The organism is Streptomyces rimosus (assembly GCF_008704655.1).
Lineage (GTDB): Bacteria > Actinomycetota > Actinomycetes > Streptomycetales > Streptomycetaceae > Streptomyces > Streptomyces rimosus.
This window is the reverse complement of sequence record NZ_CP023688.1, coordinates 7232762-7287853: the sequence shown is the minus strand read 5'-3', so window position 1 is coordinate 7287853 and position 55092 is coordinate 7232762. Positions and strand designations below refer to the sequence as shown.

Annotated in this window: 57 protein-coding genes and 1 riboswitch (2 of these 58 only partly in view); of the genes, 30 read left to right on the top strand and 27 right to left on the bottom strand. The window is 73.4% G+C overall.

The window, feature by feature from the left end; genetic code table 11:
* On the bottom strand, positions 1–214 hold the 5' portion of the coding sequence (locus CP984_RS31820) for a GlsB/YeaQ/YmgE family stress response membrane protein (RefSeq protein ID WP_003985794.1). The gene continues 65 nt to the left of window position 1, outside the view; 214 of the gene's 279 nt are visible here — the first part of the coding sequence; it begins with the start codon at positions 212–214; its stop codon lies off the left edge, out of view.
* 218 nt (positions 215–432) lie between these two features.
* Between CP984_RS31820 and CP984_RS31815 the strand changes: the two genes are divergently transcribed.
* The gene (locus tag CP984_RS31815; RefSeq protein WP_003985795.1) at positions 433–807 is read left to right on the top strand and encodes a DUF3099 domain-containing protein; all 375 of its coding nucleotides are present in this window, start codon (positions 433–435) and stop codon (positions 805–807) included.
* Positions 808–1087: 280 nt separating this feature from the next.
* The gene (locus CP984_RS31810; protein WP_030180498.1) at positions 1088–1357 is read left to right on the top strand and encodes a hypothetical protein; all 270 of its coding nucleotides are present in this window, start codon (positions 1088–1090) and stop codon (positions 1355–1357) included.
* A 121-nt stretch (positions 1358–1478) separates the two neighbouring features.
* Here the strand turns inward: CP984_RS31810 and moaA are convergent, their stop codons facing one another.
* The 3 genes from moaA to CP984_RS31795 all read right to left on the bottom strand — a co-directional run bounded on the left by moaA (position 1479) and on the right by CP984_RS31795 (position 4660).
* A complete protein-coding gene (gene moaA / locus CP984_RS31805) occupies positions 1479–2468 on the bottom strand; it encodes a GTP 3',8-cyclase MoaA (protein ID WP_003985797.1) in 990 nt (329 codons plus the stop codon).
* 183 nt (positions 2469–2651) lie between these two features.
* Positions 2652–4316, bottom strand: a complete 1665-nt coding sequence (locus CP984_RS31800) for a solute symporter family protein (protein WP_003985798.1) — start codon at positions 4314–4316, stop codon at positions 2652–2654.
* Positions 4313–4660 (bottom strand): DUF485 domain-containing protein, encoded by a 348-nt coding sequence (locus CP984_RS31795; protein WP_003985799.1) that lies wholly within the window; start codon positions 4658–4660, stop codon positions 4313–4315. Before CP984_RS31795 ends, CP984_RS31800 begins: the two co-directional genes overlap by 4 nt.
* Positions 4661–4842: 182 nt before the next feature.
* Between CP984_RS31795 and CP984_RS31790 the strand changes: the two genes are divergently transcribed.
* Positions 4843–5028 (top strand): hypothetical protein, encoded by a 186-nt coding sequence (locus CP984_RS31790; RefSeq protein WP_030180501.1) that lies wholly within the window; start codon positions 4843–4845, stop codon positions 5026–5028.
* Between the two features lie 231 nt (positions 5029–5259).
* Positions 5260–6783 (top strand): S8 family peptidase, encoded by a 1524-nt coding sequence (locus tag CP984_RS31785; RefSeq protein ID WP_030180504.1) that lies wholly within the window; start codon positions 5260–5262, stop codon positions 6781–6783.
* A gap of 124 nt (positions 6784–6907) precedes the next feature.
* Here the strand turns inward: CP984_RS31785 and CP984_RS31780 are convergent, their stop codons facing one another.
* The 4 genes from CP984_RS31780 to CP984_RS31765 are packed head-to-tail and all read right to left on the bottom strand — an operon-like array spanning position 6908 to position 11198.
* Positions 6908–8455: a TIGR03086 family metal-binding protein gene (locus tag CP984_RS31780; protein WP_030180507.1), complete on the bottom strand. Its 1548-nt coding sequence runs from the start codon at positions 8453–8455 to the stop codon at positions 6908–6910.
* Positions 8456–8514: 59 nt separating this feature from the next.
* The gene (locus CP984_RS31775) at positions 8515–9561 is read right to left on the bottom strand and encodes a zinc-dependent alcohol dehydrogenase family protein (protein ID WP_003984905.1); all 1047 of its coding nucleotides are present in this window, start codon (positions 9559–9561) and stop codon (positions 8515–8517) included.
* A gap of 18 nt (positions 9562–9579) precedes the next feature.
* Positions 9580–10287 carry a lysoplasmalogenase gene (locus CP984_RS31770; RefSeq protein WP_003984906.1) on the bottom strand — a complete coding sequence of 236 codons (708 nt, stop codon included), beginning with the start codon at positions 10285–10287 and terminating at the stop codon, positions 9580–9582.
* Positions 10284–11198, bottom strand: coding sequence for a sterol desaturase family protein (locus CP984_RS31765; protein ID WP_003984907.1), 915 nt, complete (start codon positions 11196–11198; stop codon positions 10284–10286). Before CP984_RS31765 ends, CP984_RS31770 begins: the two co-directional genes overlap by 4 nt.
* 344 nt (positions 11199–11542) lie before the next feature.
* Between CP984_RS31765 and CP984_RS31760 the strand changes: the two genes are divergently transcribed.
* From CP984_RS31760 to CP984_RS31740, 5 genes are all read left to right on the top strand, one after another.
* The gene (locus CP984_RS31760) at positions 11543–12571 is read left to right on the top strand and encodes a DEDDh family exonuclease (protein ID WP_030180511.1); all 1029 of its coding nucleotides are present in this window, start codon (positions 11543–11545) and stop codon (positions 12569–12571) included.
* Between the two features lie 63 nt (positions 12572–12634).
* Complete coding sequence (locus CP984_RS31755; protein ID WP_003984909.1) at positions 12635–12868, top strand: hypothetical protein; 234 nt, start codon at positions 12635–12637, stop codon at positions 12866–12868.
* Between the two features lie 50 nt (positions 12869–12918).
* Positions 12919–13842, top strand: coding sequence for an SURF1 family cytochrome oxidase biogenesis protein (locus CP984_RS31750; RefSeq protein WP_003984910.1), 924 nt, complete (start codon positions 12919–12921; stop codon positions 13840–13842).
* Positions 13843–13864: 22 nt separating this feature from the next.
* Positions 13865–15649: a glycoside hydrolase family 15 protein gene (locus CP984_RS31745; RefSeq protein WP_003984911.1), complete on the top strand. Its 1785-nt coding sequence runs from the start codon at positions 13865–13867 to the stop codon at positions 15647–15649.
* Positions 15650–15654: 5 nt separating this feature from the next.
* The gene (locus CP984_RS31740) at positions 15655–16410 is read left to right on the top strand and encodes an SDR family oxidoreductase (RefSeq protein WP_003984912.1); all 756 of its coding nucleotides are present in this window, start codon (positions 15655–15657) and stop codon (positions 16408–16410) included.
* 90 nt (positions 16411–16500) lie between these two features.
* Here the strand turns inward: CP984_RS31740 and amaP are convergent, their stop codons facing one another.
* The 5 genes from amaP to CP984_RS31715 all read right to left on the bottom strand — a co-directional run bounded on the left by amaP (position 16501) and on the right by CP984_RS31715 (position 18951).
* Positions 16501–17106, bottom strand: a complete 606-nt coding sequence (gene amaP / locus CP984_RS31735) for an alkaline shock response membrane anchor protein AmaP (protein WP_003984914.1) — start codon at positions 17104–17106, stop codon at positions 16501–16503.
* A gap of 8 nt (positions 17107–17114) precedes the next feature.
* Positions 17115–17777, bottom strand: coding sequence for a DUF6286 domain-containing protein (locus CP984_RS31730; protein ID WP_003984915.1), 663 nt, complete (start codon positions 17775–17777; stop codon positions 17115–17117).
* The gene (locus CP984_RS31725; protein ID WP_003984916.1) at positions 17774–18181 is read right to left on the bottom strand and encodes an Asp23/Gls24 family envelope stress response protein; all 408 of its coding nucleotides are present in this window, start codon (positions 18179–18181) and stop codon (positions 17774–17776) included. The genes CP984_RS31730 and CP984_RS31725 overlap by 4 nt, the downstream gene beginning before the upstream one ends.
* A 6-nt stretch (positions 18182–18187) precedes the next feature.
* Positions 18188–18385, bottom strand: coding sequence for a hypothetical protein (locus CP984_RS31720; RefSeq protein WP_003984917.1), 198 nt, complete (start codon positions 18383–18385; stop codon positions 18188–18190).
* A gap of 83 nt (positions 18386–18468) precedes the next feature.
* On the bottom strand, positions 18469–18951 hold the full coding sequence (locus CP984_RS31715) for an Asp23/Gls24 family envelope stress response protein (protein WP_003984918.1): 483 nt from the start codon (positions 18949–18951) through the stop codon (positions 18469–18471).
* Between the two features lie 192 nt (positions 18952–19143).
* On the opposite strand from CP984_RS31715, the gene CP984_RS31710 reads away from it, so the two are divergent.
* The gene (locus CP984_RS31710; protein WP_003984919.1) at positions 19144–19878 is read left to right on the top strand and encodes a hypothetical protein; all 735 of its coding nucleotides are present in this window, start codon (positions 19144–19146) and stop codon (positions 19876–19878) included.
* Positions 19879–19910: 32 nt separating this feature from the next.
* Here the strand turns inward: CP984_RS31710 and CP984_RS31705 are convergent, their stop codons facing one another.
* The 3 genes from CP984_RS31705 to CP984_RS31695 form a co-directional block, all read right to left on the bottom strand.
* A complete protein-coding gene (locus CP984_RS31705; RefSeq protein WP_003984921.1) occupies positions 19911–20690 on the bottom strand; it encodes an enoyl-CoA hydratase/isomerase family protein in 780 nt (259 codons plus the stop codon).
* A gap of 116 nt (positions 20691–20806) precedes the next feature.
* Positions 20807–21028, bottom strand: coding sequence for a helix-turn-helix domain-containing protein (locus tag CP984_RS31700; RefSeq protein ID WP_003984922.1), 222 nt, complete (start codon positions 21026–21028; stop codon positions 20807–20809).
* Between the two features lie 367 nt (positions 21029–21395).
* Positions 21396–22994: an ABC-F family ATP-binding cassette domain-containing protein gene (locus CP984_RS31695; RefSeq protein ID WP_003984923.1), complete on the bottom strand. Its 1599-nt coding sequence runs from the start codon at positions 22992–22994 to the stop codon at positions 21396–21398.
* A 383-nt stretch (positions 22995–23377) separates the two neighbouring features.
* Between CP984_RS31695 and ypfJ the strand changes: the two genes are divergently transcribed.
* Together ypfJ and CP984_RS31685 are read left to right on the top strand one after the other, a co-directional pair.
* Complete coding sequence (gene ypfJ / locus CP984_RS31690) at positions 23378–24268, top strand: KPN_02809 family neutral zinc metallopeptidase (protein ID WP_003984925.1); 891 nt, start codon at positions 23378–23380, stop codon at positions 24266–24268.
* Between the two features lie 165 nt (positions 24269–24433).
* Complete coding sequence (locus tag CP984_RS31685) at positions 24434–24850, top strand: VOC family protein (RefSeq protein ID WP_003984926.1); 417 nt, start codon at positions 24434–24436, stop codon at positions 24848–24850.
* A 51-nt stretch (positions 24851–24901) separates the two neighbouring features.
* Here CP984_RS31685 and CP984_RS31680 read toward each other — a convergent pair whose 3' ends face one another.
* The 3 genes from CP984_RS31680 to CP984_RS31670 all read right to left on the bottom strand — a co-directional run bounded on the left by CP984_RS31680 (position 24902) and on the right by CP984_RS31670 (position 28558).
* Entirely contained in the window at positions 24902–26404 is a 1503-nt protein-coding gene (locus tag CP984_RS31680) for a hypothetical protein (RefSeq protein WP_078575667.1), read from the bottom strand.
* Positions 26405–26649: 245 nt separating this feature from the next.
* On the bottom strand, positions 26650–27777 hold the full coding sequence (locus CP984_RS31675; RefSeq protein ID WP_003984929.1) for an alpha/beta hydrolase: 1128 nt from the start codon (positions 27775–27777) through the stop codon (positions 26650–26652).
* A gap of 127 nt (positions 27778–27904) precedes the next feature.
* Entirely contained in the window at positions 27905–28558 is a 654-nt protein-coding gene (locus CP984_RS31670; RefSeq protein WP_030180520.1) for a class II aldolase/adducin family protein, read from the bottom strand.
* Positions 28559–28910: 352 nt separating this feature from the next.
* On the opposite strand from CP984_RS31670, the gene CP984_RS31665 reads away from it, so the two are divergent.
* The 9 genes from CP984_RS31665 to CP984_RS31625 all read left to right on the top strand — a co-directional run bounded on the left by CP984_RS31665 (position 28911) and on the right by CP984_RS31625 (position 39495).
* Entirely contained in the window at positions 28911–29711 is an 801-nt protein-coding gene (locus CP984_RS31665; protein ID WP_003987367.1) for a lysozyme, read from the top strand.
* 238 nt (positions 29712–29949) lie between these two features.
* A complete protein-coding gene (locus tag CP984_RS31660; RefSeq protein WP_078575648.1) occupies positions 29950–31317 on the top strand; it encodes an inorganic phosphate transporter in 1368 nt (455 codons plus the stop codon).
* 45 nt (positions 31318–31362) lie between these two features.
* The gene (locus tag CP984_RS31655; RefSeq protein WP_003986627.1) at positions 31363–31590 is read left to right on the top strand and encodes a hypothetical protein; all 228 of its coding nucleotides are present in this window, start codon (positions 31363–31365) and stop codon (positions 31588–31590) included.
* Positions 31591–31795: 205 nt separating this feature from the next.
* Positions 31796–31942: riboswitch (cobalamin riboswitch) on the top strand.
* 127 nt (positions 31943–32069) lie between these two features.
* Complete coding sequence (locus CP984_RS31650) at positions 32070–33041, top strand: cobalamin biosynthesis protein (protein ID WP_003986628.1); 972 nt, start codon at positions 32070–32072, stop codon at positions 33039–33041.
* Between the two features lie 58 nt (positions 33042–33099).
* The gene (locus tag CP984_RS31645; protein ID WP_202480268.1) at positions 33100–34683 is read left to right on the top strand and encodes a cobyric acid synthase; all 1584 of its coding nucleotides are present in this window, start codon (positions 33100–33102) and stop codon (positions 34681–34683) included.
* A complete protein-coding gene (locus tag CP984_RS31640) occupies positions 34683–36812 on the top strand; it encodes a putative cobaltochelatase (RefSeq protein ID WP_003986630.1) in 2130 nt (709 codons plus the stop codon). The genes CP984_RS31645 and CP984_RS31640 overlap by 1 nt, the downstream gene beginning before the upstream one ends.
* Positions 36812–37411, top strand: coding sequence for a cob(I)yrinic acid a,c-diamide adenosyltransferase (gene cobO / locus CP984_RS31635; RefSeq protein WP_003986631.1), 600 nt, complete (start codon positions 36812–36814; stop codon positions 37409–37411). The genes CP984_RS31640 and cobO overlap by 1 nt, the downstream gene beginning before the upstream one ends.
* A 58-nt stretch (positions 37412–37469) precedes the next feature.
* Entirely contained in the window at positions 37470–38861 is a 1392-nt protein-coding gene (locus tag CP984_RS31630) for a cobyrinate a,c-diamide synthase (RefSeq protein ID WP_003986632.1), read from the top strand.
* Positions 38854–39495, top strand: coding sequence for a VOC family protein (locus CP984_RS31625; RefSeq protein WP_003986633.1), 642 nt, complete (start codon positions 38854–38856; stop codon positions 39493–39495). Before CP984_RS31630 ends, CP984_RS31625 begins: the two co-directional genes overlap by 8 nt.
* Before the next feature lie 43 nt (positions 39496–39538).
* On the opposite strand, the gene CP984_RS31620 is transcribed toward CP984_RS31625, so the two are convergent.
* On the bottom strand, positions 39539–40264 hold the full coding sequence (locus CP984_RS31620) for a ZIP family metal transporter (RefSeq protein ID WP_003986634.1): 726 nt from the start codon (positions 40262–40264) through the stop codon (positions 39539–39541).
* A gap of 92 nt (positions 40265–40356) precedes the next feature.
* On the opposite strand from CP984_RS31620, the gene CP984_RS31615 reads away from it, so the two are divergent.
* From CP984_RS31615 to CP984_RS31605, 3 genes are all read left to right on the top strand, one after another.
* Positions 40357–40788: a cobalamin biosynthesis protein gene (locus CP984_RS31615; RefSeq protein WP_003986635.1), complete on the top strand. Its 432-nt coding sequence runs from the start codon at positions 40357–40359 to the stop codon at positions 40786–40788.
* The gene (cobC, locus tag CP984_RS31610; RefSeq protein ID WP_043978618.1) at positions 40785–41888 is read left to right on the top strand and encodes an Rv2231c family pyridoxal phosphate-dependent protein CobC; all 1104 of its coding nucleotides are present in this window, start codon (positions 40785–40787) and stop codon (positions 41886–41888) included. The genes CP984_RS31615 and cobC overlap by 4 nt, the downstream gene beginning before the upstream one ends.
* A 62-nt stretch (positions 41889–41950) precedes the next feature.
* On the top strand, positions 41951–42979 hold the full coding sequence (locus CP984_RS31605) for a bile acid:sodium symporter family protein (RefSeq protein ID WP_003986841.1): 1029 nt from the start codon (positions 41951–41953) through the stop codon (positions 42977–42979).
* 296 nt (positions 42980–43275) lie between these two features.
* Here CP984_RS31605 and CP984_RS31600 read toward each other — a convergent pair whose 3' ends face one another.
* The gene (locus CP984_RS31600) at positions 43276–44367 is read right to left on the bottom strand and encodes an amidohydrolase family protein (RefSeq protein WP_030180537.1); all 1092 of its coding nucleotides are present in this window, start codon (positions 44365–44367) and stop codon (positions 43276–43278) included.
* A 560-nt stretch (positions 44368–44927) separates the two neighbouring features.
* Between CP984_RS31600 and ectA the strand changes: the two genes are divergently transcribed.
* From ectA to thpD, 4 genes are all read left to right on the top strand, one after another.
* The gene (gene ectA / locus CP984_RS31595; RefSeq protein ID WP_003986839.1) at positions 44928–45467 is read left to right on the top strand and encodes a diaminobutyrate acetyltransferase; all 540 of its coding nucleotides are present in this window, start codon (positions 44928–44930) and stop codon (positions 45465–45467) included.
* Positions 45468–45529: 62 nt separating this feature from the next.
* The gene (gene ectB / locus CP984_RS31590) at positions 45530–46798 is read left to right on the top strand and encodes a diaminobutyrate--2-oxoglutarate transaminase (RefSeq protein ID WP_003986838.1); all 1269 of its coding nucleotides are present in this window, start codon (positions 45530–45532) and stop codon (positions 46796–46798) included.
* A gap of 56 nt (positions 46799–46854) precedes the next feature.
* Positions 46855–47277 carry an ectoine synthase gene (locus tag CP984_RS31585; RefSeq protein WP_003986837.1) on the top strand — a complete coding sequence of 141 codons (423 nt, stop codon included), beginning with the start codon at positions 46855–46857 and terminating at the stop codon, positions 47275–47277.
* Positions 47278–47364: 87 nt separating this feature from the next.
* Positions 47365–48264, top strand: coding sequence for an ectoine hydroxylase (gene thpD / locus CP984_RS31580; RefSeq protein ID WP_003986836.1), 900 nt, complete (start codon positions 47365–47367; stop codon positions 48262–48264).
* 42 nt (positions 48265–48306) lie between these two features.
* On the opposite strand, the gene CP984_RS31575 is transcribed toward thpD, so the two are convergent.
* Together CP984_RS31575 and CP984_RS31570 are read right to left on the bottom strand one after the other, a co-directional pair.
* Positions 48307–49569, bottom strand: coding sequence for a maleylpyruvate isomerase family mycothiol-dependent enzyme (locus CP984_RS31575; RefSeq protein WP_226048721.1), 1263 nt, complete (start codon positions 49567–49569; stop codon positions 48307–48309).
* Positions 49570–49664: 95 nt separating this feature from the next.
* Positions 49665–50234 carry an RNA polymerase sigma factor gene (locus CP984_RS31570; RefSeq protein ID WP_003985689.1) on the bottom strand — a complete coding sequence of 190 codons (570 nt, stop codon included), beginning with the start codon at positions 50232–50234 and terminating at the stop codon, positions 49665–49667.
* Between the two features lie 154 nt (positions 50235–50388).
* Between CP984_RS31570 and CP984_RS31565 the strand changes: the two genes are divergently transcribed.
* Entirely contained in the window at positions 50389–51699 is a 1311-nt protein-coding gene (locus tag CP984_RS31565) for an alpha/beta fold hydrolase (RefSeq protein ID WP_003985688.1), read from the top strand.
* Positions 51700–51737: 38 nt separating this feature from the next.
* On the opposite strand, the gene CP984_RS31560 is transcribed toward CP984_RS31565, so the two are convergent.
* Both CP984_RS31560 and CP984_RS31555 read right to left on the bottom strand, forming a co-directional pair.
* Positions 51738–52799 (bottom strand): aminotransferase class V-fold PLP-dependent enzyme, encoded by a 1062-nt coding sequence (locus tag CP984_RS31560; protein ID WP_100246720.1) that lies wholly within the window; start codon positions 52797–52799, stop codon positions 51738–51740.
* Positions 52800–52915: 116 nt separating this feature from the next.
* Positions 52916–53626 (bottom strand): DsbA family oxidoreductase, encoded by a 711-nt coding sequence (locus CP984_RS31555; protein WP_003985686.1) that lies wholly within the window; start codon positions 53624–53626, stop codon positions 52916–52918.
* Positions 53627–53727: 101 nt separating this feature from the next.
* Between CP984_RS31555 and CP984_RS31550 the strand changes: the two genes are divergently transcribed.
* Positions 53728–54378 (top strand): class I SAM-dependent methyltransferase, encoded by a 651-nt coding sequence (locus CP984_RS31550; RefSeq protein WP_003985685.1) that lies wholly within the window; start codon positions 53728–53730, stop codon positions 54376–54378.
* Here the strand turns inward: CP984_RS31550 and CP984_RS31545 are convergent.
* Complete coding sequence (locus CP984_RS31545) at positions 54375–54920, bottom strand: GNAT family N-acetyltransferase (protein WP_043978616.1); 546 nt, start codon at positions 54918–54920, stop codon at positions 54375–54377. The two genes, CP984_RS31550 and CP984_RS31545, sit on opposite strands and share 4 nt — an antisense overlap.
* A protein-coding gene (locus CP984_RS31540) for an aldehyde dehydrogenase (NADP(+)) (RefSeq protein ID WP_030180543.1) crosses the window boundary here: on the bottom strand, positions 54917–55092 show its 3' end. Its footprint extends 1402 nt past the window's final position; only the last 176 of its 1578 coding nucleotides appear in the window; its start codon lies beyond the right edge, outside the window — the gene reads right to left on this strand; the stop codon is at positions 54917–54919. The genes CP984_RS31545 and CP984_RS31540 overlap by 4 nt, the downstream gene beginning before the upstream one ends.

The following is a 55092-nucleotide window of genomic DNA, read 5'->3' as shown; positions in this document are numbered from 1 at the left end:
TGACCGCGCCGACCAGCTGCAGCACGTGCCGTGTCCAGTCGACGCCCTTGGTGTCGTTGACCCCGATACCGGTGGCGAGCCAGTTGCCCAGGACGCTGCCGAGCATGCCGCAGATCACGGTCAGCCAGAGCGGGATCGCCTGCTTGCCGGGAAGAATCGCCTTGGCGATCAGGCCCAGGACCAGGCCCACGATGATTGCCCACAACCAAGTCATGTCGCCTCCTCAAGCGGCGCGCGCACGCAATCGTGCACCGTCAGTCTCACTCCGGACGCGCTACGCCGCACGTCGGAGCGGTCCGTACGCGCGGGAGCGGTACGGACCCGGCCCGCCCGTATCGCGCCCCGGTCTCGAAGGCTGCGCAGGCGCGGCGTAACGTGGAATCGGTGCGGAACCGGGGAGAATCCGGCACGACAAGCAGGTGGTGGAACGTGATGCGGAAGCAGACCGGCGCCCAGCCCTTCCGGATCACGGGAGCGCGACGGGGCCTGACCGAGGATGTGCGGGGCCGGCAGCGCCGGTATGTGATCTCGATGTCGGTGCGGACCGTGGCCGTGGTGCTCACGGCCGTGCTCTGGAACATCGAGCGTCACGTGGCCATCGCCACCCTGGTGCTGGGGGTGGTCCTGCCGTATGTCGCGGTGGTCATCGCCAACGCCGGGCGGGAGAACGTACGTTCACTGCCGTCCACCTTCATACCGGCGCCCACCCGGCCGATGCTGGGTCCCGGGAGCACCGATGGCCCGGCGGAACCCGTCCCGGAAGCGGCCGGACCGGATGCGGACGGCCCGCGGCGGGAGCGGAGTTGACCCGTCCGCGATCTGCAAAGCTCAGAAAAAGCTCAGATCAATCATGCGGTTCCGGTGCACCGGGCCCACTCTCGCGTGACATACTGCGTACGCGCTCCGCATCCCCCGTCGGAGCGACGGACCGACGCCGGGCGGCTCCCCCCGTGGCTGCCCGGCGTCGCCATGTCCGCCTCCGGGGCGACGTAGGGTTGAGGCCGTGAACTCCCCTGACGCCCCGCTTCCCGACCCCTCCGGCTCCGCCGGAAATCCCGCATCGCCGCAGGTCCCGGGCCTGCCGGGCCTGCCCGGCTCGACGCCGCAACCGGCCGCGGAGACGCCGGTCTGCTCGGCCAAGGGCTGCCGCGCCGACGCCGTGTGGGTCCTCGCCTGGAACAACCCGAAGCTGCATACGCCGGAGCGCCGCAAGACCTGGCTCGCGTGCGACGAGCACCGCGAACACCTGTCCAACTTCCTTAACTTGCGCGGGTTCTTGAAGGACGTCGTGACACTGGCGGAGTGGGAGAAGGGCGCGGCGGACCGCCCGGCCGACGACCGCCCGACAAGCGGCTGACCCCACCGTGGATCGCCTCACACCGGCCTCACCAGCGGCCGGCCCGCCGTCGGCCGCCCGCCGCCATTGGTCCGGCCACTGAAGGCGGGACGACCGGTCGGGCGCGGCCCCGCCCCCGTACCTAGCCGCCGATCGCCGACATCGGCCGCTCCGGCTGAAGGAACGACGGGTCGTCCAGCCCCGACCCGGCCTTCTTGCCCCACATCGCCTGCTTCCAGATGCGGGCTATCTCCGCGTCCGGCGCGGTGGAGCGCAGCGCGGCGCGCAAGTCCGTTTCCTCGGTGGCGAACAGGCACGTACGGACCTGGCCGTCGGCGGTCAGACGCGTACGGTCGCAGGCGCGGCAGAAGGGGCGGGTGACCGAGGCGATGACGCCGACGCGGTGCGGGCCGCCGTCGACGAGCCAGCGCTCGGCCGGGGCGGAGCCGCGCTCCTCCTGGCCCTCGGGGGTGAGCGTGAAGCGGGTGCGCAGCGAGGCCAGGATGTCACCGGCGGTGATCATGCCCTCGCGCTTCCAGCCGTGCTGGGCGTCGAGCGGCATCTGCTCGATGAACCGCAGCTCGTAGTCGTGGGCGATGGCCCAGGCCAGCAGGTCGGGAGCCTCGTCGTCGTTGAGTCCCGGCATCAGGACGCTGTTGACCTTGACCGGGGTGAGGCCGGCGGCGCGGGCCGCCTCCAGGCCGCGCAGCACGTCCTCGTGGCGCTTGCGGCGGGTCAGGGCGCGGAAGACGTCCGGGCGGAGCGTATCGAGGGAGACGTTGACGCGGTCCAGGCCGGCGGCGCGCAGGGCGGTGGCGGTGCGCTCCAGGCCGATGCCGTTGGTGGTCAGGGACATCTGCGGGCGGGGCTCCAGGGCGGCGACGCGCTCGACGATGCCGACCAGGCCGGGGCGCAGCAGGGGCTCCCCGCCGGTGAAGCGGACCTCCTCGATGCCGAGGTCGGTGACCGCGATGCGGATCAGGCGGACGATCTCGTCGTCGGTGAGCAGGTCCGGCTTGGCGAGCCACTGCAGGCCCTCCTCGGGCATGCAGTAGGTGCAGCGCAGGTTGCACCGGTCGGTCAGCGAGACGCGCAGGTCGGTGGCCACGCGACCGTATGTGTCGATGAGCACTGCTGCCCCCTGCCCGAGAGCACTCCTGCCCCCATGCCCGAGTCCGATCAGTTCGTCTTCGAGCCTACGCGATGGGTCTGACAGCCGGCACGGGTGAGAAATCACGAGGCGGGCGGGGTGGCGTCGTAGATCCCTACGACCCCACCCCGCCCGCCGGTGGGGCGTCCCTGCGGCGGCCCCGGGTCAGTGCGCCCCGGTGCCGGTCAGCGAGCGGACCTCCAGTTCGGCGTACTTCTTCACGTCCGGCTCCTCCTTGGACAGCAGCGAGCCCAGCCAGCCCAGCAGGAAGCCCAGCGGGATGGAGATCAGGCCCGGGTTCTCCAGCGGGAAGAAGTGGAAGTCCGCGCCGGGGAACATCGAGGTCGGCTTGCCGGAGACGACCGGGGAGAAGAGCACGAGCAGGACGGAGGAGGCCAGGCCGCCGTAGATGGACCACAGCGCGCCCTGGGTGGTGAACCGCTTCCAGAACAGGCTGTAGAGGATCGTCGGCAGGTTGGCGGAGGCCGCGACGGCGAAGGCGAGGGCGACCAGGCCCGCGACGTTCAGGCCGCGGGCGAAGACGCCGAGGACGATGGCGACGGCGCCGATGCCCACGGTCGCCCAGCGGGCCGCGGCCACCTCCTCCTTCTCGGTGGCCTTGCCCTTGCGGAAGACGTTCACGTACAGGTCGTGCGCGAAGGACGAGGACGAGGCGAGGGTGAGCCCGGCGACGACCGCGAGGATGGTCGCGAAGGCCACCGCGGAGATCACCGCGAGCAGGATCGCGCCGCCGGTGGAGTCGGCGCCGCCGCCGATCTCCTGGGCGAGCAGCGGTGCCGCGGTGTTGCCCGCCTTGTTGGACGCGATGATCGTGGCGGGCTTTATCAGGGCGGCGGCGCCGAAGCCGAGCGCGATGGTCATCAGGTAGAAGACGCCGATGATGCCGATCGCCCAGTTCACGGACTTACGGGCGGCCTTGGCCGTGGGCACGGTGTAGAAGCGGATGAGGATGTGCGGCAGGCCCGCGGTGCCCAACACCAGCGCGATGCCCAGCGAGATGAAGTCGATCTTCGAGGTGGCGGTCACGCCGTACTTCAGACCGGGCTCCAGGAAGGCCGCGCCCTTGCCGCTCTGTTCGGCGGCCCTGCCCAGCAGGGTGGAGATGTTGAAGTTGAACTTGAGCATCACCAGGAACGTGATGAGCAGGGTGCCCGCGATCAGCAGGACGGCCTTGACCATCTGGACCCAGGTGGTGCCCTTCATGCCGCCGATGGTCACGTAGAGGATCATCACGATGCCGACCAGGACGACGACCAGGATCTTGCCGGCCTCGCTGGTGATCCCGAGCAGCAGGGTGACCAGGGCGCCCGCGCCCGCCATCTGGGCGAGCAGATAGAAGATCGAGACGATGATCGTGGAGACGCCGGCGGCGGTGCGCACCGGGCGCTGGCGCATCCGGTACGCGAGCACGTCGCCCATCGTGAACCGCCCCGAGTTGCGCAGCGGTTCGGCCACCAGCAGGAGGGCCACGAGCCAGGCGACGAGGAAGCCGATGGAGTACAGGAAACCGTCGTACCCGAAGAGGGCGATGGCGCCGGCGATGCCCAGGAAGGACGCGGCGGACATGTAGTCGCCGGAGATCGCCAGGCCGTTCTGGAAGCCGCTGAACTGGCGGCCGCCCGCGTAGAAGTCCTCGGCGCCCCGGGTCTGCCGGCCGGCCCAGACGGTGATGCCCAGGGTCGCGGCGACGAAGACCGCGAACAGGGTGATGATCAGGGCCCGGTGCTCGCCGGCGTCGCTCGCGGCGAGCTGTCCCGCGCCGTCGGCGAGCTGCCGCGCGCCGGTGGTGATCCGTTCGGTCGGGCTCATGCGTCACCCTCCAGGCGGGCCTTGATCGCCTCGGCCTTCGGGTCGAGCTTGGCGGCGGCGTGCCGGGAGTACCACCAGGCGATGAGGAAGGTGGTCACGAACTGCGCGATACCGAGGACGAAGGCGACGTTGACGTTGCCGAAGACCTTGGTGCCCATGAAGCCGCCCGCGTAGCTGGAGAGCAGCACGTACAGCAGGTACCAGAGGATGAAGGCGACAGTGAGCGGAAAGGCGAACGACCGGTACGAGCGGCGCAGTTCGCCGAATTCCGGGCCTGCCTGGACCGCGGTGAAGTCCGGCGGCCGGGGCGGCCCCGGGTCGGTGGGCGGCGGTGCGGTGCTCACGGGATCTCCTGGGTGCGTAGGGGCGGACGACGGAACCCGGTGATAAAGCGTGCGTAAGTGATCCGGATCACGCATCGTAGAGGTGCGGCATGCGTTGCGACAGAGGCTGGTTGGTTGAATTCGGCAGGAAGTGGGAACACCGGCCGCCACCGCGGCGGAGCCCGTTCGTTGGGCCGGGTGTGATGTCCACACCGCACACCGGGCCCGCGGGGCCGGGCCGCCGTCCGTACGGGGCCGTGCGGCTGGCCGCGCCGGTCGTGGCCGCGCCGCCCTCGCGGCGGCCCGTGCGGGTGGCGCCGGGGCGCTGGTACGGCCCCCGTCCCCCGCTGCCGCCGCTGAGCCTGGCGGCGCTGCGGCGGGAGCCCTGAGGCCGCACCCGGGCCCGGCCCGTGATGCTTCCGTGACCGTGGCGGCGGCTGACGGCGAGTCAATCCGCGGCTTGTGGCAGGTTTTCTCCGTGATCCATTGATGTTCCGTGGTCGACACGGATAACTTCTCGGGGACTTGCCGCGCACGGGAGCTGTTCCCCCGTTCGGCGGTATCCACCTGCCCGTACGCGACCCGTGTACGGGAGGTCTCACGGATGATGTGGAGTACCCATGGCGCATCCCCGATCCAGACGGGTGCGGGCGCTGGCCGTACCGCTCGGACTGGCTCTGACGGCATCCCTCGGCTTCCTGCCGGGCGCGGCCACCGCCGCCCCGCAGGCCGCGGCCCCGGCGGCCGCCGTCAAGACCGACGGCCCGCTGCTGTCGTACGTCGTGAACGCCACCCCGGGCCAGGCCTCGGTCAAGCGCGTCACGAAGGCGATATCCGAGGCCGGCGGGAAGGTGATCATCGCCCACGAGAAGATAGGCGTGATCGTCGTCCACTCGGCCAACCCGCTGTTCGCCGCGACCATACGCAAGACGCCCGGCGTGCAGTCCGCCGGTGCCACCCGTACGGCACCGCTGAAGGCGTCCGGCACCACGGACGTCGGCAAACCCCAGAAGGTCGAGCGGCTGACCGCCGACAAGGCGGCCAAGGCGGCCCGTGTGGCCAACGCCGCGGGCGACGACAAGGAGCCGCTGGAGCCGCTCCAGTGGGACATCCCCGCGATCAAGGCCGACCAGGCCGCGAAGATCGACGAGGGCAGCAAGAAGGTCACCGTCGCCGTCATCGACACCGGTGTGGACGACACCCACCCGGACCTGAAGGCCAACTTCGCCCCGAAGCAGTCGGCGAACTGCGTGGGCGGCGTGGCGGACACCTCCCCCGGCGCCTGGCGTCCGTACGACCCGGCCGAGGACTACCACGGCACGCACGTCGCGGGCACCATCGCCGCCGCGCGCAACGGTGTCGGCGTGGCCGGTGTGGCCCCGGGCGTCAAGATCTCCGCGATCAAGGTCAGCGAGCCCAAGACGAGCCTGTTCTACGCCGAGAACGTGGTGTGCGCGTTCGTCTTCGCGGCCGACCACGGCGCGAAGGTCACGAACAACAGCTACTACGTCGACCCGTGGATGTTCAACTGCAAGGACGACCTGGACCAGGGCGCCATCGTGGACGCCGTCGGCCGGGCCGCCAAGTACGCCGAGGGCAAGGGCGTGGTGAACGTCGCCGCGGCCGGCAACTCCAACATGGACCTGGCGGCGGCGCAGCTGACCGACACCTCCAGCCCGAACGACTCCACGCCGGTGACGCGCACCATCGACCCGAAGAAGTGCTGGGACGTCCCGACCCAGCTGCCGGGCACCGTCACGGTGGCCTCGACGGGCGTGAAGGGCCTGAAGTCGTACTTCTCGAACTACGGCAACGGCGTGATCGACGTGGCGGCGCCGGGCGGCGACTCCCGCCAGGTCCCGGAGCTGCCCGCCAAGAACGGCGGCATCCTGTCGACCATGCCCGGCGGTGACTACGGCTACCTCCAGGGCACCTCGATGGCCAGCCCGCACGTCGCCGGTGTCGTGGCGCTCCTGAAGAGCACCCACCCGAAGTCCAGCCCGCAGGAGATCCAGTGGCTCCTGAAGATGCAGGCTGACAACCCGGGCTGCCCGACCGCCGACAAGACGTGCACCGGTACTCAGCACGTCAACGGCCACTACGGCTACGGCATCGTGGACGCGCTGGACGCGGTCCAGGACTGATGCCGCCGAGGGACCGGTGACGGTTCCGAGGCAGGGGCCGGGCGGCGTGCCGCCCGGCCCCACCGCCGTTTCACCTGCCTGCCCAAGCAGGAAGCCGCCCAACCTGCCAAAGCAGGCGGCCGGTTCACCTGCCCAGGTAGGCGGCCAGCCGGTCCGCTCCCCCAGCCGCCGGCGGTGCGGTCCGCTCGGGCGCGAAGGAGCCGCCCTCCGTGCGCGGCGCGGCTCCGTAGATGCCGCGCGCCGCTTCCAGTACCTCATCGGCGACCTCAGGCGCCAGATCCGTGCTCGCGCCGAGCGCGCGGGCCAGGTCCCAGCCGTGCGCGAGGAGTTCGACAGCGGCCTGCTGCGCGAACAGGGCGCCAGGGGCTCCGTACGGGCCGTACGTGCGCTCCAGCAGCCCGGTGCCGGTGAACGCCGCGAGCAGTGCGCCCACCGATGCCCGGAAGGCGGCGGCGTGGTCGTCGCCCAGGTGGTCGGCGTCCGGGTCGGTACGCGGCGCGTCCCGGGCGATCGAGGTGATCATGAGGTTTTCCCACGTCATGTGGTCGATGAGCTGCCGTACGGTCCAGTCGTCGCACGGCGTGGGCCGCTCCAGTGCTTCCCCCGGTACGGCGTCGACCAGCGCGGCGACATGCGCGGCCACCCGCTCGTACACGTACAGCGCGCGCTGCGCGTCCGGCGCGGGCGGCAGGACGAGACCCGGGCCGGGCTCCGGGTGAGCGCGCAGCGCGCCGGCGGTCCAGGTGCCCGCCGCGCTCCAACTGGGCGGCTGTGGACGGCCGGTGGCGGTGCACATCAGCTGCCAGTAGCGCTCGATGTGCGGTTCGGCGGCGGCCTCCAACTGCTCCAGCAGCCTGGCGCGCGCGTGGGCGTCGTCCCGTTGGGGCGGGTCGGCCGTACCCGCCTGAGTGGGCAGCCAGGCGGCGACCAGTTCCGCCACGACGGGCTCCGCCGCCGGGGAGTCGGCGGCGACACCGGCCGCGAGGGCCGTCTCCGCGCGCTCACGCATCAGGCCGGCGACCCGCGCCGCGTCCTCGGCGGCCGTCGCGGACGGTTCGGCGGGGGTGGTGCGGGCGCTGTACTCGGCCAGGCGGCGCAGCGCGGCCCGTACTTCGGGGCGCTGTACGAGGTCGGCCAGGTCGATCCAGGCGGCGAGCTGGTCGGGCGCGGGGTCCTCGGGCAGGTCCGGGGCCGCGGCCAGCAGTCCGGCGCGGTAGGCGGGGGCGGCCACGCCGTCCAGGGCGTCCGCGATGAACTCCTCGATGATGCGGCGCCGTTCGGCGGCGGTCAGGCGGGCGAGTCGGTGCACGTCCGGTAGCTCCTCGGCTGCGGTGCCCCGCGCGGCCACCGCCCGCAGCACGGCGCGCCGCAGGCGCAGCGTGCGGATCTGCGTGTCCAGGGCGTCCGCCCAGCACCCGGCCGTGTCGGCGACGGTGCGCTCGCTGCGCAGTACGGCCCGGATGTCCGCGACGCCGATGCCGAGGTCGCGCAGCGTGCGCACGATCTCCAGGCGGGCGGGCGCTTCCGGGCCGTACAGGCGGTAGCCCGCGGGGGTGCGGGCGGCGGGCGGCAGCAGGCCCTCGTCCGACCAGCGCCGTACCGTCTTCACCGGCACTCCGGTGCGCCGGGCCAGCGCGCCGATCGTCAGCAGGCCGCCGCCGTCCTCGTTCATGCCGTCCACTGTCGGGTCTCCCCCGGCGGGAGACTCAAGCCCGCGGCCGTGTTCGCCGGTCAGGGCTTGACCAGCACCTTCAGCGCGGTGCGCGCGTCCATGGCGCGGTAGCCGTCCGGGACGCCGTCGAGGTCCACGGTCAGGTCGAAGACCGGCGACGGGTCGAGGGTGCCGTCCAGGACGTCGGGCAGCAGTTCGGGGATGTACGTACGGACGGGGGCGACGCCGCCGCGTACCGCGATGTTGTTCTGGAACAGCGTCTCCATGTTCAGGCCGTTGCCGCTGCCGTGCGGGACGCCGACCCAGCCGACGGCGCCACCGGGGCGGGCGATGCCGACCGCGGTGGCCATGGACTGCTCGGTGCCGACGGCCTCGATGACGGCGTGCGCACCCCGGCCGCCGGTCAGCTCGCGCACCGCCGCCACGGCCGCGTCGCCGCGCTCGGCGACCACGTCGGTGGCGCCGAAGGTGCGGGCGAGATCCGTACGGGCGGTGTGCCGGCCGAGCGCGATGATCCGCTCGGCGCCCAGCCGCTTGGCGGCGAGCACCCCGCACAGCCCGACCGCGCCGTCGCCGACGACCGCGACCGTCGCGCCGGGCCGGACGCCCGCGCCGACCGCCGCGTGGTGGCCGGTGCCGAGCACGTCGGAGAGGGTCAGCAGGGCGGTCAGCAGCCGGTCGTCGCCGGCCGCGTCGGCGGGCAGCGTGACCAGGGTGCCGTCGGCGTACGGGACGCGGACGGCCTCGGCCTGGCCGCCGTCCGAGCCGGGCGTACCGCCCCAGAACCCGCCGTGCTCACAGGAGGTCGTCAGGCCCTCGGCGCAGAACTCGCACACGCCGTCGGACCAGGTGAAGGGCGCGACGACGAGGTCACCGGGCCGGACGCCGGACACCTCGGGGCCGGTCTCCTCGACCACACCGAGGAACTCGTGGCCGATCCGCTGCCCGCGCTCGCGCGGGATCTCGCCCCGGTAGGCCCACAGGTCGCTGCCGCATATACAGGCCCGCAGCACCCGCACCACCGCGTCCCCCGGTTCCCGGACGGCGGCGTCCGGGACCTCTTCGACGCGGATGTCGTGGGGTGCGTGGAGGGTGGTGGCGCGCATGACGTACGTTCCTTGCGGTCAGACGGTTGTACTACGCACCTCACCGTACGCCCGGGTGGACCCGGCGCCCCGGGTCCGTTCGCGCCCCGCGTACGCCCTCCGTACGCCGTCGGCCAGCGCGAACTGGGCGGCCGTATACGTCAGCATCACCCAGAACTGGGCGGCGGGCGGCTGCTGCCAGTGGGCGAGACCAGTGGCGAGCAGCGAGTCGGACAGCAGGAAGAGCAGGCCGCCGAGCGCCGCCCACGGGCCGGGCCGCAGGGCGGCGAAGGCCGTGGCGGTGAGCAGCAGGCTGTACGCGGCGACCGGCAGCCGCAGATCGGCGGACAGGTCCGGCCACAGCAGCGCGACGAAGCCGAGCCAGGCGGCCGCGTACACCGCCGCGAGCGGCCCGGAGCGCCGCAGCCCGCCCGGGAAGGCGCCGCGCCGGGCGAGGAGGACCAGGTAGCAGACGTGTCCGGCGGCGAAGGAGCCCATGCCGGCCAGGAACAGCGCGTCGTCGCCGGTCTGGAGGAGGGTGTCGCCGCCGCAGCCGAAGAGCAGCGCGCCGGCGAGCAGCCGGGGCGCGCCGGCGGCCAGCACGTACGCGGCCAGCACCGGCATCAGCGCGGGCTTGGTCAGGTGCGCGACGGTGGTCGTGCCGGCGAGCAGGGCGGCGAGGTGGACGAGGGTCAGTGCGGCGAAGGCGCCGAGCAGGACCCGCGCCGTGCGCGCGGCGGTCGTCACGCGACGCGCTCCTTGGCGGGGTCGGGGGTCGTGGGCCGCTCGGCGGTCGCGGGTTTCGTGGCCGCCTTCCCCGCGGCAAGTCGCGCCGGCTGCCACCCCGGTCCGCGGAACACCCGCCCCGCCCGCTCGCTCCAGCTCTCCGCCGCCCGTATGTCGCGGGCGATGGCCGCGTACTCGTGGGTGGCGACGCGGAGCGGGTTGAAGGTGTTGATGTTCTTGGTGAGCCCGTAGACCGGCCGCGCCGTCTCCGGGACGAACGAGCCGAACATCCGGTCCCAAATGATGAGGATGCCGCCGAAGTTGCGGTCCAGGTAGCCGCCCTGGGAGGCGTGGTGCACCCGGTGGTGCGAGGGCGTGTTCAGGACGAACTCGAAGGGCCTGGGGAGCTTGCCGACCCGCTCGGTGTGCACCCAGAACTGGTACACGAGGTTGGCCGACGAGCAGAACGCGACCGCGGCCGGGTGCACGCCGAGGGCGATCATCGGCACATAGAACGGCCAGACGGTCCAGGTGGTCCACGGCTGGCGGAGCGCGGTGGTGAAGTTGAACTTCTGGCTGGAGTGGTGCACCACGTGGCAGGCCCACAGGATGCGGACGACGTGGTGGCCGCGGTGCGACCAGTAGTAGAAGAAGTCCTGCGCGAGCAGCATCAGCGGCAGCGTCCACCACAGGACGGGCACCCGCAGGGGCGTCACCGTATAGATCGCCGAGTAGATCGCCACGATCGGGATCTTCCACAGCGCGTCGAAGACCAGGCTGCCCAGCCCCATCCCCACGCTCGTCGCCGCGTCCTTGGCCTCGTACCCGGCGGCGTCCTCGTCGGGATGGAGGCGGTAGCTCACCATCTCCACGACGGTGAGCACGACGAAAGCGGGCACGGACCACAGCACGACATCGGGCAGGTGCGGCATGTCGGCACCATAAAGGCGCCGATGGGCGCCCCGCTAGGGGTTGTTACCGAGAAGTATGTAAGACGGGGTGTCAGCGGCGTGCGAGGGACGGCGCGTCTCCATCGGTGACTATTCGGACGTTCGTTACGTAACGCCGCGGCCGGGAGCGAGCCACGCGCCCGACACGGGAGGGGGCCGGACGCCGCCGCGTGACCCCGTCCCCCGATCGTGGCCCAACGGACGGCCGGGCGCGCTCCGTTCGCGCACGTCCGCGCCGGGCGGTGCGCCCGCGGGCCGCGCCGGGCCGCCCGCGGGTACGGGGAGGGCGGTGGCGCTGTCAGTGGCGGCCCGTATCCTCAGTGACCATGCTCGAAGACCGCATGGCAGCAGCCCGCCCGATCACCCCGGCGATCGGGCGGCAGCCGTCTCCTCCGGAGGCGGCAGCCCCCTGGCCGGCCGCGTATCCGAAGGGGTACGCGGTCGTCGACGTGGAGACCACCGGCCTGGCCCGCGACGACCGCATAGTGTCCGCGGCCGTCTACCGCCTGGACACCCACGGCGAGGTCGAGGACCACTGGTACACCCTGGTCAATCCGCAGCGGGACCCGGGCCCGGTGTGGATCCACGGTCTGACGAGCGACATGCTGTCCACCGCGCCGCTCTTCCCCGAGATCGTCCCCGAGCTGTCCCGGCGGCTGGAGGGGCGCGTCCTGGTCGCGCACAACGCGATGTTCGACTGGTCGATGATCGCCAGGGAGTACGCCCGCGCCGAGGCCGAGGCGCCGGTGCGGCAGCGGCTGTGCACCATCGCGCTCTCCAAGGAGCTGCGCCTGCCGCTGCCCAACCACAAGCTGGAGTCCCTCGCCGCGCACTACGGCGTCAAGCAGGAGCACGCCCACCACGCCCTCGACGACGCCCGGGTGCTGGCGGAGGCGTTCCGCCCCAGCCTGCGGCTGGCCGCGCAGGCCAATCTGCGCCTGCCGCTGCTGGCCTGCCAGCCGCTCACCGAGTGGACGGACGGCCCGGCGCCCCGGCAGCGCCAGTCCTCGTCCGCGTACCGCCCCACCAGCTGGCGCCCGTCGCGCAAGCGGCCCGCCTGCCCGTATCCGAACCCCGGCCGGTACGAGCCGGGCGGCCGCCTGGTGCAGGGCATGCGGGTGGCGTTCTCCGGTGACACCTCCGTCGACCGCGAGCTGCTGGAGGACCGCGCGACCGAGGCCGGGCTGCACGTCGCCTCCAGCGTCTCCCGGCTGACGAGCCTGCTGGTCACCAACGACCCCGACGCGCGTACGTCGAAGACCGCCAAGGCCACCGCGTACGGCACCCCGGTCATCGACGAGGCCGCCTTCATGCAGCTCCTCCAGGACGTGGCCCCGGCGCCTGCGTCCGGGTGAAGCCCCACAACACGCCTGGCGCAGGCTCGCCCCACCGCCCGCCCCACCCGCACCCTGTGGCGCATGGCACGTTGTGAGGTCTGCGGAAACGAATACGGCATGACGTTCGAAGTCCATGCACAAGGCGCGGTGCACGTCTTCGACTGCTTCTCCTGCGCCATCCACCGCATGGCGCCGATCTGCGAGCACTGCCGGTGCCAGATCATCGGCCAGGGCGTGGAGGCCGGCGGCCGGTGGTTCTGCGGCGCCCACTGCGCCCGCGCGGAGGGCCAGGTGGGCATCGTCGACCGGGTCTGACGCCGACCCCGCCGCCGGGGCACCGGATGCCCTGGTTGTACCTTCGTGGGGTGTACCGCTTCCTGTTGTCCCGGCAGTGGGTGATCCTCACCCTCGTGGGTCTCGTCCTGATCCCAGTGATGATCAAACTGGGTTTCTGGCAGCTCCACCGCCATGAACACCGGGTGGCGCAGAACCAGCTCATCGCGGACAACCTCCACGCCGACCCGGTACCGGTCACCGACCTGACCGCCCCCGGCCGGACGCTCCCCCGCGACGACATGTGGCGCCGCGTGACCGCCACCGGCACGTACGACACGAAGCACGAGGTCGTGGTCCGCCAGCGCACCGCCGCCGACGAGCAGACCATCGGCTACTACGTGCTGACCCCGCTGGTCCTGGACCAGGGGCCGCGCAAGGGCACCACCGTCCTGGTCAACCGCGGCTGGATCGCCTCCGGCAACGACCTCACCCGCTTCCCCGACGTGCCCGCCGCCCCGAAGGGCAAGGTCACCGTCACCGGGCGAATGATGGCCGACGAGACCACCGAGAACAGCGGCATCAAGGACAAGCCGGGCCTGCCCGAGCGCCAGGTCATGCTGATCAACAGCGAGCAGCAGGCCAAGGCGCTGGGCCGCCCGGTCCTCGGCGGCTACATCGAACAGACCGCGCCGAAGCCCCCCGGCGGCAAGCCGGAGCCGGTGCCCGAGCCGGACCACGACAGCATCGGCCCGCACATGGCCTACGCGGTCCAGTGGTGGCTGTTCGCCGCCGGGGTGCCGGTGGGCTGGTTCATCCTGGTCCGCCGGGAACGCCGGGACCGGTCGGCCGCCGCCGCGAGCCCCGCGGACAGCGCGGCCGAAGCCACGGGCGACGGCGCGGACAACGCGGCGGCCGAAGGCGCGGACAAGGTCGCGGCTTCCGCGGCGGACACCACCCCCGCCGAATCCGCCCCCGCCGAGCCCCTGCCCCGTACAGTCGCCGGAAGCGAATAGCCGCTGACGGAAGGGGCACCGCGTGCACGCACCCATCGAGGACCACGCGCTCATCGGTGACCTGCAGACCGCCGCCCTGATCGGCCGGGACGGCTCGGTCGACTGGCTGTGCCTGCCGCACTTCGACTCCGCCGCCTGCTTCGCGGCCCTGCTCGGCGACCGGGAGAACGGGCACTGGCTGCTGGCCCCGGCCGCCTCCGACGCCCGGTCCGAGCGCTCCTACCGCGACGACACCCTCGTCCTGGACACCGTCTGGCACACCGGCACGGGCTCGGTGAAGGTCACCGACTTCATGCCGCAGCGCGACCGCGCGCCCGACCTCGTACGCATCGTGGAGGGCCTGGAGGGCGAGGTCGCCATGCAGGGGGTGCTGCGGCTGCGCTTCGATTACGGCCTGGTCGTCCCCTGGGTGCGGCACGTCGGCCGGTGCCGGGTCGCGGTGGCCGGCCCCGACTCCGCGTGGCTGCGCACCGAGCCCGATGTCGAGACGTACGGGCAGGGGTTCAGCACCCGCTCGGACTTCACCGTCGCGGCCGGCGAGCGGGTGGCGTTCATCCTGACCTGGCACCCCTCGCACGAACCGCGCCCCGCCGAGATCGACCCGTACGAGGCGCTGGAGCACACCCTGGAGGACTGGCGGGCGTGGGCGGCGCACTGCCGCTACAACGGGCCGTACCGCGCCGAGGTGCTGCGCTCGCTCATCACCCTCAAGGCGCTGACCTTCGCGCCCACCGGCGGTATCGTCGCCGCGCCCACCACCTCGCTGCCCGAGGAGCTGGGCGGCGTACGCAACTGGGACTACCGCTTCTGCTGGCTGCGCGACTCCACCCTCACCCTGAACTCGCTGATCACCGCCGGGTACACCGAAGAGGCGGCGGCCTGGCGGGACTGGCTGCTGCGCGCGGTGGCGGGCAATCCGGCCGATCTCCAGATCATGTACGGCCTGGGCGGCGAGCGGCGGCTGCCGGAGACCGAGCTGCCCTGGCTCGGCGGCTACGCCGGCTCCAAGCCCGTACGCATCGGGAACGCGGCCGTCGAACAGCGGCAGCTCGACGTCTACGGCGGGGTGCTGGACTCCTTCCACACCGCGCGTATCGCGGGCCTGCCGTCCAAGCCGCACGCCTGGAACATCCAGCGCTCGCTGCTGGACTTCCTGGAGTCCCACTGGCGCGAGCCGGACGAGGGGCTGTGGGAGGTGCGCGGGCCCCGCCGGCACTTCGTGCACTCCAAGATCATGGCGTGGGTCGCCGCGGACCGTGCCCTCAAGGCGGTGGAGATCCACCCGGACCTGGAGGGGGACGTCGAGCGCTGGCGCGCCATGCGCGACGCGGTGCACCGCGAGGTGTGCGAGAAGGGCTTCGACCCCGAACGCAACACCTTCACCCAGTCCTACGGCTCCGACCAGTTGGACGCCGCGACGCTGCTGATCCCCCGCCTCGGCTTCCTGCCCGCCGACGACCCGCGGGTGATCGGCACGGTCGACGCGGTCCGTAAGGAGCTGACGCACGAAGGCCTGATACGGCGCTACAGCACCGACGGCCGCGCCGTGGACGGGCTGCCGGGCAGCGAGGGCACCTTCCTGGTCTGCTCGTTCTGGCTCGCCGAGGCGCTGCATCTGACCGGGCGGCGGGAGGAGGCGCAAAAGCTGTTCGACCGGCTGCTGCGGCTGCCCAACGACCTGGGGCTGCTGGCCGAGGAGTACGACCCGGTCAGCGGCCGCCAGCTGGGCAACTTCCCCCAGGCGTTCAGCCACGTCGGCCTCATCGGTACCGCCTTCACCATGTTCGGGTGCGACGGGGCAGACTGACCCCCATGGATCTAGGACTCACCGACCGGACCTACATCGTCACCGGCGCCACCCGCGGCCTGGGCTTCGCCATCGCGCGGGAACTGGTCGCCGACGGGGCGAACGTCGTGATCAGCGGACGCGACGCGGACAGCGCGCGGGCCGCGGCGGCCTCCCTCGGCGAGCGGGCACACGGCGTCGCCGCCGACAACGCCGACCCGGACGCCGCCGCGCGCCTGGTCGACACGGCCCGTGAACACTTCGGCCGCCTCGACGGCATCCTCGTCAGCGTCGGCGGCCCGCCACCCGGCCGCCCCACCGACAACACCGACGAGCAGTGGCAGGCCGCGTTCGAGTCGGTCTTCCTCGGCGCGGTCCGGCTCGCCCGCACGGCGTCCGCCGCGCTCGGCGACGGTGGCGCGATCGGCTTCGTCCTGTCCGGCTCCGTCTACCAGCCGATCGACGGGCTGGCCATCTCCAACGGCCTGCGCCCCGGCCTCGCGGGCTACGCCAAGGCACTAGCCGACGAACTGGGCCCACGCGGCATCCGCGTCTTCGGCATCCTGCCCGGCCGCATCGCCACGGACCGGATGACCCAACTCGACGCCCTCTCCGGAAACCCCGAAGAGTCCCGCACCCGCAACAGCGCCACCATCCCCCTGCGCCGCTACGGCGAACCAGAGGAATTCGGCCGCACCGCCGCCTTCCTGCTGTCGCCTGCGGCGTCTTATGTCACGGGGGTGATGGTGCCGGTGGATGGTGGGGCTCGGCGGGGGTTCTGATCCTGGCGTACGGGGAGCCGGGCGTACGGTTCCGACGTACGGGCGGGGCCCGGCGTACGGCCAACGCCTGACGCCTCCCGCACACGACCCTCAACTCACCCTCTCCGCCCGATGCTTCACCGCCCGCAGCCGTACCTCGGCGGGTAGCTTCTCCAGGCCGGCCGAGGTACGGGCGTGGGCGATCGTCTCCGACGAGAGACGGGCTACCACCGCGCAGGGATTCGCGTGCGGGGCGAGGGCCAGGCCCGCCCGCAGCCGTGGCTCCGTGCGCCGTCCGGTCAGTCTCACCCGGGCCCGGTCCACCCCGTCCAGTGTTTCGGTCTCGGCGGTCAGGACGTTTTCCATTGCGCGGCCGCGCAGCTGGGCGCCCTCGCCGTCGCCGCTGTCCACGAGGATCTCGCTCAGCCGGTGGCGCCGGAACTGGGACAGCAGCCACCACAGCGCCAGCAGGACCAGTACTGCCAGCACCGCGATGACCACCGGCCACCACCAGCCGCTGTCCGCCCAGCGCGTGCGGTCGTCGTCGCGGAGCAGCACGTCGTCGGGCCGGGTCCAGCGCCAGCCGGAGGGCATGCCGAAGCCCCACTTGCGCGGCAGGTCGAGCCCGCCGAGCAGTACCGTGCCGCCGACGCCGATCAGGATCAGGCCGGTCAGGCCCAGCAGCACCCGGTTGACCGTGCGTGAGACCTTGCGCATCGCCGTACTCACCTCTTAGCGGACCGGCGCACCCGTACGGACAGTGCGAGCCGCCGGGCGAGCCCCAGCTGCCGCAGTCCGTCGCCGAGCGCCGTGTCCAGGTCGCCCCGTACCTCGTCCAGTTCGCGGAAGTGCGATACCGCGCGCGCCTTGGCCTTGCGGCGGCCGACGGCGACCCGTACGGACTGCACGCCCGGCACCTCCATGGCCCGGTCGCGCAGGACCAGCGCCGCCGCCGCGCGGTCCAGGCCGCTGCGTACGTCCGGTGTGGAACGCCGCATGGGCAGCACGGCACGCAGGCCGGGTGTCAGCGCGAGCAGCAGCAGCCACAGGCCGAGGGCCACGGCCACGGCGGCGCCCGCGAGGACCCACACATCGTCCAGGTGGCGCGTCGCCAGCTCTTCGGCGAGGCGCTTGCGCCAGGCCATCGCGGGCCGGTCGGCGCGTACCGCGGCCACGTCGTACAGCAGCAGGCCCGCGGCGCCCAGCACCACGAGCGCGACCAGCGCGGCCGGCACCCGGCGGGCCGCCCAGAAGCGCCGGGCCCGGCCCCCGACGCCGGATTCCTCGCGCTCCTCGCGCGGGGGCCGTTCGGCATCCGACGGCCCGGCCGTGGCGCTCCCCGACTTGTCCAGGGTGGGCAACCGCCGGGTGGGATCGTCGTCGTTCATCGCACCCTCCCCCGGCCGCTGCGCTCCAGCTGGGGCGCATGCAGCCGTTCGACCTGCACCGCGACCTCGGGCACCGACATCCCGGCCAGCTCGCGCACCCGCTGCGTCACCTGACGGCGCACCGCGCCGCACTGGGCGCCGATGTCGGACGGATAGCCCAGTTCCACGGCCACCCGCACCCGCGCCTCGCCGAAGTCCTGGCGCCCTTCGCGGCGGCGTACCGACACCGAGGCGTGTGCGTCGCTGCGGACGGTGGAGGCGTCGCGCAGGGCCTCGCGCGCGGCCTGCGCGGCGATCTTGGCCACGACCCGGTCCGCGACCCGCGTGGCGCCCCGTTCACCGGCCGGTACATCGACCGGGTGGGCGGCGCCGGGTGCCGCGGCCGTGGGGGACACGGTCGCCACCGGGCGTCACCTCCGCCGGTCGTCGCGGTCGCCCGTACGCGTACGGAAGAACTCTCCCGGCTCCAGATCGCCGTCCACGAACCTCCCGACGATGAACCCGATGGCGCCCAGCGCCGCCACCAGGACGAAGGCCCCGAAGCCGCCGAAGTATCCGGCGAAGCCCAGCGCCATTCCGGCCAACAGACCGGCCACGGCCATGTTCATCTACGCGCTTCCCTTCGCTACCACCCCGGCCGGGCCCTGCGGAGCGAAGCCCCGGCGCACCTGTCTGGAAACTGGCCCCCGCTCTACTGGAGCCGCGGCTCCTCCTCGCCCTCGTCCTCCTCGTCGTCGGGCAGTTTCACATCGCTCACCGCGATGTTGACCTCGACGACCTCCAGGCCCGTCATCCGCTCGACGGCGGAGATGACGTTCTCCCGTACGGCCCTGGCGAGGTCCGCGATGGAGACGCCGTACTCGACGACGATCTCCAGGTCGAGCGCGGTCTGCACCTCGCCGACCTCGGCCTTGACGCCACGGGTCACCGACTTGCTGCCGCCGGGCACCCGGTCGCGCACCGCGCCGAGGGTGCGGGCGAAGCCGCTGCCCATGGCGTGTACGCCCACCACGTCCCGGGCGGCCATCCCGGCGATCTTCTCCACGACGCCGTCCGCGATGGTGGTGCGTCCGCGGGTCGCGGGGTCACCGCCGCCCCGCTTGGCCCCCAGCGTCTTGCCCTGCGAGTCTCCGGTCCGCGGCTCGGGCCGGTTACCTTGTGCGCTCTCGGTCATCGCCGATCGTCCCTTTCCGGAGGGGCGGAGCTCTGAGCCGCTCCGTTTCTTACAGTAAGTCCGTTTCCCCGCGGCTGCTCCGGGGATGCGGCAGGCGGGTGCAACGGATGCGGCCATTCGCGTACGCGGTCCTGCCGCACCGGCCGGTGTGCGGCAAGGTGGAGGCACGGTTCGGGAAAGAGGTGACGACCGGTGGCCGGTGACCAGTTGGTGACGGCGGTACGGCAGCAGCTCGGGCTGGGACGGCTGCTGCCGCTCGGCGGCCCGGCGGACGGCGCGTGGGTCGCCGAGCGGCCCGCCGCCGGTGTGCTGCGGGAGGCCGGTGACGCGCTGCCCGGACTCCGTGTCGGTACGGTACGGCTGTCCTTGGCGGCGCCCGACGCCGCGCCGGAACCGTCGGTTCCGGCGCCGCCGAGCGCGCTGCCGCCGGGGCCGCTGCGGATCGAGGCGGACTTCGCGGCCACGGCGGGCCGTCCGGTCCCGGCCTCCGCCGGCCTGCTGCGGGAGGCGCTGCTGACGTGCTGCGCCGAACGGCTTGGCTTGGAAGTGTCGGCCGTCGACCTGCGGGCCACCGATCTGCTCGATGAGGACGAAGGCGGGGACGACGCGGCCGGCGGGGGCGGCGGGCCGGAGGCCGCCCGTACGGCACCGGGCCGGGCCGGAGCCACGGCCGAGAGCGCCGATCCCCTGGAGACGGCTGTGCTACGAGTGCCGGGCGTCGTCCGGCTCGTACCGGCGCTGGGCGCGCTATCCCGGCCGGTGCGGCACGAGGACGGGCACGTACTGGTGCAGCTGGCCGTCGCGGCGGACCGGCGGGCGCTGGACGTGGCGCGGGCGGTGCGCGGCGCGGTCGCCACGGCGGCGGGCGAAGAGCGGCCCACCGTCGCGGTGCTCGTCGCCGCCCTCGAACCGCCCGCCGCCTCCTGAGCGTCGCGACGGGGTTGACGCGGTTGAGGCGGTTACTCGCCCAGCCCCGCCAGATCCCGCAGCCGGCGTGCCTGCGCGGCCCGTTCGGCGGCGCGCTGCTCCTCGTACGTACGGGAAACGGCGCCCGCCAGCAGGGCCTTGGTCTCGATGACGGCGTCCCGGGGCGCGGCGACGAGGGCCGCCGCCAGGTCCGCGACGGCGCTCTCCAGGTCGGCGCCGGGTACGACGAGGTTGGCCAGGCCGATGCGCTCGGCCTCGTCGGCGTGCACGAAGCGGCCCGTGGCGCAGATCTCCAGCGCGCGGGCGTAACCGACGAGCGAGACCAGGGGGTGGGTGCCGGTCAGGTCCGGCACCAGCCCCAGGCTGGTCTCGCGCATCGCGAACTGCGCGTCGTCGGCGCACACCCGCAGGTCGCAGGCGAGCGCGAGCTGGAAGCCCGCACCGATCGCATGGCCCTGGACAGCGGCTATCGACACCAGGTCGGTACGCCGCCACCAGGTGAACGCTTCCTGGTACTCGGCGATCGTGGCGTCCAGTTCACTGTCCGTACCGCGCGCCAGGTCCAGGAACGACGGCTCGCCGTCGAAGCCTTCGGGCGTGAACGCCTGCCGGTCCAGTCCGGCGGAGAAGGACTTGCCCTCACCGCGCAGCACCACGATCCGGACGGTGCCCGGCAGCAGTGATCCGGCCTCGGCCAGCGCCCGCCACATGGCGGGCGACTGTGCGTTGCGCTTGGCCGGTCCGGCGAGGGTCACCGTGGCGATCATGTCGTCCACGGTGAGCCGCACACCGTCCTTGTCGAGCAGAGTCATGGGGCGCCTCCGAGTCAGCCGACCGCACTTGCGTGCCTAAGTGACTGAACAGTAACCACCCGGTCGCCTGCTCGACCGACCGGGTGGCACCGTGGCTCCCGGAGTGACCGCCTCGGTCAGGCCGAGGTGGCCTTCTTGCCCCTGGTGGCTCCGCCACGACCACGCAGGGTCACACCGGATTCGCTGAGCATCCGGTGCACGAACCCGTAGGAGCGACCGGTCTCTTCGGCCAGCGCCCGGATGCTCGCTCCGGAGTCGTACTTCTTCTTCAGGTCTGCCGCGAGCTTCTCGCGCGCGGCGCCGGTCACCCGGCTGCCCTTCTTCAGAGTCTCGGCCACCCGTGCCTCCTCGTGGGAAGTGCGCTCTGGACTCTCATGATCACCCCTCCCGGCCTTCCTGGCCACCCATTCAGCAAGGTCCGCTGCACATCGTTTGGCGCTTGAGGCGCCGTATTGACCTTTGGAACAAGGGGTTCCGCTCGGAATTCAAGCGGTCGGACCGCCGAATTTCCGGCGAACGAGCAGGTCAGAGGGGGCTGGTACGACATGATGACGGCCGGGCCCAGCGGGCCCGGCCGTCACAGGGAGGCTCGCCGATGTACGAGCCGTTCTCACTCAGATGATGGATCACCCCTCGGCCGAATGATCCAGACGTCCTTGATCCCGCTCACCGCCGGGCGCCGCCGGGCCCGGGACCACCGCAGGCTCAGGCCAGCGCGACCAGGTCCGCGTAGTCCTGGCCCCACAGGTCCTCGACGCCGTCCGGGAGCAGAATGATGCGCTCCGGCTGGAGGGCGTCCACCGCGCCCTCATCGTGGGAGACCAGCACCACGGCGCCGGTGAAGGTGTGCAGCGCGCCGAGGATCTCCTCGCGGCTGGCCGGGTCGAGGTTGTTCGTCGGCTCGTCCAGGAGCAGCACGTTGGCGGAGGAGACGACCAGGGTGGCCAGCGCCAGCCGGGTCTTCTCGCCGCCGGAGAGCACACCGGCGGGCTTGTCGACGTCGTCGCCGGAGAAGAGGAAGGAGCCGAGCGTCTTGCGGATGTCGACCAGGTCCATGTCCGGCGCGGCCGAGCGCATGTTCTCCAGGACGGTGCGGTCCGGGTCCAGCGTCTCGTGCTCCTGCGCGTAGTAGCCCAGCTTCAGGCCGTGCCCGGGACGCACCTCGCCGGTGTCCGGCTTCTCCACGCCCGCCAGCAGCCGCAGCAGCGTCGTCTTGCCCGCGCCGTTCAGGCCGAGGATGACGACCCGGGAGCCCTTGTCGATGGCCAGGTCGACATCGGTGAAGATCTCCAGCGAGCCGTACGACTTGGACAGGCCCTCGGCCATCAGCGGGGTCTTGCCGCACGGCGCGGGGTCCGGGAAGCGCAGCTTGGCGACCTTGTCGGAGGCGCGCACCTCCTCCAGGCCGGCCAGCAGCTTGTCCGCGCGCCGGGCCATGTTCTGCGCGGCGACGGTCTTGGTGGCCTTCGCGCGCATCTTGTCGGCCTGCGAGTGCAGCGCGGCGGCCTTCTTCTCGGCGTTGGCGCGCTCGCGCTTGCGGCGCTTCTCGTCGGCCTCGCGCTGCTGCTGGTACAGCTTCCAGCCCATGTTGTAGATGTCGATCTGCGACCGGTTGGCGTCCAGGTAGAAGACCTTGTTGACCACGGTCTCGACCAGGTCGACGTCGTGGGAGATCACGATGAAGCCGCCGCGGTACGTCTTCAGGTAGTCGCGCAGCCAGGCGATCGAGTCGGCGTCGAGGTGGTTGGTGGGCTCGTCCAGGAGCAGCGTGTCGGCGTCCGAGAAGAGGATGCGGGCCAGCTCGACGCGGCGCCGCTGACCGCCGGAGAGCGTGTGCAGGGGCTGGCCGAGGATGCGGTCCGGCAGGCCCAGGCTGGCGGCGATGGTCGCGGCCTCCGCCTCGGCCGCGTACCCGCCCTTGGTCAGGAACTCCGTCTCCAGGCGCTCGTACTTCTTCATCGCCTTCTCGCGGGTGGCGCCCTTGCCGTTGGACATCCGGTCCTCGTTCTCGCGCATCTTGCGCAGGACGGTGTCCAGGCCGCGCGCGGAGAGGATGCGGTCGCGGGCGAGCACGTCCAGGTCGCCGGTGCGCGGGTCCTGCGGCAGGTAGCCGACGTCGCCGGAGCGGGTGACCGTGCCGGCCGCGGGCATGCCCTCGCCCGCCAGGACCTTGGTGAGGGTCGTCTTGCCCGCGCCGTTGCGGCCGACCAGACCGATCCGGTCGCCCTTGGCGATACGGAACGAAGCGGACTCGATCAGGACACGGGCGCCGGCGCGCAGCTCCAGGCCGGAGGCGGTGATCACGGGTAAGACTCCAGGGCAGTGAGGACAGCGGAAGGGACGGGGATGATCACAGCCGCGCGGCGGCGCGCGCCCCGCACGGCAGGGCCGGTGCGGACGGGCGGCCTGAACGGCGCGCCGACGCCGTCTAATGCGCGAGGAGAATTGCCATACGGACCAGTCTAACGGTGACGTGCAACCAGTTTTTCCGGGCCGTCGGTGCGGCGGGATGAGAGGCGGACCGTGCGCGTCCGCTCTCGCCCCCGCTGTTCTCCCTCCTCTCCGCTCGCCCGTTCGGCCGTCCGGGGTCGCGATGGGCGGGTGGGCGCGGCTGGATGGGGCACAGACGGTGTGATCCCCACGGAGACGAGCCGGAACGGGGCCGGGCGGCGGAGGGCGGTACGGCCATGCAGTTCGACGACGACGCCGGGCTGGACACCTCGCAGGTCCAGGACCGGCGCGGCAGCCGGCTGCCCGGCGGGCGGGCCACCCTCGGCGGCGGGCTGGCGGGCCTGATCGCACTGGTGGCCGGGCTGTTCTTCGGCATCGGGCCGAACGAGCTGGGACTGACGGACACCGATCAGTCGCCGGAGCCCAACGCCTCCCCGGCCGAGCGGGTCCAGGAGCGGTGCCGGACCGGGCAGGACGCCAACAGCCGCGAGGACTGCCGGACGGTGGCCGTCGTCAACAGCGCGCAGTCCTTCTGGCAGCAGGAGTTCCGGCGGCGCGGCGCCGCGTACGAGCGGGCGCCGACGGTCCTGTTCACCGGCCGCGCGGACACCGCGTGCGGGTCCGCGACCTCGGCGGTCGGGCCGTTCTACTGCCCCGGCGACCGCAAGGTCTATCTGGACCTGGACTTCTTCCGGGAACTGCGCACGAAGTTCGGCTCCAGTGGCGGGCCGTTCGCGCAGGCGTACGTCGTGGCGCACGAATACGGCCATCACGTCCAGAACCTGACGGGCACGCTGAGCCGCTCGCAGGGCGGCCGGCCGGGCGCGGACAGCGGCTCGGTCAAGGTCGAGCTCCAGGCCGACTGCTACGCGGGGGTGTGGGCCCGGCACGCGACCGATACGCCGCAGGAGTCCACCGGCCGGCCCCTGATCACCAGCCTCACCGAGGCGGACGTACGCGACGGCCTCGACGCGGCGGCCGCGGTCGGCGACGACCGCATCCAGGAGCGCTTCCAGGGCCGGGTCACGCCGGAGAGCTGGACGCACGGGTCCTCGGCGCAGCGGCAGCAGTGGTTCTCGACCGGGTTCCGTACGGGGAACATGGCGCGCTGCGACACGTTCCGCTGAGCCGCTGCACGCGCCCGCTCCGCTGGTCGTCGCGCCGGTCATCCTGCCGGTCGTCGCTGGTCGGGGGGCGTTCGGAGGGCGTTGTCAGACCCCGGTGCCAGACTGTGATGTGGGTCTCAGAGCGAGGTCCGCGGAGTCTGATCACAGGCAGGGAAGGTGATCGTCATGACCGAGGTGGCGGCGGGGACGCCCACATTCTGTCCGGCGCTGCGCTACCGCGACGCGAAGGCGGCGATCAAGCAGCTCACGGAAGCCTTCGGCTTCCGGCAGACCGCGCTGTACGAGAGCGAGGACGGCACGGTCCTGCACGCCGAGCTGTGCTTCGGGAACGGCGTGGTGATGCTGGGCACGAAGGGCAGCGGCGGGCCGTACGAAGAAGCGCTGGGCGACAGCGGCCCGATCGGCGTGTACACGACCGTCACGGACCCGGACGCGCATCACCGGCGGGCCGAGCGGGCCGGGGCGGAGATAGTCCTGCCGCTCACGGACCAGGACTACGGCTCCCGTGAGTACACGGCCCGCGATCTGGAGGGCAACCTCTGGACCTTCGGGACGTACGCGCCGGCGCTGCCGCAGAGCTGAGGGACGGGCGCCGGACTCCGCGCACGGGTCCGGCCGCCCGCCCCGGGAGCGTCAGGCGCCGCCCGTGTGGACCTGGAAGGCGGCCCGCCGTACGGCCTTGGCGAGGGCCGGGTCGGGGTGGGCGGCGGCCAGCGCGACCAGGACCTGCACGGTGCGCGGGTGGCCGACCGCCCGTACCTCCTCCAGCAGGCGCGGGACCGAGCCCTGGACGGCCGATTCGAGGTGGCGGACCAGCAGCTGGCTCTCGCCGTGGTCGGCGACGGCCGCGGCGGTGTCCACCCACAGCCAGGTGGACTCCTCGCGGGTGAGCACGTCCGGCGCGGTCTCCGGGTCGCCGCCCTCGTGCTCGACCAGCCAGAGCAGGGCGTACGGCCGCAGGCCCGGCTCGTCGGCGGCGGCGCGCACGGCCGGCTCCGCCGGGGCGCCGACCGCGCGCAGCGCCTCGAAGGCGAGGCCGCGCAGCAGCGCGTCCTCGCCGCGGGCCACGTCGAGCAGTTCCTCGACCGCGCTGCCCGCGGACCGGGCGGCCAGCCAGGCGCGGTATTCGGCGCGTGCCGGGCCCGGGGTCAGCCGGGCGCAGCCGCGCAGCATCGCCTCGGCGGACTGCTCGATGTTGCCCGCCGGGCTCTGCGCGGCGACGCAGATCTGTTCCAGCTTGACCCAGACCGACCAGTTGCCGAGGGGGGTGAGCAGCGCTTCGCGTTCGGCGGGCACGCCGGTCTTCGCGCCGTCGCGCACGACGAGCGCGCCGACGGCGGCGAGGCCGTCCAGGGCCCAGTCCAGGAGCACCGCGAGTGACACCCCCGCGGCGTCACTCACCGCCTCGGCGGCGTCCGGGGCGGTGGCGTCCGGGGCGTCGGGCTGCCTGCCGGCGGGAGCGGCCGCCGGCCGGGCGGCTCCTGTCTCCGCGCCCCGGTCGGGCCCGTACGGCACCTCGCAGCGCTCGGTGCGGAGTTCCGCGACCCGTTGTTCCAGCATGTCCAGCAGGACCGGGAGCCGGACCGGGCCGGCCGACAGATGCAGCAGGGAGAGCAGCTGCGGCACGGCCTCGACCACCTCGGCGACGGCGGTCGGGCCGGCGCCGGGCGGAGCGGGGCGCGCCAGCGACCAGGCGTCGAAGAGCGCGACCCAGCCGCGCAGCGCGGCGGTGTCGTCACGCTCCCAGGCGCGCAGCCGCCAGCCGGGGCGGGCCACGCCGCCGTGCAGTTCGACGAGTCCGGCCAGCCGGGCCAGGTCCCAGTCCGTACGGACCTGGTGCACGGTCAGCCGCAGATCGTGCGCGGCCTGTTCGGCGACTTCCGCGGGCAGCGCGCCGTCCGCGCCGGCCCGAAGCCCGGCGCCCGCGCCGTACTCGCCGTCGGCCCAGCGGGCGAGCCGTACGGCACCGGCCAGACAGGCACGGGCCTGCCGCGCCAGTTCGGCGGGCGGCGGCGTGCCCTGCGGCGGCCGGGGCGCCGGTCGGGCGGCCCGGGTGCTCACCGCTCGGCGGGCGGCGGCAATCGGTTGACGGGGGACGAGTCGGAGCCGGGAGTCGCGCGGAGTACGGGACGTCACAGGGGCAGTCTTCCCGTTGACGGCCCGAAAGCCCAATCGGAACGGTCGGTACGTTCCGGGAGAGCGTCGCCCGAGGGGCGCACGAGGGCGTCATCACGGGCCCGTGTGCCGGTCGCCACGGGTTCACGGGCCGGTCACCTGGGACATTCGCGGCCGGTCGGCCGGGCCCACGCTCCCCGCGCTCCCGGTCGTCCGGGTTCTGCGCCCCCGCACTCCCCTCCCCCAGCACCCTCCCCGCCGCCCCCTCACATCAGCGGCGTAAGAAACCGCCGCAACGTTTCCTCATACCTGGCCGGATCCGCGTTCCACATGGCCGCGTGGGGCGCGTGCGGTACCGGGTGAAGGGTGATCAGGTCGGGGCGGCGGGCGGCGAGTTCCCGGGAGGCGGACCACGGGGCGAGGGTGTCGTCGGGGCCGTGGATCAGCAGGGTCGGCACCGTGAGCAGGTCCGGGACCCAGGCGTCGGCCAGCCGGTCGGCGTGCAGGCCGGTGCTGCCCTCGGCGGCGCGTACCGCCAGCGGCAGCAGCGGGCGCGGGGTGCGGCGGGCGGCGGCCAGGGCGCGGACGGTGGCCTGCCAGTCCAGCACCGGCGAGTCCAGGACGAGGCCGGCGATGCGGTCGCGCAGTCCGGAGTTGGCGGCGGCGCGCAGGGCCATGGACGCGCCGGTGGACCAGCCGTGCAGGACGACGCGCTCCGCGCCGTACCGGATCGCGTAGCGGATCGCGGCGTCCAGATCGCGCCATTCGGCGTCGCCGAGGTGGCTGATGCCGTCGGCGGTGGGCGGGGCGCCCGGGTCGTTGCGGTAGGCCGGGTCGAGGACGGGCAGCCGCTGGTCGCTGAGGAACGGCATGAGGACCATGGGGTGCTCGCGGGTGGTGCCCAGGCCGTGCACGGTGATCACCCAGGTCTCCCGGGCGCCCGGCACGAACCAGGCGGGCAGGGCCCCCAGTTCGCCGGGAATGTCGACATCGGCGCAGTCGAGGCCCAGCGCGTCGCGCGGGTTGCCGATGTGCACCTGAGGGGTGAGCCTCATCCGGGCGCCCGGCTGGAGGGTGCCGTGGGTGACCCGCTCCAGACGGCGGACGACCGTGTCGGCCGGATGCGGTACGTCGTCCACGACCGGGCCGACGATCGCATGGGCGCCCGCGCCGGTCAGGCCGTACGTACCGGGCCGCAGCGAGGCGAGGCTGCGGGTGAGTGTGATCCGCCCGGGACCGGTGGAGTGCACCGTGAGCCGGGGGTCGCCCGGCAACGGCCGGTCCGGCGCGGGTTTGAGGACCATGTCGCTGGCGTACCGGCCGGCCGCCACCGCGGCCGCGCCGGCACCGATCACCGTGGTGGCGGCCGCTGCCGCCGCAGTACCCAGACGCATCCTCCCCAGTGTGGACAAGTCCGGCGGCCTCGGCCAGTGGGCGGGAGCGGCCGGGTGACGGCGGGCGCGGCGGCGCGCGGCCGGGCCGGGACGCGGCAGGCGGGGCGGCTGCGGCGGGCGCCGCACGTCAGCCGGGCTGCCCGTAGCCGCGCAGCCGGTCACCGGCCGCGGCGACCTGTTCCGGCGTCAGCAGGGCGGGTTCGCGGCCGGGCAGCGAGCTGGCGGCGAGCCAGACGCGGCACATCCACTCCAGCTGGGCGGTGCGGTCGTACGCCTCGTCAAGGGTGCCGCCGTACACGATGGTGCCGTGGTTCCGCAGGAGGCAGCCGGTGCGGTCGCGCAGGGCGGCGAGCATGTTCTCGGCCAACTCCTCGGTGCCGTACAGGGCGTACGGGGCGACGCGGACGGGGCCGCCGAGGGCCGCGGTCATGTAGTGCACGGGCGGGAGTTCGGTGACGAGGGTGGAGACGGCGGTGGCGTGCGCGGCGTGGGTGTGCACGACGGCGCGGGCGCCGGTGGCGCGGTAGACGGCCAGGTGCATGGGCAGCTCGCTGGTGGGCCGGAGCGTGCCGCGGGCGGGGCGCCCGTCGAGGCCGACCGCGGTGAGGTCGCCGGGCCCGAGCCGGTCGTAGGGGACGCCGCTGGGCGTGACCAGGACGAGGTCGCCGACGCGTACGGAGACGTTGCCGGAGGTGCCGACGACCAGCCCGTCGGCGACCGTGCGGCGGGCGGTGGCGACCAGCTCGTCCCAGGCGCGGTCGATGGCTTCCCGGTCCGTCATGCGTAGGCCCTCCGGTGTGCTGTGCGGGCGCGTCCCCGCCGGGGTGCGCGGGGGTGGTGCGCGGGTGGCTGCGGACACCGTACGGGCCGGGCGCGTGGCCGTGGGGCGGACCCCCGCCTTCCGGTATCCGCCATGTCGGACCGGTGACACCTCGGTGGGGATTGACCGAGCATCGACCGCCTTGTACGGATCACTCGGTACTCTTCCGGAGATTTGTCATGGACGTAGCCATGCCCGTACGCCATGACGCCCGTACGCCGTCATGCCGTACACCGCCACGCCCGCACGTAGCCATGCCCGCACGCAGCAGTTCCCGTACGTCGTCGTCCTGGGGAGATTCCGGGAGGGAACCATGGCCCGTGACCACGATCACCAGCCCGGCCCGCGGCCCGCGGCGGGCGCCCCGCAGCACCCGCGCCAGCCGCGTGCCAGACGCCGCCTCACCGCCGCCACGCTCGCCCTCGGCGCGCTGACCGCGGTCCTGTACACCGCCGTACCCGCACCGCCCGCCGAGGCCGCGGGCAAGCCGCTCGGCCACGACATCTCCTCCCACCAGGGCGCCGTCGACTGGCGGGACGTACGGGCGAAGGGCGGCCGCTTCGTCTACGTCAAGGCCACGGAGTCGAACTGGTACCGCAACCCGCACTTCTCGGGGCAGTACCGCGGCGCGCGCAAGGCCGGTCTGCTGCGCGGCGCCTACCATTTCGGCGTGCCGAACGCGTCCTCCGGCGCCGCGCAGGCCCGGCACTTCCTGCGCCACAGCGGCGGGTGGAGGCCGGACGGCCGGACGCTGCCGCCGGCCCTCGACATCGAGCACAACCCGTACAACTCGGGGCGGGCGTGCTTCGGCATGAGCCGCGCGGCGCTGGTCCGGTGGATCCGCGGGTTCAGCAACGAGGTGCTGCGGCAGACCGGGCGGCGGCCGGTGATCTACACGACGGCGCGGTGGTGGAACGGCTGCACCGGCGGCAGCCGGGCGTTCGCCGCCACCCACCCGCTGTGGCTGGCGAACTGGCACAGCACGCCCGGCAAGCTGCCGGCCGGCTGGGCGTACCCGAGTTTCTGGCAGTACGCGAACCACGGCGCGCTGCCGGGCGACCAGAACAAGTGGAACGGCACGGCCGCGCAGCTCCGGCGCTTCGCCCGGGGCTGAGCCGGGAGACCGGGCGCGGGACGTCATGGGGCCTGGGCATATGCCCCACGGGGTCCGGTACGCCCGGGACACGCGGGGCTCCCGTGCCGATACGTACGGGGCCCGCGTGACGCCTCGGACGCCTCCGCGCTACCCCTGCGGGGGCGTCACCGCGGCGCCCGGCCCAGTTCACCTTCCGTTCACCCGTCGTCCGTACGGTCCCGAGCGTTACTGACCATCGAACTGATTGCCTGGGTGAATGGAACACATCACGCTTCTCATCGGGATCGTGATCGTCACGGCCTTGGTGTTCGACTTTACGAACGGCTTCCACGACACGGCCAACGCCATGGCCACCACCATTTCCACCGGGGCGCTCAAGCCCAAGGCAGCGGTGGCGATGTCGGCGGCCCTCAACCTGCTCGGCGCGTTCCTGTCCGTGGAGGTCGCCAAGACCATCTCCGGCGGCATCATCGACGAGACCGCCGGCATCAGACCAGAAGTGATCTTCGCCGGACTGGTCGGCGCCATCATCTGGAACCTCGTCACCTGGCTCGCCGGGCTCCCCTCCAGCTCCTCGCACGCCCTCTTCGGCGGTCTGATCGGCGCGACCCTGGTGTCCGTCGGCGCGAGCGGCGTGCACGGCGGCGCCGTGGTCATGAAGGTCCTCATCCCGGCCGTCGCCGCGCCGATCGTGGCCGGCCTGGCCTCGATGGCCGCGACCCGGCTGACGTACCGGCTGGCCCGCAACCGCGCCGAGGAGGACACCGCCAAGGGCTACCGCGCCGGGCAGATCGCCTCCGCCGCGCTGGTCTCCCTCGCTCACGGCACCAACGACGCCCAGAAGACGATGGGTGTGATCACCCTGGCGCTGATCACCGGCGGCGTCGTGGCGCCGCACGCCGACCCGCCGCTGTGGGTCATCGCCTCGGCCGGTCTGGCCATCGCGCTCGGCACGTACCTGGGCGGCTGGCGGATCATCCGCACGATGGGCAAGGGCATCACCGACATTCAGCCGCCGCAGGGCTTCGCCGCCCAGACCGGCGCCGCGGCCACCATCCTGGCCTCCTCCCACCTCGGCTTCGCGCTCTCCACCACCCAGGTCTGCTCCGGCTCCGTCATGGGCTCCGGGCTGGGCCGCAAGGGCGGCGTGGTGCGCTGGTCCACGGCGGGCCGGATGGTCGTCGCCTGGGGCCTGACGCTGCCGGCCGCCGGCCTGGTCGCGGCGGGCGCCGCGCTGCTGGCGGACCAGGGCGACTGGGGCATCGCGGCCGTCGCGGTCCTCGCACTCGCCGTCTGCGGGGCGATCTGGGCGGCCTCCCGGCGCAAGCCGGTGGACCACACCAACGTCAACGAGGGACCGGCCGCGGAGCCCGCGGGCGTCGTCACCGCCGCCCTGCAGGCCGTCTCGCCGCCGCCCGCCGGCCCGGTCGGGCCCGTCCCCGCGGCGGCCGAGGCTGTCGAGGCTACGATCCCGGCGCCCGCGATGGCCGACGCGCCGCTCGCCGACCCGGTCGGCGCGGCCCCGGTGATCGCCGACCCGGTGACCGCCGATCCGGTGGCCGCCCACCCGCACGAGACGCACCGGACCAAGCGCCGCGCCAAGGCCGGCTCGGCCGCCGGCTGACCCCGCCGTACGCCTCCCCGGCTTCCACGAAGGAACGAGAACGCAATGAGCATCGACTGGGCAGCGCTCGGCCAGGTCTTCGGCGTCACGCTGGTCGTGACGGTCGGCATCGTGGGCCTGTTCACCCTCGGCATCGTCGGTACGTCCCGCAAGCCGCGCCAGGAGGGCGAGGCGGTGGCCGCCGGCGGGGCGGCGCGGACCGGTGCGTACGCCTGCTTCGCGCTGTGCGCGGCGGCCGTGGCGTACGGCATTTACCTGATCGTCGCCGCCTGACCGGCACCGGCACGGCGCCCCGGGGCGTCCGGTGGCCGCGGCACCCGCCGCGGCCACCGGGCACCCCGTCGCCGTATGCCGGGCCCGGGGCCCGGGGCGCTGTGGCCTTGGACACAGCCGTGAGCGGGCCCCGCGCCGCAGGTCAAGCGCGAGTTGACGGGCTTCGCGGAGCGTGGTGGACTGCCGGAGCCAATCGGCGACAGATGAGGAAGTCCGGTGAGAATCCGGCGCGGTCCCGCCACTGTCACCGGGGAGCGCTCCTCCATCAAGGGCCACGGTCCGCGTCCGGGACGCGGGTTCCGTACGGACTGGAAGGCCGGGGGAAGCGCCGATCCGGGGAGCCAGGAGACTCTCGTCGCCGTACCCGTCGAACCAGGGCGCGGACCCTGAGTGAGGACCTACCGCCATGCCCGGCCGCAGTTCGAGACCTGCTGGACGTACCCCGCTGCCCCTCCGAGGCGCGACGGCGGTCTGATCCGATGCGTGCCGAACACGCCGGCTACGCGTGCGGCGCGGCCCTGGGTTTCCTCGGCGACCTGGTCGTGGGCGATCCCCGGCGCGGCCACCCGGTGGCCGCCTTCGGGCGGGCCGCGGCGGCCGTGGAGCGCCGCCTGTGGCGCGACGACCGCGGGCGCGGGGCCCTGCACACCGCACTGTGCGCGGGCGGAACCGCCGCCGGTGCCGCGCTCCTCACCCGTGCCGTACGCCGCTCCCCCGCCGCCTCCGTGGCGCTGACCGCCGCCGCCACCTGGTCCGTCCTGGGCGGCACCTCGCTGGGCCGCGAGGCGCGGGCCGTCGGCGGGGCGCTCGCCGTGGGCGACCTCGACGTGGCGCGCGAGCGCCTGCCGCACCTGTGCGGGCGCGACCCGCAGGCCCTGGACGGACAGCAGATGGCGCGCGCGGTGGTCGAGTCCGTCGCCGAGAACACCTCGGACGCGGTGGTCGGCGCCCTGGTGTGGGGCGCGGTCGCGGGCGTCCCGGGGCTGCTGGCGTTCCGTGCCGTCAACACGCTGGACGCGATGGTGGGCCACAAATCACCGCGCTACCGCCGCTTCGGGTGGGCCTCGGCCCGCCTCGACGACGTGGCCGGATTCCCCGGCTCCCGGCTGACCGCCGCGCTGGCGGTCCTGGCCGGCCCCGACCGGCGGGGCGCGTGGCGCGCCTGGCAGCAGGACGGCGCATCGCACCCGAGCCCCAACGCGGGCCCGGTGGAGGCCGCGTTCGCGGGCGCGCTGGGCGTACGGCTGGGCGGCACCCTGGCGTACGGCGGCCGGGTCGAGCACCGGCCGGTGCTCAACGGCGGCACCGGGCGCCCCGTCGCGGTGGCGGACATCGACCGGGCCGTACGGCTGTCGCGCCGGGTGAGCGCGCTGGCCCTGGCGGCCACGGTCACGGGCCGTCTGGCGGCCGGTGCGGTACGCCGGTCCCGTACGGCCGGGAGGTCCAAGTGAGCAGCAGCAACGTACGGACGGCGAGGAGTGCCAGGTGAACGGTTCGAGTGGGGCGCCGCTGGGCGGCGGGCTGCTGGTGGCCGGCACCACGTCCGACGCGGGCAAGAGCGTGGTGACGGCGGGCATCTGCCGCTGGCTGGCCCGCAAGGGCGTCAAGGTGGCGCCCTTCAAGGCGCAGAACATGTCGCTGAACTCGTTCGTGACGCGCGAGGGCGCGGAGATCGGGCGGGCGCAGGCCATGCAGGCCGCGGCGGCGCGCGTCGAGCCGAGCGCGCTGATGAACCCCGTACTGCTCAAGCCGGGCAGTGACCGCAGCAGCCAGGTCGTGCTGATGGGCAAGCCGGTGGGCGAGCTGAGCGCGCGCGGCTACCACGCGGGGCGCCAGGAACGGCTGCTCGGTACGGTCACGGACTGCCTCCAGGAGCTGCGCCGTACGCATGACGCGGTGATCTGCGAGGGCGCCGGCAGCCCCGCGGAGATCAACCTGCGGCGCACCGACATCGTGAACATGGGCATCGCGCGCGCCGCCCGCATTCCGGTCGTGGTGGTCGGCGACATCGACCGGGGCGGCGTGTTCGCCTCGTTCTTCGGCACCACGGCGCTGCTGTCCCGGGAGGACCAGGCGCTGGTCGCGGGCTATCTCGTCAACAAGTTCCGCGGCGATGTGACGCTGCTGGAACCCGGCCTGGAGATGCTGAGGGGGCTGAGCGGGCGGCCCACTCTCGGGGTGCTGCCGTTCGCGCACGGCCTCGGCATCGACGAGGAGGACGGCCTGAGGGTGTCGCTGCGCGGCGCGGTCCGCGAGAGCGTCGTCGCGCCGCCGCACGGCGCGGACGTGCTGCGCGTCGCCGTGGCCGCCGTACCGCTGATGTCGAACTTCACCGACGTGGACGCGCTGGCCGCCGAACCGGGCGTCGTGGTGCGCTTCGTGGACCGCCCCGAGGAGCTGGCCGACGCCGACCTGGTGGTGCTGCCCGGCACCCGCGGCACCGTGCGCGCCCTCCAGTGGCTGCGCGAGCGCGGCATCGCGGACGCGGTGCGGCGACGGGCCGCGGAGGGCCGCCCGGTGCTCGGCATCTGCGGCGGCTTCCAGATGCTGGGCGAGCGCATCGAGGACGAGGTCGAGTCGAAGGCCGGGACCGTGGACGGGCTGGGGCTGCTGCCCGTACGCGTACGGTTCGCGGCTCAGAAGACGCTGGCCCGGCCGACCGGCGAGGCGCTGGGCGAGCCGGTCGAGGGGTACGAGATCCACCACGGCGTGGCGGAGGTCGACGGCGGGGAGCCGTTCCTGGAAGGCTGCCGGTCCGGGGCCGTCTGGGGCACCCACTGGCACGGCTCCCTGGAGAGCGACGGTTTCCGGCGGGCGTTCCTGCGGCGGGTGGCCGCCGACGCGGGCCGCGCGTTCGTCCCGGCGCCGGACACCAGCTTCGCCGCGCTGCGCGAGGAGCAGCTCGACAAGCTGGGCGACCTGATCGAGGAGCACGCGGACACGGACGCGCTGCTGCGGCTCATCGAGGACGGGGTCCCGGCCGGGCTGCCGTTCGTACCGCCGGGGGCGCCGCCGATACCGCCGCCGTCCCCCGCCCCGGCCGCTCCCGCACCGCCCGCACATCGCACGTCCCTCGAAGGGGGTACTCCTTAATGGCATCGGTCCCTTACCCGTTCACCGCGGTCGTCGGCATGTCCGACATGCGGCTGAGCCTGCTGCTCAACGCCATCTCGCCGGCCATCGGCGGGGTGCTGGTCCGCGGCGAGAAGGGCACCGCGAAGTCCACGATCGTGCGTGGCCTGACGGCGCTGATGCCGGACGTCCCGGTGGTCACCGGCTGCCGGTTCTCCTGCGACCCCACCGCGCCGGACCCCGCGTGCCCGGACGGCCCCCACGAGGCGGGCGGCTCCGAGGAGCGCCCGGCCCGCATGGTGGAGCTGCCGGTCGGCGCGTCCGAGGACCGCCTCGTCGGCGCGCTGGACATCGAACGGGCCCTGTCGGAGGGCGTGAAGGCGTTCGAGCCGGGCCTGCTGGCGGACGCGCACCGCGGCATCCTGTACGTGGACGAGGTCAACCTCCTCCACGACCACCTCGTGGACCTGCTGCTGGACGCCGCCGCCATGGGCGCCTCGTACGTGGAACGCGAAGGCGTCTCCGTACGGCACGCCGCGCGCTTCCTGCTCGTCGGCACCATGAACCCAGAAGAAGGCGAACTGCGCCCGCAGTTGCTCGACCGCTTCGGCCTGACCGTGGAGGTCGCCGCGTCCCGCGAGCCGGACCAGCGGGTCGAGGTCGTACGGCGCCGCCTGGACTACGACGCGGACCCGGAGGGCTTCGCCGCGCGCTGGGCCGCCGAGGAGGGCGAGCTGCGGGAGCGGATCGCCGCCGCGCGGGCACTGCTGCCGGATGTCGTCCTGGGGGACGCGGTGCTGCGGCAAATCGCCGCCGTCTGCGCCGGGTTCGAGGTGGACGGTATGCGCGCGGACATCGTGATGGCGCGCACCGCCGGCGCGCTGGCGGCCTGGGCGGGCCGTACGGAGGTCCGCGAGGAAGACGTACGGCAGGCCGCCCTGCTGGCGCTCCCCCACCGGCGCCGCCGCAACCCGTTCGACGCCCCGGGCCTGGACGAGGACAAACTCGACCAGATCCTGGAGGAGTTCGGCGCGGACGACGACCCGGAGCCCGACCCGGAACCGGACGGCGGCCCGGAGGACGGCCCCGACGGACCGGGCGGCGGGCAGCCCCCGCAGGACGGCGACGGCGGCACGGACGGCCCGCAGAGCCAGGACGCGCAGGCACCGCACGACCAGACCCCGCACGACCAGCCGCAGCTGCCCGAGCAGTCGCCGGCCCCGGAGGCGGACCCGGCTCCCGCCGACCCGAAGGCCCACTCCCGGAACGCGGAAGAGGAAGCCCCCGGAGGCGGCGAGAAGGCCGCCGTCGCGGCGGGCGACCCGTTCCGTACCCGGCGGCTGGACGTGCCGGGCCTCGGCGAGGGCGCGGACGGCCGCCGTTCCCGCGCCCGTACGGCGCACGGCCGGACCACCGGCGCCCGCCGCCCGCAGGGCACCCTGACCAAGCTGCACCTCGCCGCGACCGTGCAGGCCGCCGCGCCGCACCAGGTGGCGCGCGGGCGCAGCGGACCCGGGCTGGTCGTCCGCCGGGACGATCTGCGCGAGGCGGTGCGCGAGGGCCGCGAGGGCAACCTCGTGCTGTTCGTGGTGGACGCGTCCGGTTCGATGGCGGCGCGCAAGCGGATGAGCGCGGTCAAGGGCGCGGTGCTCTCGCTGCTGCTCGACGCGTACCAGCGGCGCGACAAGATCGGCATGATCACTTTCCGCAAGGCGGAGGCGGAGCTGGCGCTGCCGCCCACCTCGTCGGTCGAGGCGGGCGCGGCCCGGCTGGAGTCGCTGCCCACCGGCGGCCGGACGCCGCTGGCCGCGGGCCTGCTCAAGGCCCATGAGGTGCTGCGCGTCGAGCGGCTGCGGGACGCCTCGCGCCGGCCGCTGCTGGTGGTCGTCACCGACGGGCGGTCCACCGGCGGCCCCGACCCGCTGGCGCGCACCTCGCGCGCGGCGCGGCTGCTGGGCGCCGAGGGCGTCGCCTCGGTGGTCGTGGACTGCGAGGCGGGCCCCGTACGGCTGGGTCTGGCCCGCGAGCTGGCCCGGGACCTCCAGGGCACCGCCGTCACCCTCGACGAACTGCGCGCGGACAGTGTTTCCGCGCTCGTCCGCGACGTCCGCGGACAGGGCACCCACCACACCACCCGGAGGGCCGCGTAATGCCACAGGGAAAGCCGTCCGTCGTCCCGGAAGACGGACTCACCACCCGCCAGCGCCGCAACCGGCCGCTGGTCCTCGTCCACACCGGCCCCGGCAAGGGCAAGTCCACCGCCGCCTTCGGGCTGGCGCTGCGGGCCTGGAACCAGGGCTGGCCGGTCGGGGTGTTCCAGTTCGTGAAGTCGGCGAAGTGGAAGGTGGGTGAGGAGCGCGCGCTGCGGGTGCTGGGCGGCACCGGCGAGGGCGGCACGGTCGCCTGGCACAAGATGGGTGAGGGCTGGTCGTGGGTGCAGCGCGACTCCCAGTTCAGCAACGAGGAGGCGGCCCGCGAGGGCTGGGAGCAGGTCAAGCGGGACCTGGCCGCCGAGACGTACAAGCTCTACGTGCTGGACGAGTTCGCGTACCCGATGCACTGGGGGTGGGTGGACCCCGCCGAGGTGGTCTCCGTCCTGCGCGACCGACCCGGCACCCAGCACGTCGTCATCACGGGCCGCAACGCGCCGCAGGAGCTGTGCGACTTCGCGGACCTGGTGACCGAGATGACCAAGGTCAAGCACCCGATGGACGCGGGCCAGAAGGGCCAGCGGGGCATCGAGTGGTGATTCGGGCACCCCGCACGGCCCCGGCGCCGGGCACCGCAGCACCAGGAGCAGCCGAGCAGTGAGCACCATCCCCCGGCTCGTCATCGCCGCGCCCGCCTCGGGCACCGGCAAGACGACCGTCGCCACCGGCCTGATGGCGGCCTTCACCGAGGCCGGGCTGACGGTCTCCGCGCACAAGGTGGGCCCCGACTACATCGACCCGGGCTACCACGCGCTGGCGACCGGCCGCCCCGGCCGCAACCTGGACGCGTACCTGTGCGGCCCCGACCAGGTGGAGCCGCTGTTCCTGCACGGTTCGGCCGGCGCCGACCTGGCGGTGGTCGAGGGCGTGATGGGCCTGTACGACGGCGCCTCCGGGTACGGCGAACTGGCCTCCACCGCGCAGGTCGCCAAGCTGCTGCGGGCGCCGGTGGTGCTGGTCGTGGACGCCTCGGCGCAGTCCCGGTCGGTGGCGGCGCTGGTGCACGGCTTCGCGTCCTGGGACCCGGGGGTGCGGCTGGCCGGGGTGATCCTGAACAAGGTCGGCTCGGACCGGCACGAGGAACTGCTGCGCGCGGCGCTGGACGAGGCGGGCGTGCCGGTGCTGGGCGCGCTGCGCCGGGCACCGCAGGTGCAGACGCCGTCGCGGCACCTGGGCCTGGTCCCGGTGGCCGAGCGGCAGGCCGAGGCGGTGGATTCCGTACGGGCGCAGGCCGCGCAGGTACGGGAGGGCTGCGACCTCAAGGCGCTGCTGGCGCTGGCGCACAGCGCGCCGGAGCTGCCGGGCACGGCCTGGGACCCGGCGCAGGCCGTGGCTCGAAGCGGAGCGAGCAGCGTGACCGGCAAGCCGGTGGTGGCCGTCGCGGGCGGCGCCGCGTTCACGTTCTCCTACGCCGAGCACGCCGAGCTGCTGACGGCCGCCGGTGCGGAGGTGGCCGTGTTCGACCCGCTGCGGGACGAGCGGCTGCCCGCCGGGACACAGGCCCTGGTGATCGGCGGCGGCTTCCCCGAGATGTACGCGGCCGAACTGTCGGCGAACGAGCCGCTGCGCCGGTCCGTGGTGGCCCTGGCGGCCTCCGGCGCACCGGTCGTCGCCGAGTGCGCGGGGCTGCTGTACCTGTCACGGTCCCTGGACGGCAAGCCGATGTGCGGGGTCCTGCCCGCCGACGCGCGGATGTCGCAGCGGCTCACACTGGGCTACCGGGAGGCGGTGGCGCTGAGCGACAACGCCCTTGCCGCGGCGGGTACGCGGGTGCGCGGCCACGAATTCCACCGTACGGTGCTGGAACCGGGCGCGGGCACGTCCCCCGCCTGGGGCATGACCCATACCGCACGCCGGGTGGAGGGCCACGTCCAGGACGGAGTGCACGCCTCGTACCTGCACGTCCACTGGGCGGCCGAGCCGTCGCTGGCCCGCCGCCTGGCGGCGGGCGCCGCTGCCCGCCCGCCGTTGGAGGCCCCCCGTGGCTGACGCCGTACTGGACCACCTGGTCCTCGCCACCCCCGATCTGGAGAGCACCGCCGCCGAGGTCGCCGCGCTGACCGGCGTCCGGCCGGTGCCGGGCGGCGGGCACCCCGGCCGGGGCACCCGCAACGCCCTGCTGGGGCTGGGCGACGGCGCCTACCTGGAGATCATCGGTCCGGACCCCGCGCAGCCCGCCCCCGAGGGGCCGCGCTGGTTCGGCATCGACTCGCTGGCCGGTCCGCGGCTGGCCCACTGGGCGGTCCGGGTCCACGGCATGGCCGGACACGTCGCGCGGGCCCGCGCGCTGGGCTACGACCCGGGCGAGCCGGTGACGATGAGCCGCCGGACGCCGGACGGCGGCACCCTGTCGTGGACCCTGACGCCGCCGCGCCCGGGCGGGCTGGTGCCGTTCCTGCTGGACTGGGGCGACGCCCCGCACCCGGCCGCCGGGGAGGCGCTGCCCGTCGTACGGCTGCGGGCGTTCTCCGGTACGCACCCCGACCCGGCGACGATCCGCGCCGAACTGGCCGCGCTGGGGACCGCGCTCACCGTCGAGGCGGGCGACGAGCCCGGACTGACGGCCGTACTGGAAGGGCGCAACGGCCGGGTCTCCATAGGCGCGGGAGCCGGCACGCCATGACCACCCCGCCCGGTGCCGCTCCGGCCCGGCACCCTCTCCCGTGTCACGCCGCGATACCGACCACCAGCCAGATGAACGCCACCCCCGCCACGGTGCACAGCAGCGTGGACAGCGCGGGATGGTCGTGATGCGCCTCCGGGAGGATGTCGGAGGTCGCCAGGTAGAGCAGCACACCGCCGAAGAAGCCCAGGTACACACCGAGCCATTGCTCCGGAAGAGTGAACGCCAGGGTGGCGGCGGCACCGGCCAGCGGGGCCAGCGCGTCCGCGCCGAGCATCAGCAGCGCCCGGTTGCGGGCATTCCCGTACAGGCTGGTGATCGTGTACGTGTTGAAGCCGTCCGCGAAGTCATGGGCGATGACGGCGAGCGCCACCGCCACCGCCATGTCCCGGCCCACCTGGTACGCCAGGCCGATCGCGAAGCCGTCCATGAAACTGTGCACCACCATGGCGGTGGCGGCCGTCAGACCGACCTGCGGCACCCGCTCCTCCGGGTCCATGCCGTGGGCGGCCTTGCGGACCGCCAGCAGCCGTTCGACCGCGTGCGTGGCGAGGAAGCCCAGCACGAAGCACAGCAGGGCGGCAGGCACCCCGAACACCTCGCCGCCCGCCGCCTCCAGCGCCTCCGGCAGCAGGTCGAGGCCGACCACGCCCAGCATCAGACCGCCGGCCAGGCCCAGGACCAGGTGCCTGCGGTCGGTGACGCGGTGCGCGATCCAGCCGCCGAGCAGCGTCATCAGGAAAGCGCCCAGCGCGATGGCCACCGGCACGGTCTCACCCCTTCCCCGGGGTTCCGGCACCCCTCACTCCTGCTTACCGACCGGGCGCGCGTCCCGCATGTCCGGCGCCCGGGGCGGTCGCGGTGAACGCGGCACCGGTCGTCGTCGGCGTCGGCGCCCGCCGGGGCGTCCCGGCCGCCGAGGTCCTGACGCTGATCGCCGACAGCCTCACCCTGGCCGGCCTGCCGCCGGACGCGGTCACCGCCCTCGCGACCGTGGACACCAAGGCGTCGGAGCCGGGGCTGGCCGAAGCGGCGCGGCGGCTCGGCGTGCCGCTGCTGACGTACCCGGCCGCGGTCCTGGCCGCGGTATCCGTACCACATCCGTCCCACGCGCCGCTGGCCGCCGCCGGCACGCCGAGCGTCGCGGAGGCCGCCGCGCTGACCGCGGCGGGCGGCGGCCCCGGCCCCGCCGAACTCGTCGTCGGCAAGCGCAAGTCGCTGCCCGGGGCCCGGGCCACCTGCGCCGTGGCCAGGGCCCGCACCACACCCCACCGCACCGAGGAGAGACCGTGACCACCCCGCCGTCCGCCGCGCCCGCCGGCATACCCGGTTCCCGCCCGTACGAGCCGGACCTGCGCCACCACGGCGACGCCGAGGTACGCGGCGCGGACGCCGCCCTGACCGACCTCGCGGTCAACGTACGCACCGATACGCCGCCGGCCTGGCTCAAGGCGCGGATCGCCGCCTCGCTGGACGGGCTGGCCGCCTATCCGGACGGCGGCCCCGCGCGCGCGGCGGTGGCGGCACGACACGGGCTCCCTCCGGAGCGGGTGCTGCTGACGGCGGGCGCGGCGGAGGCGTTCGTCCTGATCGCCCGAGCGGTACGGGCCCGGCGCCCGGTCGTCGTACACCCCCAGTTCACCGAACCCGAGGCCGCGCTGCGCGACGCGGGCCACCCGGTGGAACGGGTCCTTCTCACCGAACGGAACGGCTTTCGCCTCACCGCCTCCGAAGTCCCCGAAACCGCCGACCTCGTCATCATCGGCAACCCCACCAACCCCACCTCCGTCCTCCACCCCGCCGCGGAGATCGCGCGGCTGGCCCGCCCCGGCCGCACCCTGGTCGTGGACGAGGCGTTCATGGACGCGGTCCCCGGCGAACACGCGTCACTGGCCTCCCGTACGGACCTGCCGGGACTCGTCGTCCTGCGCAGTCTGACCAAGACCTGGGGCCTGGCGGGCCTGCGCATCGGCTACGTCCTGGCCGCCCCGGAAACCATCGCGGACCTGGAACGGGCCCAGCCCCTGTGGCCGGTGTCGGCGCCCGCGCTCGCCGCGGCCGCAGCGTGCTCCGAACCCGCGGCGCTGGCCGAAGCGGCGGAAGCGGCCCGGCAGATCGCGGCGGACCGCGACCACCTGCTGGCCCGCCTGGCGGAGATCCGCACCCCCGACGGCCGGAAGATCCACGTGACCACCCCGGCCGAGGGCCCCTTCGTCCTGATCCGGCTGCCGGACGCCGCGGCCGTCCGCACCCGGCTGCGCACGCTCGGCTTCGCGGTACGGCGCGGCGACACGTTTCCGGGTCTGGGCCCGGAGTGGCTACGGCTGGCCGTACGGGACCGCCCGACCACCGACCGCTTCACCGAAGCACTGTCGAAGGCCCTCACCGACTGATCTCCCGTCCACCATCCGAAACCCCCTGCCCCCTACACCCACCCCGGCGTTAGGGTTCCGCCGTGCCGACCGAACAGCTCAGCCAGCGCCCCGCCCCCACCGGTGACCTGCCCGCCTCCGACCGGGCGGCGCGGCGGGCCGTCACCGTCTTCCCGCTCCTGGTGATCGCGGCCGGCGCGGTCGGGCTGCTGTGGCCCGCGCCGTTCACCGGCTGGGCTCCGGCCGTCCCGTGGCTGCTCGGCGTCGTGATGTTCTCGATGGGCCTGACCCTGACCCCACCGGACTTCACGGCGGTCGCCAAGCACCCCTGGGCGGTGGGCCTGGGCCTGGTCGCCCACTACGTGATCATGCCCGGCCTGGGCTGGCTGATCGCCACCGCCCTCCACCTCCCCCCGCAGCTCGCGGCCGGCGTCATCCTGGTCGGCTGCGCCCCCAGCGGCACCGCCTCCAACGTCGTGACGTACCTGGCACGCGGCGACGTGGCGCTCTCGGTCTCGGTGGCGACGGTCTCCACCGTCCTGGCCCCCCTGATCACCCCGCCCCTGACCCTCCTGCTCGCCGGCCAGTTCCTGGACGTGGACGCCGGCGTCATGGTGACCGACATCCTCAAGACGGTGCTGCTGCCGGTACTGGGCGGCCTCCTGGTCCGGCTCGTGGCGGGCCGCCGGATCGACCGGGCACTCCCCACCCTGCCGTGGCTGTCCGCACTGACCATCGCCGTCATCGTGCTGATCGTCGTATCCGGCAGCGCCGCCCGCATCAAGGACGCGGCGGCCCTGGTGATCCTCGCGGTGATCCTGCACAACGGTCTCGGCCTGACCCTCGGCTACGCAGCCGGCCGCCTGGCCCGCCTCGGCAAACCGGCCGGCCGGGCCATGGCCTTCGAGGTAGGCATGCAAAACTCCGGCCTGGCAGCCTCCCTGGCCACCGCCCACTTCAGCCCCGCAGCGGCGCTCCCCGCAGCGGTGTTCTCCGTATGGCACAACATCTCGGGCGCGGCGGTGGCGGCCTGGATGGCCCGCAACGAGCGCTCAGGCGCGCGCCAGGACCGACAGGGGCAGACGCCCCCCACCCACACCGCCGCAGACTGACACGTACAGGAGGGATCGGGACCGGAGGACGGAGTCTGTAGGGCCCGGGCCCGTACCCCTGCCGGTAGCCGCCTGCCCGCACCCGGGTACGGTCCCGGTCCTCCAGACTTCGTCCTCCGGCCCAGCCCCTCCCGCCGTACAGCGTCAAACGGCCGGTGGGGGCAGACGTCCCCCCACCCGCGTCGCCGCAGACTGACACGTACGGAAGGGCCCGGCACCGCAGGACGAAGTCCGGAGGGGCCGGGCCCACGCCACCGACAGCGACGCGCCGCCACGGGCGGAAACGGGCGGAAAACCTAGCCCACCACCCGCCCCCGCAACACCACCCTCCGCGGCGCCCCCAACACCCGCACATCCGCACGCGGATCCCCGTCGTACACCACCAGATCCGCCGGTGCGCCTTCCTCCAGCCCCGGCCGCCCCAGCCACCGCCGCGCCCCCCACGTCGTGGCGGCGAGCGCGTCCACCGGGGGGATGCCCGCCTTGGTCAGTTCGGCGACTTCCTGCGCGATGAGGCCGTGCGCGAGGGAGCCGCCGGCGTCGGTGCCGGCGAAGATGGGCACCCCGGCGTCGTACGCGGCGCGTACCGTGTCGTAGCGGCGCTCGTGCAGGCTCCGCATGTGGCTCGCCCAGGCGGGGAACTTCTTTTCACCCCCGGCCGCCAGGGTGGGGAAGGTGGCGATGTTCACCAGGGTGGGGACGATCGCCACGCCCCGCTCGGCGAAGAGCGGAATCGTCTCCTCCGTGAGGCCGGTGGCGTGTTCGATGCAGTCGATGCCCGCCTCGACCAGCGGGGCGAGGGTCTCTTCGGCGAAGCAGTGCGCGGTGACGCGGGCCCCGAGCCGGTGCGCCTCCGCGATGGCCGCTTCGACGGCGCCGCGCGGCCAGCAGGCGCCCAGGTCACCGGTCTCGCGGTCGATCCAGTCGCCGACGAGCTTGACCCAGCCGTCGCCGCGCCGGGCCTCCCGCGCGACGTAGGCGACCAGATCTTCGGGCTCGATTTCGTGGGCGTAGTTGCGGATGTAGCGGCGCGTGCGGGCGATGTGCCGCCCGGCACGGATGATGCGCGGCAGGTCCTCGCGGTCGTCGATCCAGCGTGTGTCGGACGGCGAGCCGGCGTCACGGAGCAGCAGCGTGCCCGCCTCCCGCTCGGTCAGCGCCTGTTTTTCGCTGGTCGCCTCGTCCACCGGCCCGTGCGCGTCGAGTCCCACGTGGCAGTGGGCGTCGACCAGTCCGGGCAGCGCCCAGCCCCGTACGGTCGTCACCTCCCGCGCGCCCGCGGGCCGCTCGTACGTCACCCGGCCGTCGACGACCCAGAGTTCGTCGCGCACGTCGTCCGGCCCGGCCAGGACCCTCCCCTTGATGTGCAGCACCACGCTCTCACTCATGGCCGCACTGTATGACGCGCTCTACGCCGGGCGGCACCGGGACCGGGGGCGGGCCGGCGCGCGCGGGCCGTCTTTCGGCCCATGCTCCGGTCGGGCGATGTCCGCAGGGCCGCGCACGGTGGCCGGCGATGCACTCGGTGCCCATCCGCCGATCTCCGTCACGTAAACACCCTGGACGCTCCACCTTTTCTTGCGGTACACCTTTTACCGGCGAATTCCCTATTCATAAGTGCGCAGCTTCCCGTATTCTTCTGCCCGCTTTTTCGCAGCTCAAACGCCAAGATTTCGCTAGCGCCGGAGCACATAATTCCAGCGCGTCGCCAGGACGTTACGGAGCTGTGACCGACCCCACAACACGTCCGCTTCACCCCATATTTTCCGGGCAAACCGGGACATCGCGCAGGCGTTTCGCGCGCTCGTGCGCTCCCGCGCGATAACACAACACCCCCCCTCCACGTAACCCCTCCCCCCGATGCATTTTCCTTTTTCCCTGGGTAAATTGAATTCGCATGACCGCCGCGCAAGCAGACCATGCAGGTGCCCGAAGCGATATCAGAGAAATGCCGGAGGGCTTCAAGCTCGACACCCCACGCGTGGAGGACGGAGCCGCGATCTGGCGTATCGCCCGCGACTCCAAGGCACTGGACCTGAACTCCTCCTACAGCTACCTGCTGTGGTGCCGGGACTTCGCCGCCACCTCCGCCGTCGCCCGCGACGGCGCGGGTGAGCCGGCCGCCTTCATCACCGGCTACCTCCGTCCCGAGTCCCCGCAGACGCTGTTCGTCTGGCAGGTCGCCGTCGACGCGGCGCACCGCGGCCGCGGGCTGGCCGCCGCCCTCCTGGACGGCCTGGTCGCCCGTACCGCGGAGGAGCGGAACGTGTGCCGGCTGGAGACCACGATCACCGCGGACAACGCGGCGTCCAACCGGCTGTTCGCCTCCTTCGCCGAGCGCCACGGCGCGCCCCTGACGCGCGAGGTCCTCCTCGACGCCGGGCTCTTCCCCGAGCAGGGGCACGACGCCGAGGTACTGCACCGCATCGGCCCGTTCGGTGCCCCCGCAGGGGACCGGCCCGGCGCCCACGCCGGACTCCGGCCCTGACCGCACCGACAGCCCCCCTGAACTTCTCCCCGCTCACGCCACTCATCTCCCAGGAGCATGCTGTGACCATCACCCAGCCCGACCTGAGCGTCTTCGAGACCCTGGAGTCGGAGGTGCGCAGCTACTGCCGCGGCTGGCCCACCGTCTTCGACCGCGCGCAGGGCAGCCACATGTACGACGAGGACGGCCACACCTACCTCGACTTCTTCGCCGGCGCCGGGTCACTGAACTACGGGCACAACAACCCCGTTCTCAAACGCGCCCTGCTCGACTACATCGAGCGCGACGGCGTCACCCACGGCCTGGACATGTCCACCACGGCCAAGCGCGCCTTCCTGGAGACCTTCCAGAACACCATCCTGCGGCCGCGCGACCTGCCGTACAAGGTCATGTTCCCCGGCCCGACGGGCGCCAACGCCGTGGAGGCCGCGCTCAAGCTGGCCCGCAAGGTCAAGGGCCGCGAGTCGATCGTGTCCTTCACCAACGCCTTCCACGGCATGTCGCTGGGCGCCCTCGCGGTGACCGGCAACGCCTTCAAGCGCGCCGGTGCCGGTATCCCGCTCGTGCACGGCACCCCGATGCCGTTCGACAACTACCTCGACGGCACCTACCCGGACTTCCTCTGGTTCGAGCGCCTGCTGGAGGACAGCGGCTCCGGCCTGAACACCCCGGCCGCCGTGATCGTCGAGACGGTCCAGGGCGAGGGCGGCATCAACGTCGCCCGCGCCGAGTGGCTGCGCGCGCTGGCCGACCTGTGCAAGCGCCGCGACATGCTGCTGATCGTCGACGACATCCAGATGGGCTGCGGCCGCACCGGCGCGTTCTTCTCCTTCGAGGAGGCGGGCATCGTGCCGGACATCGTGACCGTCTCGAAGTCCATCAGCGGCTACGGGCTGCCGCTCGCCCTGACCCTGTTCAAGCCGGAGCTGGACGTCTGGGAGCCGGGCGAGCACAACGGCACCTTCCGCGGCAACAACCCGGCCTTCGTCACCGCCGCCGCGGCCCTGGACACGTACTGGGCCGACGGCCAGATGGAGAAGCAGACGCTGGCCCGCGGCGAGATCATCGAGTCGCACCTGCGCGCCATCGTCGAGGAGCACCCGGACGCCATCGCCGAGTACCGCGGCCGCGGCATGGTCTGGGGCCTGGAGTGCTCCGACAAGCCGCTCGCCAACAAGATCGCCAAGCGCGCCTTCGAGCTGGGTCTGCTCATCGAGACCTCCGGCCCGGAGAGCGAGGTCGTCAAGCTGCTGCCGGCGCTGACGACCACCCCCGAGGAGCTGGACGAGGGGCTTCGCATCCTCGCCCGCGCGGTCCGCGACTGCGCCTGAGCGCACCGCGCCACCGCACCCTCCTGGTCCGCACCACAGAAAGGTACGAGAACACCGTGATCGTCCGATCCTTCAAGGACATCGAAGGCACCGACCGCCACGTCAAGGCCAAGTCCGGCACCTGGGAGAGCAAGCGCATCATCCTCGCCAAGGAGCGCGTCGGCTTCTCGCTGCACGAGACCATCCTGTACGCGGGCACCGAGACGTCGATGTGGTACGCCAATCACGTCGAGGCCGTGCTGTGCGTCGAGGGCGAGGCCGAGCTCACCAACGACGAGACCGGTGAGAAGTACACCATCACCCCGGGCACGATGTACCTGCTCGACGGGCACGAGAAGCACACCATGCGCATCAAGAAGGACTTCCGCTGCGTGTGCGTGTTCAACCCGCCGGTGACCGGTCGCGAGGACCACGATGAGAACGGCGTGTACCCGCTGCTCACCGAGCCCGAGCCGGAGCCGGCCGCCCAGACCGGCTGACGCGCGCGGCGCGGCCGGCTGCCCCGTCCGGCAGTCGAGGAAGGCGCGAGAAGAAAGCACCGCACGAGAGGAGAGGAAGGCAACACCATGACCACCGCACCCGAGCGCACCGCCGACCTGTACCCGACCCGGGGGGCCACCGAGGTGATCACCCCGCGGCAGGACCCGGTGGTGTGGTCGCAGCCCGGCACGGAGGGGCCCTTCACCCCGGCCGAGCTGAACGACTTCGAACGCGACGGTTTCTTCGCCATCGGGGAACTGCTGACGGCGGACGAAGTCGCGGTGTACCGCGCCGAACTGGACCGGCTGGTCAACGACCCGGCGATGCGGGCGGACGACCGCTCGATCGTCGAGCCGCGGTCACAGGAGATCCGGTCCGTCTTCGAGGTGCACAAGATCAGCGAGGTGTTCGCCAAGCTGGTCGCCGACCCGCGCGTGGTGGGACGCGCCCGTCAGATCCTCGGCTCGGACGTCTATGTCCACCAGTCCCGGATCAACGTCAAGCCGGGCTTCGGGGCCTCCGGGTTCTACTGGCACTCCGATTTCGAGACCTGGCACGCCGAGGACGGCCTGCCGAACATGCGGACCGTGTCGGTCTCGATCGCGCTGACCGAGAACCACGACACCAACGGCGGCCTGATGATCATGCCGGGTTCGCACCGGCACTTCCTCGGGTGCGCCGGTGAGACGCCGCGCGACAACTACAAGAAGTCGCTGCAGATGCAGGAGGCGGGCACGCCCTCGGACGAGGCGCTGACCAAGCTGGCCGACGCGCACGGCATCAAGCTGTTCACCGGCAAGCCCGGTTCGGCCACCTGGTTCGACTGCAACTGCATGCACGGGTCGGGCGACAACATCACGCCGTACCCGCGCAGCAACGTCTTCATCGTGTTCAACAGCGTGGAGAACACCGCGGTGGAGCCCTTCGCGGCGCCGGTCCGGCGTCCGGAGTACATCGGCGCGCGTGACTTCACTCCCGTGAAGTAACCCGCACGCCGCGCGGTGCCCACGGGGCACCGCGGCACAGCGTCACAGCCAGGCCAGCGACGTGGCCGTCTCCAGCAGCCGCTGGGCGGCGGCCGCGTCGCCGGCCTGGCCCCGCGCGATCTCGTCGGGGTCCTGCCGCCCGCCGAGGAGCAGCAGAAAGTCGGTGGCCTCCAGGACCAGTTCGGCGGCGATCGGCTCGGCGTCCGAGCCGAGCACCCAGTCGCCGCCCGCCTCACCCTCCACCGACAGGAGCACCGGCCGCGCGTCCGGGCCCAGCGCCAGGTCCAGGATGCGCACCGCCAGCCCCAGGAACCTTTGCAGGTGCACCGGTGGCGGCGGCGGTACGGCACGGCCCAGCGCCCGGCCGATGTCCCGGGCGTGCACCCAGGTCTCGAACGCCCGGATCACGTAGTGGTCGGCGACCGGCAGCCGCAGTCCCATCAGGGTCGTGGCCATGGCGGCCAGCTGCTCGTCGCCCGCCTCCGGCAGCGCGAGCAGCCCGTGCGCCTGAGTACGCCACGCCTCCCGGGTCTCGGCGGGCGGCCGGGTGTGCTCGTAGGCCACCACCTCGTGCGTACGGGCCGTCCAGCGCAGCTCCCAGGGCGCGCCCGCGCCGGCCGCCCGCCCGCCCGGCCCCGTACCGGTCCGCCCTCCCGGTCCCGTACCGGAGTCCCCGAAGCCCCCCTCCGGCCCGGCCCCGGGCACCGGCCCCAGGCCCGTGCCCGCTTCCGTCACCGGCGCCAGCCCCAGCCGCTCGGCCAGCACCTCGTCCGCCGCGACCAGGTGTGCCACAGTGCCCTGCACGTCCCAGTCGTGCACGACGGGCGTGCCCCAGCGGGCCGGTTCCCGGTCCAGCTCCCGCAGCAGCGCGTCCAGGCAGGCCACCGCACCGGCGTACGGCTCGGCGTGCGGGGCCGGCGCGCCCTGGCCCGGCCGCGCGGCGCGGGCCGCGGCCATCAGCCGGCCGCGCGCCATCCCCGCGTTCGCCTTGCGCCCGGCGCCGCGGCCCGACCCGCCGGGGGCGGGCTCGTCCAGCAGCCGTACGGTCTCCCGCAGCCGCTGCGCCTCGGCCGCGCAGGGCGGACAGTCGCGCAGGTGGCCGCGTACGCGTGCGTCGTCGCCCGGCATGCCGGAGCCGAGCGCCCACGCGGCGAGCAGCGCGCTGACCTCTTCGTGTACGGCGCCGGGAGCGTCGTCCGGGTTCCCGGAGCCCTCCGGCTCCTCGGCACCACCCGGCCCTTCCGTACCTCCCGTACCGCCCGAACCGCCCATCCCACCCCGGCCGTTCCTGCCTCCCGCAGCCATCGCACGCCCCTTCCGCGTCTTCCTGGGTCTGCACCATCCGGCCGGCCCGCGCGGGCCGTGTGCTTCCCTTGCTGCCCCGGGCCGCCGCCCGGCATTCAGCACTCGTCCCGCGCCTCGCCGGCCGGGCTCCCCGGAGCGGCCGGCGGGCCGGTGAGCCGGCCCGCCAGAACGCTCAGCGCCGAGCGCAGCCGGGCGGTGGCCGCCGTCTCCGCGATGCCCAGCTCCACCGCCACCTGCCGGTACGTCCGTCCGGCGAAGCATGCCAGGTGCAGGGCCTCGCGCTCCGGCAAAGGCAGTTCGGCGAGGAAGGCGTGCAGTGCCGTCCGCGCTTCCTCGGCGGGCTCCGGCGCCGTCTCCCGCGCCGTCCCGCACTCCGCGCGCGCCTCCCGTACCCGGGCCACCGCGTCCTGGTGGCCGCGGATGCTCAGCCAGGCGCGCAGCGAGCCGCGGCCGGGCGCGAAGGCGAAGGGGCGGGTCCACAGTTCGATGAAGACACGGTGGGTCACCTCGTCGGCGACCGCCGCGCTGCCGCTCACCCGCCGGGCCACCGCGCGCACCAGCGCGCCGTAGGCGTCGTACGCCTCACCCAGCGCGGTCTCGTCCCCGTACACCAGCCGCCGGTGCAACTCCTGGTCGCGCGGCGGGTACCTGGTTGTCCCGTCCACCGGCACCACCTCGTGAGTGTGTGGTGCCATTCCTAGCCTCACGACCGGCTTCGCGGTAGCCGTCCGTCCGGCCGAATTGCGTGCCGCCCGGCGGTGCCGCACGATCCGGGGGGCGCCCGAGGGGCGCGCGGTTCCAGACGAACGAGGAGCGTAGATGAGCGTCGACCGGCTGCCCGGTGTCGTGCTGAGCGACCACTTCCTGGAGGTCCCCCTGGACCACGCCGTCCCGGACGGTGAACGGCTGACGGTGTACGGGCGCGAGGCCGTCGCCGCCGGACGCGAGCACGAGGAGCTGCCCTGGCTGGTCTTCCTCCAGGGCGGTCCCGGCGGCGCCTCGCCGCGTCCGCTGGGCCGGGACTCCTGGCTGGTGCGCGCCCTGGACGGCTACCGGGTGCTGCTGCTGGACCAGCGGGGCACCGGCCGCTCCACCCCGGCCAACCGGCAGTCCCTCGCACTGCGCGGCGGCCCGCACGAACAGGCCGCGTACCTGGCGCATTTCCGCGCGGATGCGATCGTGCGGGACGCCGAGCTGTTCCGCCGCGAGCTGCTCGGGCCGGGCGGGCGGTGGAGCGTCCTGGGCCAGAGCTTCGGCGGCTTCTGCGCCACCACGTATCTCTCGTACGCGCCCGAGGGCCTGCGCGAGGCCATGATCACGGGCGGTCTGCCGGGGCTGGAGGCGAGCGCGGACGACGTCTACCGGGCGGCCTATCCGCGGGTGGCGCGCAAGAACGCCGCGCACTACGAGCGCTATCCGCAGGACATCGAGCGCGTCCGCCGCATCGCCGCGCACCTGCGCGAGCACACCGTACGGCTGCCCGGCGGCGGGCAGCTGACCGCGGAGGCGTTCCAGGCGCTGGGCATCCTGCTGGGCACCGGCACCGGCTCGTACGTCCTGCACTACCTGATCGAGGGCGCGTGGGTGACCGGCCCCTCCGGCCCCGAACTGGCCGACGCCTTCCTCCAGGCCGTCGAGGGCCATCTCTCCTACACCGCGGCGCCGCTGTACGCCGTGCTGCACGAATCGATCTACGCGCAGCGGTCGGTGGACCCGAAGGGCACCGGGTGGGCGGCCGAGCGTGTGCGCGCGCAGTTCCCGCAGTTCGCGGTGGACGCGGCGCTGGAAGGCGACCGGCCGGTGCTGTTCACGGGCGAGATGATCTACCCGTGGCTGTTCGACACCGACCCGTCGCTGCGTCCGCTGAAGGACGCCGCGCACGAGCTGGCCGAGCGCACCGACTGGCCCGATCTGTACGACACCGCCCGGCTGGCCGCCAACGAGGTGCCGGCGGCCGCCGCCGTCTACGCCGACGACATGTACGTCGACGCCGACCACTCCCTGGACACCGCGCGGCGCATCCGCGGGCTGCGGACCTGGGTGACCAACGAGTGGGAGCACGACGGACTGCGGGTCAGCAGCGGGGCCGTACTGGACCGGCTGATGCGCATGGTGCGCGGAGAGATCTGACCGATGAGGGGGCGGGCCCTCTCCCGCCCCCTCCCTCTTCACTCCAGCAACTCCAGCAACCGGTCCACATCGTCCGACGAGTTGTACAGATGGAACGCGGCACGCAGATGCCCCGCCCGTACGGCGACCCGCACGCCCGCCGCCTCCATCCGCTCCGCCGCGTCCCCGAGCCCCGGCACGGACACGATCGCCGAGCCGGGCGCCGGCACCGGGGGGTGGCCGCGTTCGGCGAGGCCCGCGCGGTAGCGGTCGGCCAGTGCGAGGTCGTGGGCGTACACGGTCTCGACGCCCAGCTCGTTCAGCAGGGCGAGGGAGTGCTCGGCGCCGACGTACGAGTAGTGGGCGTGCGGCTCGTCGTAGCGGCGGGCGTCGGCGGCGAGCCGCTGGACGGGCCCGTAGTTGGCCTCCATCGGGTCCGCGCCGGCCACCCACCCGGCGTGCAGCGCTTCGAGCCCGTCGCTCTCCGGGCCCTCTCCGCCACACACCAGGAACGAGGTGCCGCGCGGGCACAGCAGCCACTTGTACGCGCCGCACACCAGATAGTCGAAGTCCCCGGCCCGCAGCGGCAGCCAGCCCGCGGCCTGGGTGGCGTCCACGAGGGTGCGCGCGCCGTGCGCCCGGGCGGCCTCCCGTACGGCGTCCATGTCGGCGATCCGGCCGTCCCGCGCCTGCACGGCGGCGAAGGCGACGAGCGCCGTGCCGGGCCGGACGGCGTCGGCCAGTTCCGCCAGCGGCGCGGTACGCAGCTTGATCCCCGACCGGACCGCGAGCGGATTGACCAGCGAACTGAACTCTCCCTCGGGAACCAGCACTTCGGCGCCCTCCGGGAGCGAACCGGCGATCAGCGCGACGTGCACCGCCACCGCACCGCCGATCGCGACACGCTCCGGCGGCACATGTATCAGCCGGGCGAAGGCCGTCCGCGCGGCCGCCGCCGGGCCGAAGTAGTCCAGCCCCATGGTCCCGTAGGAGCCGGACTCCTCGACGGCCGCGCGCAGGGCGGCGGCCGACCGGGCGGGGAGCAGTCCGCTGGAGGCGGTGTTCAGGTACGTCGTCAGGGGCGCGAACTGGTCCCCCGCGAGTGGCTCGATGCGCTGCATGACCCCACTGTGGCCGCCCGACCGTCCGCCGTCCATGGCGAATATCTTTGGAGCAGCGGCAAGCGCTCCTTATTTCCGCAGGTCAGCGACGTGCCACTGCCGCGACGCCACCGAAATCAGCCACCGGCGCCAGGCACGCAGACCCCGTCGCCGCACCCGTCCGCGTCCCCCGCCGCCACCGGCGCCCGATCTGCCCGCTCCTCCCGCGCCCGCTCCAGCGCCTGCCGGAAGACCTCGGCCGGCTGCCCGCCGGAGATCCCGTACCGCCGGTCGATGACGAAGAACGGCACCCCCTGGGCCCCCAGCTCCGCCGCCTCCCGCTCATCGGCCCGCACCGCCTCGGCATACGCGTCCCCGTCCGCCAGCACCCGGCGCACCTCGTCGGCATCCAGTCCCGCCGCCACCGCCACGGCGGTCAGCACGTCCGCGTCCCCCAATGGCTGAGCCTCGGCGAAGTTGGCCCGGTACAGCGCGCCGAGCAGCGCGTCCTGCACCCCACGCTCCTTGGCCAGATGCAGCAGCCGATGCAAATCAAAGGTGTTCCCATGAATCCGATCGGACCGATACCCCAGCCCCTCCCCACGAGCCGCCTCAGCCACCCGAGCCTCCATGGCCTCAGCCTGCTCCCGAGAAACCCCATACTTGCTCGCCAGCATCTCCAGCACCGGCACATCCCCACCCACCGGCGCCTGCGGATCGAGCTCGAACGACCGGTGCACGATCTCCACCTCGCCCCGATGAGCGAACGCCGCCAGCCCCTTCTCGAAACGTGCCTTTCCGATGTAGCACCAGGGACAAGCGATATCGGCCCATATCTCGACGCGCATAAAACTGTTTCCTCAACTCGGGATCATGCAAAAAGGGGACAGTCGCGGACAACCGCGCGTGGGCGGTGGCTATTCCCCGGGACCGGGATACCTTCCGAAGCATGGAAATGCGCCCCCACCCGCAAGGATTCTGGGAGACCACCGGAGCCACCAAAACCTTCACGCACCCTCTGGACGCGGAACTGCTGGCTGCGTACGTGCCGCGTGACGTGCCCGTGCTGGACTACGGATGCGGGTACGGGCGGCTGACCGCGGAGCTGGGGGCGGTGGGGTATGGGGATGTGCGGGGGGTGGATGTGTCGCGGGCGCTGGTGGAGAGAGGTGGGCGGGAACATCCGGGGGTGCGGCTTGTGCACTGGCCGGGGGTGCCGTTGCCGTTCGAGGACGGGAGTTTCGGGGCCGCGTTGTTGTTCGCCGTGCTGACCTGTGTGCCGGACGCGGCGGCGCAGCGGGAGATCGTCGGGGAGCTGGGGCGGCTGGTGCGGCCGGGCGGGGTGGTGTACGTGAGTGATGTGCCGTTGCAGAGCGACCGGCGCAATCTGACGCGGTACGAGGAGTACGCGGCCCGGTACGGGACGTACGGCGTGTTCGAGACGCCCGACGGCGGGGTGTTCCGGCATTCCACGCCGGACCATCTGCGCGGCCTGCTGGAGACGTACGGCTTCTCGGTGGAGGCCGAGCGCTCGAACACGGTCCCGACCATGGACGGGCACACGGTCGAGCGCCTTCAGCTCGTCGGGCGGCGCCGCTAGGAAGAGGCAGGCCCGACCGGCAGGATCAGGTCGAGGTGGGTGGCGTCCGGGGTGGGGCGGCGGGTTTCGTCGGGCTGCCAGCCGTGCCGGGTGTAGAAGGCGCGGGCGCGCTGGTTGTGCCAGTACACCTCCAGGTGGGCGGTGGCGATGCCGTCCGAACGCCAGCCCGCGACGCAGGTCCGGTGCAGCGCGGTGCCGATGCCGCCGCGCCAGTTGTCGGGATCGACGTGGAGCTGGAAGAGCTTGACGGTGTCCGCGGGCGCGCCGTCCTCGTGACGGTAGGAAGCCACGCCGACGACGGCCCCGTCCCGCTCCGCGCACAGCACGGTCGCGTCCGGCCGGGCGAGGCTGCGTCCCCAGCCCTCGCGCCAGCGGTCGCGTTCGGCCGGGGAGTCCAGCTGCGCGTCCGGGACACGGCCGCGGTAGTACGTGGCGCGGGCGCGGGTGTGCAGGTCGGTGATGACGTCGAGGTCGGCGGCCGTCGCGTGCCGGATGGTGGGGCCGGGGGCTTCCGGGGCGTGGGGCAGCGGCACGTGCGTCATCCTTCGTAGCGGCCGTCGACGCGGCGGGGCAGGCGGAGCGGATTGTCCTCGCGCAGTTCGGGCGGGAGGAGGGCGGGCGGGGTGTCCTGGTACGCGACGGGGCGCAGCCAGCGTTCGACGGCCGTGCCGCCGACGGAGGTCGAAGTGGAGGTGGTGGCCGGGTAGGGGCCGC

What these genes read in the sequence shown, in the direction of transcription:
- CP984_RS31670 (WP_030180520.1), bottom strand. Translation starts at nt 28,558, where the DNA reads ATGACGGACCGGGAAGCCATCGACCGCGCCTGGGACGAGCTGGTCGCC.
- CP984_RS31715 (WP_003984918.1), bottom strand. Translation starts at nt 18,951, where the DNA reads ATGACCGAGAGCGCACAAGGTAACCGGCCCGAGCCGCGGACCGGAGAC.
- CP984_RS31575 (WP_226048721.1), bottom strand. Translation starts at nt 49,569, where the DNA reads ATGGCTGCGGGAGGCAGGAACGGCCGGGGTGGGATGGGCGGTTCGGGC.
- CP984_RS31790 (WP_030180501.1), top strand. Translation starts at nt 4,843, where the DNA reads ATGTCCACACCGCACACCGGGCCCGCGGGGCCGGGCCGCCGTCCGTAC.
- CP984_RS31650 (WP_003986628.1), top strand. Translation starts at nt 32,070, where the DNA reads ATGCGTGCCGAACACGCCGGCTACGCGTGCGGCGCGGCCCTGGGTTTC.
- CP984_RS31765 (WP_003984907.1), bottom strand. Translation starts at nt 11,198, where the DNA reads ATGCCGCACCTGCCCGATGTCGTGCTGTGGTCCGTGCCCGCTTTCGTC.
- CP984_RS31640 (WP_003986630.1), top strand. Translation starts at nt 34,683, where the DNA reads ATGGCATCGGTCCCTTACCCGTTCACCGCGGTCGTCGGCATGTCCGAC.
- CP984_RS31560 (WP_100246720.1), bottom strand. Translation starts at nt 52,799, where the DNA reads ATGCAGCGCATCGAGCCACTCGCGGGGGACCAGTTCGCGCCCCTGACG.
- CP984_RS31550 (WP_003985685.1), top strand. Translation starts at nt 53,728, where the DNA reads ATGGAAATGCGCCCCCACCCGCAAGGATTCTGGGAGACCACCGGAGCC.
- CP984_RS31545 (WP_043978616.1), bottom strand. Translation starts at nt 54,920, where the DNA reads ATGACGCACGTGCCGCTGCCCCACGCCCCGGAAGCCCCCGGCCCCACC.
- CP984_RS31665 (WP_003987367.1), top strand. Translation starts at nt 28,911, where the DNA reads ATGGCCCGTGACCACGATCACCAGCCCGGCCCGCGGCCCGCGGCGGGC.
- cobO (WP_003986631.1), top strand. Translation starts at nt 36,812, where the DNA reads ATGCCACAGGGAAAGCCGTCCGTCGTCCCGGAAGACGGACTCACCACC.
- CP984_RS31600 (WP_030180537.1), bottom strand. Translation starts at nt 44,367, where the DNA reads ATGAGTGAGAGCGTGGTGCTGCACATCAAGGGGAGGGTCCTGGCCGGG.
- amaP (WP_003984914.1), bottom strand. Translation starts at nt 17,106, where the DNA reads ATGCGCAAGGTCTCACGCACGGTCAACCGGGTGCTGCTGGGCCTGACC.
- ectA (WP_003986839.1), top strand. Translation starts at nt 44,928, where the DNA reads ATGCCGGAGGGCTTCAAGCTCGACACCCCACGCGTGGAGGACGGAGCC.
- CP984_RS31815 (WP_003985795.1), top strand. Translation starts at nt 433, where the DNA reads ATGCGGAAGCAGACCGGCGCCCAGCCCTTCCGGATCACGGGAGCGCGA.
- CP984_RS31800 (WP_003985798.1), bottom strand. Translation starts at nt 4,316, where the DNA reads ATGAGCCCGACCGAACGGATCACCACCGGCGCGCGGCAGCTCGCCGAC.
- ypfJ (WP_003984925.1), top strand. Translation starts at nt 23,378, where the DNA reads ATGCAGTTCGACGACGACGCCGGGCTGGACACCTCGCAGGTCCAGGAC.
- CP984_RS31740 (WP_003984912.1), top strand. Translation starts at nt 15,655, where the DNA reads ATGGATCTAGGACTCACCGACCGGACCTACATCGTCACCGGCGCCACC.
- CP984_RS31675 (WP_003984929.1), bottom strand. Translation starts at nt 27,777, where the DNA reads ATGCGTCTGGGTACTGCGGCGGCAGCGGCCGCCACCACGGTGATCGGT.
- CP984_RS31780 (WP_030180507.1), bottom strand. Translation starts at nt 8,455, where the DNA reads ATGAACGAGGACGGCGGCGGCCTGCTGACGATCGGCGCGCTGGCCCGG.
- CP984_RS31565 (WP_003985688.1), top strand. Translation starts at nt 50,389, where the DNA reads ATGAGCGTCGACCGGCTGCCCGGTGTCGTGCTGAGCGACCACTTCCTG.
- CP984_RS31760 (WP_030180511.1), top strand. Translation starts at nt 11,543, where the DNA reads ATGCTCGAAGACCGCATGGCAGCAGCCCGCCCGATCACCCCGGCGATC.
- CP984_RS31730 (WP_003984915.1), bottom strand. Translation starts at nt 17,777, where the DNA reads ATGAACGACGACGATCCCACCCGGCGGTTGCCCACCCTGGACAAGTCG.
- CP984_RS31685 (WP_003984926.1), top strand. Translation starts at nt 24,434, where the DNA reads ATGACCGAGGTGGCGGCGGGGACGCCCACATTCTGTCCGGCGCTGCGC.
- thpD (WP_003986836.1), top strand. Translation starts at nt 47,365, where the DNA reads ATGACCACCGCACCCGAGCGCACCGCCGACCTGTACCCGACCCGGGGG.
- CP984_RS31655 (WP_003986627.1), top strand. Translation starts at nt 31,363, where the DNA reads ATGAGCATCGACTGGGCAGCGCTCGGCCAGGTCTTCGGCGTCACGCTG.
- CP984_RS31720 (WP_003984917.1), bottom strand. Translation starts at nt 18,385, where the DNA reads ATGAACATGGCCGTGGCCGGTCTGTTGGCCGGAATGGCGCTGGGCTTC.
- CP984_RS31755 (WP_003984909.1), top strand. Translation starts at nt 12,635, where the DNA reads ATGGCACGTTGTGAGGTCTGCGGAAACGAATACGGCATGACGTTCGAA.
- CP984_RS31705 (WP_003984921.1), bottom strand. Translation starts at nt 20,690, where the DNA reads ATGACTCTGCTCGACAAGGACGGTGTGCGGCTCACCGTGGACGACATG.
- CP984_RS31775 (WP_003984905.1), bottom strand. Translation starts at nt 9,561, where the DNA reads ATGCGCGCCACCACCCTCCACGCACCCCACGACATCCGCGTCGAAGAG.
- CP984_RS31660 (WP_078575648.1), top strand. Translation starts at nt 29,950, where the DNA reads ATGGAACACATCACGCTTCTCATCGGGATCGTGATCGTCACGGCCTTG.
- CP984_RS31555 (WP_003985686.1), bottom strand. Translation starts at nt 53,626, where the DNA reads ATGCGCGTCGAGATATGGGCCGATATCGCTTGTCCCTGGTGCTACATC.
- CP984_RS31785 (WP_030180504.1), top strand. Translation starts at nt 5,260, where the DNA reads ATGGCGCATCCCCGATCCAGACGGGTGCGGGCGCTGGCCGTACCGCTC.